The 56,626-nt window shown below is 69.9% G+C and carries 53 protein-coding genes and 1 tRNA gene (1 of these 54 only partly in view); 36 read left to right on the forward strand and 18 right to left on the reverse strand.

Annotated elements, in window-relative coordinates; all coding sequences use genetic code 11:
* Positions 1-136: 136 nt before the first annotated feature.
* Positions 137-286 carry a GPGG-motif small membrane protein gene (locus ACQP2T_RS12165; protein ID WP_165959640.1) on the reverse strand — a complete coding sequence of 50 codons (150 nt, stop codon included), beginning with the start codon at positions 284-286 and terminating at the stop codon, positions 137-139.
* A 101-nt stretch (positions 287-387) separates the two neighbouring features.
* On the reverse strand, positions 388-873 hold the full coding sequence (locus ACQP2T_RS12170; RefSeq protein WP_433516240.1) for a DUF1360 domain-containing protein: 486 nt from the start codon (positions 871-873) through the stop codon (positions 388-390).
* A gap of 167 nt (positions 874-1,040) precedes the next feature.
* Between ACQP2T_RS12170 and ACQP2T_RS12175 the strand changes: the two genes are divergently transcribed.
* Positions 1,041-1,556, forward strand: a complete 516-nt coding sequence (locus ACQP2T_RS12175) for a hypothetical protein (protein ID WP_433516241.1) — start codon at positions 1,041-1,043, stop codon at positions 1,554-1,556.
* Positions 1,557-1,671: 115 nt separating this feature from the next.
* Here the strand turns inward: ACQP2T_RS12175 and ACQP2T_RS12180 are convergent, their stop codons facing one another.
* Positions 1,672-2,016, reverse strand: a complete 345-nt coding sequence (locus ACQP2T_RS12180; protein ID WP_433516242.1) for a PRC-barrel domain containing protein — start codon at positions 2,014-2,016, stop codon at positions 1,672-1,674.
* 166 nt (positions 2,017-2,182) lie between these two features.
* Between ACQP2T_RS12180 and ACQP2T_RS12185 the strand changes: the two genes are divergently transcribed.
* The 6 genes from ACQP2T_RS12185 to ACQP2T_RS12210 all read left to right on the forward strand — a co-directional run bounded on the left by ACQP2T_RS12185 (position 2,183) and on the right by ACQP2T_RS12210 (position 9,162).
* Positions 2,183-3,253, forward strand: a complete 1,071-nt coding sequence (locus tag ACQP2T_RS12185; RefSeq protein WP_433516243.1) for an acyltransferase family protein — start codon at positions 2,183-2,185, stop codon at positions 3,251-3,253.
* Positions 3,254-3,293: 40 nt separating this feature from the next.
* Positions 3,294-4,106 (forward strand): SAM-dependent methyltransferase, encoded by an 813-nt coding sequence (locus ACQP2T_RS12190; RefSeq protein ID WP_433516244.1) that lies wholly within the window; start codon positions 3,294-3,296, stop codon positions 4,104-4,106.
* Between the two features lie 170 nt (positions 4,107-4,276).
* Positions 4,277-5,335, forward strand: coding sequence for a DMT family transporter (locus ACQP2T_RS12195; protein WP_433516245.1), 1,059 nt, complete (start codon positions 4,277-4,279; stop codon positions 5,333-5,335).
* 167 nt (positions 5,336-5,502) lie between these two features.
* Positions 5,503-7,683: an accessory Sec system translocase SecA2 gene (gene secA2, locus ACQP2T_RS12200; RefSeq protein WP_433516246.1), complete on the forward strand. Its 2,181-nt coding sequence runs from the start codon at positions 5,503-5,505 to the stop codon at positions 7,681-7,683.
* A gap of 45 nt (positions 7,684-7,728) precedes the next feature.
* Positions 7,729-8,103 carry a VOC family protein gene (locus ACQP2T_RS12205; RefSeq protein ID WP_433516247.1) on the forward strand — a complete coding sequence of 125 codons (375 nt, stop codon included), beginning with the start codon at positions 7,729-7,731 and terminating at the stop codon, positions 8,101-8,103.
* Between the two features lie 174 nt (positions 8,104-8,277).
* Positions 8,278-9,162, forward strand: a complete 885-nt coding sequence (locus ACQP2T_RS12210) for a hypothetical protein (protein ID WP_433516248.1) — start codon at positions 8,278-8,280, stop codon at positions 9,160-9,162.
* 105 nt (positions 9,163-9,267) lie between these two features.
* On the opposite strand, the gene ACQP2T_RS12215 is transcribed toward ACQP2T_RS12210, so the two are convergent.
* Positions 9,268-11,808, reverse strand: coding sequence for a hypothetical protein (locus tag ACQP2T_RS12215; protein ID WP_433516249.1), 2,541 nt, complete (start codon positions 11,806-11,808; stop codon positions 9,268-9,270).
* A 12-nt stretch (positions 11,809-11,820) separates the two neighbouring features.
* The gene (locus ACQP2T_RS12220) at positions 11,821-12,399 is read right to left on the reverse strand and encodes a GNAT family N-acetyltransferase (protein WP_363996670.1); all 579 of its coding nucleotides are present in this window, start codon (positions 12,397-12,399) and stop codon (positions 11,821-11,823) included.
* A 107-nt stretch (positions 12,400-12,506) separates the two neighbouring features.
* Here ACQP2T_RS12220 and ACQP2T_RS12225 point away from each other — a divergent pair, with 107 nt between their 5' ends.
* From ACQP2T_RS12225 to ACQP2T_RS12235, 3 genes are read left to right on the forward strand one after another with little or no spacing between them, the layout of a single operon-like run.
* Entirely contained in the window at positions 12,507-13,709 is a 1,203-nt protein-coding gene (locus tag ACQP2T_RS12225) for an acyl-CoA dehydrogenase family protein (RefSeq protein WP_433516250.1), read from the forward strand.
* Positions 13,706-14,866, forward strand: coding sequence for an acyl-CoA dehydrogenase family protein (locus tag ACQP2T_RS12230; RefSeq protein ID WP_433516251.1), 1,161 nt, complete (start codon positions 13,706-13,708; stop codon positions 14,864-14,866). Before ACQP2T_RS12225 ends, ACQP2T_RS12230 begins: the two co-directional genes overlap by 4 nt.
* Positions 14,863-15,954, forward strand: a complete 1,092-nt coding sequence (locus tag ACQP2T_RS12235) for an acyl-CoA dehydrogenase family protein (protein ID WP_433516252.1) — start codon at positions 14,863-14,865, stop codon at positions 15,952-15,954. The genes ACQP2T_RS12230 and ACQP2T_RS12235 overlap by 4 nt, the downstream gene beginning before the upstream one ends.
* Here ACQP2T_RS12235 and ACQP2T_RS12240 read toward each other — a convergent pair.
* Positions 15,913-16,503: a TetR/AcrR family transcriptional regulator gene (locus ACQP2T_RS12240; RefSeq protein WP_433516253.1), complete on the reverse strand. Its 591-nt coding sequence runs from the start codon at positions 16,501-16,503 to the stop codon at positions 15,913-15,915. The two genes, ACQP2T_RS12235 and ACQP2T_RS12240, sit on opposite strands and share 42 nt — an antisense overlap.
* 170 nt (positions 16,504-16,673) lie before the next feature.
* On the opposite strand from ACQP2T_RS12240, the gene ACQP2T_RS12245 reads away from it, so the two are divergent.
* Entirely contained in the window at positions 16,674-17,438 is a 765-nt protein-coding gene (locus ACQP2T_RS12245) for a nuclease-related domain-containing protein (RefSeq protein WP_433516254.1), read from the forward strand.
* A gap of 22 nt (positions 17,439-17,460) precedes the next feature.
* On the opposite strand, the gene ACQP2T_RS12250 is transcribed toward ACQP2T_RS12245, so the two are convergent.
* A complete protein-coding gene (locus tag ACQP2T_RS12250; RefSeq protein ID WP_433516255.1) occupies positions 17,461-18,822 on the reverse strand; it encodes a vWA domain-containing protein in 1,362 nt (453 codons plus the stop codon).
* A complete protein-coding gene (locus tag ACQP2T_RS12255) occupies positions 18,819-19,655 on the reverse strand; it encodes an AAA family ATPase (RefSeq protein WP_433516256.1) in 837 nt (278 codons plus the stop codon). Before ACQP2T_RS12255 ends, ACQP2T_RS12250 begins: the two co-directional genes overlap by 4 nt.
* A gap of 100 nt (positions 19,656-19,755) precedes the next feature.
* On the opposite strand from ACQP2T_RS12255, the gene ACQP2T_RS12260 reads away from it, so the two are divergent.
* The 6 genes from ACQP2T_RS12260 to ACQP2T_RS12285 all read left to right on the forward strand — a co-directional run bounded on the left by ACQP2T_RS12260 (position 19,756) and on the right by ACQP2T_RS12285 (position 25,208).
* Positions 19,756-19,829 (forward strand) — tRNA-Lys (locus ACQP2T_RS12260).
* Positions 19,830-19,995: 166 nt separating this feature from the next.
* Positions 19,996-20,457 (forward strand): helix-turn-helix domain-containing protein, encoded by a 462-nt coding sequence (locus ACQP2T_RS12265; protein WP_433516257.1) that lies wholly within the window; start codon positions 19,996-19,998, stop codon positions 20,455-20,457.
* A 44-nt stretch (positions 20,458-20,501) separates the two neighbouring features.
* Entirely contained in the window at positions 20,502-20,807 is a 306-nt protein-coding gene (locus ACQP2T_RS12270; protein WP_433516258.1) for a hypothetical protein, read from the forward strand.
* A 290-nt stretch (positions 20,808-21,097) separates the two neighbouring features.
* Positions 21,098-24,265 (forward strand): S8 family peptidase, encoded by a 3,168-nt coding sequence (locus ACQP2T_RS12275; RefSeq protein ID WP_433516259.1) that lies wholly within the window; start codon positions 21,098-21,100, stop codon positions 24,263-24,265.
* Positions 24,266-24,347: 82 nt separating this feature from the next.
* A complete protein-coding gene (locus tag ACQP2T_RS12280; protein WP_433516260.1) occupies positions 24,348-24,644 on the forward strand; it encodes a DUF6506 family protein in 297 nt (98 codons plus the stop codon).
* 174 nt (positions 24,645-24,818) lie between these two features.
* Positions 24,819-25,208, forward strand: a complete 390-nt coding sequence (locus ACQP2T_RS12285; protein WP_433516261.1) for an ADP-ribosylation/crystallin J1 — start codon at positions 24,819-24,821, stop codon at positions 25,206-25,208.
* A 135-nt stretch (positions 25,209-25,343) separates the two neighbouring features.
* Here ACQP2T_RS12285 and ACQP2T_RS12290 read toward each other — a convergent pair whose 3' ends face one another.
* The gene (locus tag ACQP2T_RS12290) at positions 25,344-26,690 is read right to left on the reverse strand and encodes a hypothetical protein (RefSeq protein ID WP_433516262.1); all 1,347 of its coding nucleotides are present in this window, start codon (positions 26,688-26,690) and stop codon (positions 25,344-25,346) included.
* Between the two features lie 147 nt (positions 26,691-26,837).
* Between ACQP2T_RS12290 and ACQP2T_RS12295 the strand changes: the two genes are divergently transcribed.
* A complete protein-coding gene (locus ACQP2T_RS12295; protein WP_433516263.1) occupies positions 26,838-28,415 on the forward strand; it encodes an ATP-binding protein in 1,578 nt (525 codons plus the stop codon).
* A 208-nt stretch (positions 28,416-28,623) separates the two neighbouring features.
* On the opposite strand, the gene ACQP2T_RS12300 is transcribed toward ACQP2T_RS12295, so the two are convergent.
* Positions 28,624-29,163 carry a TetR/AcrR family transcriptional regulator gene (locus ACQP2T_RS12300; RefSeq protein WP_433516264.1) on the reverse strand — a complete coding sequence of 180 codons (540 nt, stop codon included), beginning with the start codon at positions 29,161-29,163 and terminating at the stop codon, positions 28,624-28,626.
* A 68-nt stretch (positions 29,164-29,231) separates the two neighbouring features.
* On the opposite strand from ACQP2T_RS12300, the gene ACQP2T_RS12305 reads away from it, so the two are divergent.
* Positions 29,232-30,749, forward strand: a complete 1,518-nt coding sequence (locus ACQP2T_RS12305; protein ID WP_433516265.1) for an FAD-dependent monooxygenase — start codon at positions 29,232-29,234, stop codon at positions 30,747-30,749.
* Positions 30,750-30,883: 134 nt separating this feature from the next.
* On the opposite strand, the gene ACQP2T_RS12310 is transcribed toward ACQP2T_RS12305, so the two are convergent.
* Positions 30,884-31,423 (reverse strand): NUDIX hydrolase, encoded by a 540-nt coding sequence (locus ACQP2T_RS12310; protein WP_433516266.1) that lies wholly within the window; start codon positions 31,421-31,423, stop codon positions 30,884-30,886.
* Between the two features lie 172 nt (positions 31,424-31,595).
* On the opposite strand from ACQP2T_RS12310, the gene ACQP2T_RS12315 reads away from it, so the two are divergent.
* From ACQP2T_RS12315 to ACQP2T_RS12370, 12 genes are all read left to right on the forward strand, one after another.
* Positions 31,596-32,234 carry an RNA polymerase sigma factor gene (locus ACQP2T_RS12315; RefSeq protein ID WP_433516267.1) on the forward strand — a complete coding sequence of 213 codons (639 nt, stop codon included), beginning with the start codon at positions 31,596-31,598 and terminating at the stop codon, positions 32,232-32,234.
* Between the two features lie 86 nt (positions 32,235-32,320).
* Positions 32,321-32,560, forward strand: a complete 240-nt coding sequence (locus ACQP2T_RS12320; RefSeq protein WP_433516268.1) for an anti-sigma factor family protein — start codon at positions 32,321-32,323, stop codon at positions 32,558-32,560.
* A gap of 164 nt (positions 32,561-32,724) precedes the next feature.
* Positions 32,725-33,930 (forward strand): ergothioneine biosynthesis glutamate--cysteine ligase EgtA, encoded by a 1,206-nt coding sequence (egtA, locus tag ACQP2T_RS12325; protein WP_433516269.1) that lies wholly within the window; start codon positions 32,725-32,727, stop codon positions 33,928-33,930.
* Positions 33,927-35,219 (forward strand): ergothioneine biosynthesis protein EgtB, encoded by a 1,293-nt coding sequence (egtB, locus tag ACQP2T_RS12330; RefSeq protein ID WP_433516270.1) that lies wholly within the window; start codon positions 33,927-33,929, stop codon positions 35,217-35,219. Before egtA ends, egtB begins: the two co-directional genes overlap by 4 nt.
* A gap of 1 nt (position 35,220) precedes the next feature.
* Positions 35,221-35,922, forward strand: coding sequence for an ergothioneine biosynthesis protein EgtC (gene egtC, locus ACQP2T_RS12335; protein ID WP_433516271.1), 702 nt, complete (start codon positions 35,221-35,223; stop codon positions 35,920-35,922).
* Between the two features lie 18 nt (positions 35,923-35,940).
* Complete coding sequence (gene egtD / locus ACQP2T_RS12340) at positions 35,941-36,909, forward strand: L-histidine N(alpha)-methyltransferase (RefSeq protein WP_433516272.1); 969 nt, start codon at positions 35,941-35,943, stop codon at positions 36,907-36,909.
* Positions 36,910-37,080: 171 nt separating this feature from the next.
* Entirely contained in the window at positions 37,081-38,865 is a 1,785-nt protein-coding gene (locus ACQP2T_RS12345) for a cellulase family glycosylhydrolase (protein ID WP_433516273.1), read from the forward strand.
* Positions 38,866-38,923: 58 nt separating this feature from the next.
* A complete protein-coding gene (locus ACQP2T_RS12350) occupies positions 38,924-40,006 on the forward strand; it encodes a cellulose binding domain-containing protein (protein WP_433516274.1) in 1,083 nt (360 codons plus the stop codon).
* A 64-nt stretch (positions 40,007-40,070) separates the two neighbouring features.
* Positions 40,071-41,591: a TIGR02677 family protein gene (locus ACQP2T_RS12355; protein ID WP_433516275.1), complete on the forward strand. Its 1,521-nt coding sequence runs from the start codon at positions 40,071-40,073 to the stop codon at positions 41,589-41,591.
* A gap of 78 nt (positions 41,592-41,669) precedes the next feature.
* Entirely contained in the window at positions 41,670-42,812 is a 1,143-nt protein-coding gene (locus tag ACQP2T_RS12360) for a TIGR02678 family protein (RefSeq protein WP_433516276.1), read from the forward strand.
* Entirely contained in the window at positions 42,812-46,942 is a 4,131-nt protein-coding gene (locus ACQP2T_RS12365) for a TIGR02680 family protein (RefSeq protein WP_433516277.1), read from the forward strand. Before ACQP2T_RS12360 ends, ACQP2T_RS12365 begins: the two co-directional genes overlap by 1 nt.
* Complete coding sequence (locus tag ACQP2T_RS12370; RefSeq protein WP_433516278.1) at positions 46,939-48,336, forward strand: TIGR02679 family protein; 1,398 nt, start codon at positions 46,939-46,941, stop codon at positions 48,334-48,336. The genes ACQP2T_RS12365 and ACQP2T_RS12370 overlap by 4 nt, the downstream gene beginning before the upstream one ends.
* Before the next feature lie 106 nt (positions 48,337-48,442).
* On the opposite strand, the gene ACQP2T_RS12375 is transcribed toward ACQP2T_RS12370, so the two are convergent.
* Positions 48,443-49,765 (reverse strand): helix-turn-helix domain-containing protein, encoded by a 1,323-nt coding sequence (locus ACQP2T_RS12375; protein ID WP_433516279.1) that lies wholly within the window; start codon positions 49,763-49,765, stop codon positions 48,443-48,445.
* 468 nt (positions 49,766-50,233) lie between these two features.
* Here ACQP2T_RS12375 and ACQP2T_RS12380 point away from each other — a divergent pair, with 468 nt between their 5' ends.
* The 3 genes from ACQP2T_RS12380 to ACQP2T_RS12390 all read left to right on the forward strand — a co-directional run bounded on the left by ACQP2T_RS12380 (position 50,234) and on the right by ACQP2T_RS12390 (position 51,844).
* The gene (locus ACQP2T_RS12380; RefSeq protein ID WP_433516280.1) at positions 50,234-50,608 is read left to right on the forward strand and encodes an ATP-binding protein; all 375 of its coding nucleotides are present in this window, start codon (positions 50,234-50,236) and stop codon (positions 50,606-50,608) included.
* A gap of 532 nt (positions 50,609-51,140) precedes the next feature.
* On the forward strand, positions 51,141-51,515 hold the full coding sequence (locus ACQP2T_RS12385; protein ID WP_433516281.1) for a type II toxin-antitoxin system RelE/ParE family toxin: 375 nt from the start codon (positions 51,141-51,143) through the stop codon (positions 51,513-51,515).
* The gene (locus tag ACQP2T_RS12390) at positions 51,512-51,844 is read left to right on the forward strand and encodes a helix-turn-helix domain-containing protein (protein WP_433516282.1); all 333 of its coding nucleotides are present in this window, start codon (positions 51,512-51,514) and stop codon (positions 51,842-51,844) included. The genes ACQP2T_RS12385 and ACQP2T_RS12390 overlap by 4 nt, the downstream gene beginning before the upstream one ends.
* Positions 51,845-52,170: 326 nt before the next feature.
* On the opposite strand, the gene ACQP2T_RS12395 is transcribed toward ACQP2T_RS12390, so the two are convergent.
* The 3 genes from ACQP2T_RS12395 to ACQP2T_RS12405 all read right to left on the reverse strand — a co-directional run bounded on the left by ACQP2T_RS12395 (position 52,171) and on the right by ACQP2T_RS12405 (position 53,040).
* Positions 52,171-52,602: a DUF397 domain-containing protein gene (locus ACQP2T_RS12395; RefSeq protein ID WP_433516283.1), complete on the reverse strand. Its 432-nt coding sequence runs from the start codon at positions 52,600-52,602 to the stop codon at positions 52,171-52,173.
* Positions 52,599-52,718 (reverse strand): hypothetical protein, encoded by a 120-nt coding sequence (locus ACQP2T_RS12400; protein WP_433516284.1) that lies wholly within the window; start codon positions 52,716-52,718, stop codon positions 52,599-52,601. Before ACQP2T_RS12400 ends, ACQP2T_RS12395 begins: the two co-directional genes overlap by 4 nt.
* 154 nt (positions 52,719-52,872) lie before the next feature.
* Positions 52,873-53,040 carry a hypothetical protein gene (locus tag ACQP2T_RS12405; protein WP_433516285.1) on the reverse strand — a complete coding sequence of 56 codons (168 nt, stop codon included), beginning with the start codon at positions 53,038-53,040 and terminating at the stop codon, positions 52,873-52,875.
* Positions 53,041-53,125: 85 nt separating this feature from the next.
* Here ACQP2T_RS12405 and ACQP2T_RS12410 point away from each other — a divergent pair, with 85 nt between their 5' ends.
* Positions 53,126-53,395 carry a hypothetical protein gene (locus ACQP2T_RS12410; protein WP_433516286.1) on the forward strand — a complete coding sequence of 90 codons (270 nt, stop codon included), beginning with the start codon at positions 53,126-53,128 and terminating at the stop codon, positions 53,393-53,395.
* A gap of 81 nt (positions 53,396-53,476) precedes the next feature.
* On the opposite strand, the gene ACQP2T_RS12415 is transcribed toward ACQP2T_RS12410, so the two are convergent.
* The 3 genes from ACQP2T_RS12415 to ACQP2T_RS12425 all read right to left on the reverse strand — a co-directional run bounded on the left by ACQP2T_RS12415 (position 53,477) and on the right by ACQP2T_RS12425 (position 56,307).
* On the reverse strand, positions 53,477-54,037 hold the full coding sequence (locus tag ACQP2T_RS12415; RefSeq protein WP_433516287.1) for a hypothetical protein: 561 nt from the start codon (positions 54,035-54,037) through the stop codon (positions 53,477-53,479).
* Between the two features lie 136 nt (positions 54,038-54,173).
* Positions 54,174-55,112, reverse strand: coding sequence for a carbohydrate kinase family protein (locus ACQP2T_RS12420; RefSeq protein WP_433516288.1), 939 nt, complete (start codon positions 55,110-55,112; stop codon positions 54,174-54,176).
* A 10-nt stretch (positions 55,113-55,122) separates the two neighbouring features.
* On the reverse strand, positions 55,123-56,307 hold the full coding sequence (locus ACQP2T_RS12425; RefSeq protein WP_433516289.1) for a hypothetical protein: 1,185 nt from the start codon (positions 56,305-56,307) through the stop codon (positions 55,123-55,125).
* A 249-nt stretch (positions 56,308-56,556) separates the two neighbouring features.
* On the opposite strand from ACQP2T_RS12425, the gene ACQP2T_RS12430 reads away from it, so the two are divergent.
* A protein-coding gene (locus tag ACQP2T_RS12430) for a BTAD domain-containing putative transcriptional regulator (protein ID WP_433516290.1) crosses the window boundary here: on the forward strand, positions 56,557-56,626 show its start. Its footprint extends 3,071 nt past the window's final position; 70 of the gene's 3,141 nt are visible here — the first part of the coding sequence; its start codon is at positions 56,557-56,559; the stop codon falls past the right edge of the window.

Here is a 56,626-nt window from a genome sequence, read left to right on the forward strand (position 1 = left end):
ATCCTTCCCATTCCCTAGCAGAGGGCGGGAAAGAGGTGCATACGTTGCGATATTTCAGCAAAGAGTGGACAGTCCACTGGGCCGGACTCGAGGACCGGCCCAGTGGAGGGGACGGTGTGACGGGGCGTCCCGCCCCTTACACATTGAAGATGCTGACACCACCGGGACCCACCAGGAAGCCGAGTACGATGAGTACGATTCCCCAGAGAAGGTCGCGCCGGGCCAGGATCACATAGATCCCGGAGATGACGAGTATGACGGCGATGATCCAGAGCAAAGTAGCCATGAGCCGCCTCTGCCCTCACGTCATCGGCTTTAACATGCTTTTCTCCGAACCACCAGGTAGAAAGGTGTATAAGCCAATTTCTTGGCCTGCGAAGGGGCTCGTTAATCGGTCGCCTTGATGAGCTTGGCGTAGCCCAGCTGGAGCCAGTCGGCGACGGCGACCGCTGTCATCGTCGCACCCGCCAGCCGGGTGAACTGGGGCGCGAAGACCATCCCGGCCGCGTACACCGTCGCCGCCCACTGGGCGATGCAGAACGGGCAGCCGAGCAGTTCGCCGATCGTGTTGCGGGGCGTCTCCTTCAGCTCGGCGGGCCCGCTCACTCCCTCGTAGCGGGTGAAGGGCGCCCGTATGGGGCTGGTCACCGGATCCTTGGCGATCAGCCGCGCCACCTTGTGCGTGCAGGCGGCCATCAGCGCCACGTCCATGAACCCGACGTGCTCCGGCGGCCGTCGCCCGGTGAGCGCGGCGGCCGCCACCGCCGTTGCCACCGCGCCGCCGTAGACGGCCATGATCCGTGCGTACGTGCCGAGCGGCCGGTCGTGCTCGCCTTCGTAGTCCCGTTCTGTCTGCTCCAGGAAGTCGGTCATAGGGGCAGGCGCTACCCTCGGCTTCCGCCTCTACTCGGCTGCGCGGGGTAACGCCTACTTGTCGATCGTCCGGGTAGCCCGATCCCATGGGCAGCCATAGTCATGCGGTCACTGATGCCATCCTCGACACACTCAAGCGTGCCAGCTCCGGGTTGAAGGACGCGGGGGTGAAGTTCGCCCTGGCGGGCGGCTGTGCGGCCTATGCCAGGGGCGCGGCCCCTTCGCTGCACGATGTCGATTTCGTGCTGACCGAACATGACGTGCCGGCCGCGCTGGAGGCCCTGCGGGGGATCGGCTTCAAGACCGCCAAACCGCCGGAGGACTGGCTGGTCAAGGCATTCGACGAGGACCGGCTGGTCGATCTGATCTTCCGGGTGTCCGACCAGCCGATCACGGACGAGCTTCTCGACCGGGCCGAGCCGATGACGGCGTCGGCGGTCATCGTGCCTGTGCTGGAGGCGACCGACCTGGTGATCTCGTGGTTGCTGCCGCTGTCGGAGCACGCCTGCGACTACGGGGCGCTGCTGCCCCAGGTGCGGGCCCTGCGCGAGCAGGTCGACTGGCCCCGGGCGGCCGCCGTGGTCGCCGGATCGCCGTACGCCACGACGTTCATCACGCTGCTCGAACGCCTGGCCGTGCTGGAGGCGCCGGTGAAGGCGAACGGCGACCCGCACTGGCCGTGACCGTGTGCCGCGACGGTCGTCGCGTCGGCGGTCGCGACGGCGGCCGAGATGGCGGTCGTGAGACGGCGAGAGCCGCGCCCGTGGTCGGGCGCGGCTCTCGTCTCGTGCGGGGAGCTCAGTGCGGGAAGCGGCCGTAGTAGTCGCCCAGCCGCGTCCTGTACTCGGGCTCCTTGAATCTGCCCTCGTCGAACTCGGGCGCGTCCTTGATCTCGGCCTTGGTACGCGAGACGTGGACGTTGCGCTCCTGCGGGTCGATACGTGTGACGACCTTCGCGGGGAGCATCACCTTCTTGCCGAAGATCCACGGGCCGGTGTCGACGATGATGTAGCTCTCGCCGACCTCGTACGTGGCCTCATCGACGGACCCGATTTTCCCGTCCGTCGCCTGGACGTGGTAACCCACGAGGTCCAGACTCTGGCCGCGATTGTAGACGTCAGGCTGATAGTCCCAGAGCTCCATGGCTCATCCTCTCTCCGTCTTTCGTCTTTTCTCGGGCAGGCCCTCCGCTACCCCGTCTGTGGCCGCTAAACACTTGGCCGCTAAACACCGCGCTCTCGTATAGCGGCTGTCAATGAGCCGTCAAGGCGGCTGGGCGACCCTCCTCATGACGAAGGGGGCGAATCACATGAAGAATCGGCTGTACGAACTCGACGGGCTCCGATTGCTGGCGGCGTTGTGCGTGGTGTTCTTCCACTACACGTTCTCGGGGCGGGTCGGTGGCACCAGCCCGGTCGCCTTCGCGGCCGAGAGCGCCTGGTCCAAATACGGCTACCTGGGTGTGGACCTGTTCTTCATGATCAGCGGTTTCGTCGTGCTGATGAGCGCTTGGGGCAGGAGCCCGCGCGAGTTCGTGGTGTCCCGGGTGATCAGGCTCTACCCGGCGTACTGGGTGGGCCTCGCCGTCACCACCCTGGTCACGGTGACGCTGGGGGCCGGGATCTTCTCCGTCTCCTTCGGGCAGGTGCTGGCCAACCTCACGATGTTCCAGGCGGTGCCGGACGTGGCGAACGTCGACGTCGTCTACTGGACGCTGTGGGCGGAGATGCGGTTCTACCTGCTCATCCTGGTGTTCGCGTGGATCGGGATGACCAAGGGCCGGGTGCTGGCGGGGCTGTGGGCCTGGCTCGGGCTGACGCTCGCGGTCGAGGCGGGGGTGCTGCCGCGGATGGCCGATCTGCTGGTGCAGTCGGAGTTCGCGCACTACTTCATCGCGGGGATGGCGCTGTTCATGCTCTACAAGTTCGGGCCCAGCAGGCAGGTGCTGGTCCTGGTCCCGCTCTGCCTGGGGAACGCCGTCTACCGCGCCCTCGGCTACGCGGCCGCGGTGGGGGAGCGCTATTCGGTCGAATACCGCCCCGTGGTCATCGTGCTGGTGGTCGTGGCCCTCTTCGCGGTCATGACGCTGGTCGCGCTCCGGGTGACCGGGCCGCTGGCCAGGCCGTGGCTGGCCACCGCGGGCGCGCTCACGTACCCGCTGTACCTGCTGCACGCGCACGTCGGCTTCATCGTGTTCAACAGGATCGGCGGCGCGGTCGACAAGTACGTTCTGCTCTTCGGGCTCATCGCGGTGATGTGCGTGGCGGCCTACGGCGTGCACCGCTTCGTCGAACGGCCGCTGGCCCCCGCGCTCAAGCGCCTGCTGGCTCCCCGGCGGCGCCCCGCCGAGGTGGCCAGCAGTTTCGGAATGGCCAGCTAGCGGATAACATCCGCGTCACAGATGAGGTGAAAGGGGACAGGTGACTCTCGGGTCCGAGTGGGCGCCTCCCGGCGTGGACAGCACCACGCCGAGTGTCGCGCGCGTGCACGACGCCCTCCTGGGCGGCACCGAGAACTTCGCCGCCGACCGGGCCATCGCCCGCCGCCTGAAAGAGGCGGTGCCCGACGTGGTGAACCTCGTCTGGTGCAACCGCGCGTTCGTCGGCCGGGTCGTCGACTTCTTCGTCCGCGAGGCCGGGATCCGGCAGATCATCGACCTGGGGTCCGGGCTGCCCACGATCGAGAACACCCACGAGGTCGCCCAGTTCGCCGACCCCTCCGTGCGGGTCGTGTACGTCGACTCCGACCCCATGGTCGAGCCGCACGCGCGGGCGATCCTGAACGGGAACGAGAACGCGCTGGCGATCACCGAGGACGCCAGAGACGCGGCGGCCGTGCTGCGCCATCCGAGACTGACGCGGCTCATCGACCTCTCGCAGCCCGTCGGGCTGATGGCGATCGGGCTGCTGCACCTGTTCCCCGACAGGGACGATCCGCACGGGCTGGTCAAGCGGTACATGGACGCGCTGGCGCCCGGGAGCTACCTGGCGGCGTCCAACATGCTGGCCTCGGTCAGCCCGCAGGCCCAGGCGCTGGAAGCCATGCTGCACGCGACGATGGGGACGGGCTACTTCCGGTCGCGGGAGGAGGTCGAGCGCTTCTTCGACGGGCTGGTGCTGGAGGAGCCCGGGGTGGTGCACTTCCCGGAGTGGCGGCCGGACGAGCGGCTGCCGGGGCCGTTGGCCACGTGGGAGGCGCTCCTGCTGGGCGGCGTGGCCCGCAAACCTCGCTGAATCGCTGTCGGCGCTAGAGTGGGCGTCGTGCCGCGTCGACTGATCTGTTCCCCTCCGCCCGCCGAGTAGCGGGCGGCTTTTCCCGATTTTTCCGGATCTGACCAGATCTGGGGGTGGCTGCTGCCCGCGCGCCGGGCCCACTTCCACCACTCCATCCGGAGAGATCAGTCATGTCCCATGTCTCCGCGCGGCGGGGCGCCTTCTTCATGTCCGTGGCCGCGACCGCCTGGGGCACCGGCGGCGCCGCCGGTTCCCTGCTCTTCCAGTCGGGCGGGCTCGGCCCCGTCGACGTCTCGTTCTGGCGCTACCTTCTGGGGGCTGCCTTCCTGTACGTCACCACCCGCCTGACCTCGACCGCCCTTCGGCCGTCCATCCTCCGGCCAGTCGTCGTTCGGCGAGCCGCCGTTCGGTCTTCCGTCGGCCGGTCGGCCGTCGTCAGGCCGGGTGATGTCGGCCGGCGTCGCCCTTCCGCGCTGTGGGCGCGTTTCGACCGGCGGGTTCTGGTCGTCGGGTTCGGGATGGCCGTCTATCAGACGGCCTACTTCGGCGCGATATCCCAGTCCGGCGTGGCCGTCGCCACGGTGGTCACGATGGGCTCCACGCCGGTGTTCACCGCCCTGGGCAGCCGCTTCCTCCTGGGCGAGCGCATCGGCCGCACCGCGCTCGCCGCGCTGGTCGCGGCGCTGGGCGGCCTGCTCCTCCTCACCGGTGAGAGCGCCTTCGCTGGTGAGAGCGCCTTCTCCGGTGAGAGCGTCGGCATCGGGCGGGCGGCCGGGATCATCCTGGCTCTGGTGTCCGCGGCCGGGTACGCGGGCGTGACCGTCTTTTCGCGGACCCTCCATACGCGGACCCTTCATTCGGGCCACCACCGCGACGACCCCCAGCGCACGGCCATGGGCGGATTTGCCGTCGCGGCCGCCTGCCTGGCCCCGTTCGCCCTGGTCGACGGGGTGCTGCCGACGGCCGGGGCGACCCCTGTCGCCCTGCTGCTCTACCTGGGCGCCGTGCCGACCGCGCTCGCGTACGGGCTGTTCTTCCGCGCCCTGACCGCGCTCAACGCCACGACCGTCTCCATCATCTCGCTCGGCGAGGCGGTCGGCGCGGCCGTGCTCGGCGTGGTGCTGTTCGGTGAGCGGCTCACGCCCATGGCGTGGTGCGGATGCGCGTTGCTGCTGGCGGCGGTGGTGGTTCCGGCCGTTCAAGCAGGGCGTACTACAGAGAAGGATTAGTGATCGCGGAGCGGAGTGGCGATTGCGGGCGTCCTATGAGTTAGGGTCCGGTACGGCGATGCTTGCCGTACCGTCGCTCCGCTCCCGATAGAGCGCACTTGACACTAAATGGGAACGGCGCTGACAAAGCATGCGTTGGAGGGATTGTGGCGTCGATTTCCGGAATAGTGAGAAACCTCCTGGATCGTCCGGGCGGGGTGAACCTCAGCCCGTACAAAAAGATCGTCAAGGCGGCGGGCGAACGAGCCGAACGCGTCGGCGCGCTCGAAGAGTTGCCCAGGCCGAAAATGGATGATCTGGCGGAGTTCTGCGCCGTCGCGCGGGAGGCGGCCGACCGGACGCTCGGGCTCAGGCCGTACGACGTGCAGCTTCTGGGCACGCTCGCCCTCCTCGACGGGAAGATCGCCGAGATGGCGACCGGTGAGGGCAAGACGCTGTCGGGGGCGATGGCCGCGGCCGGCTACGCCCTGCAGGGCAAGCGCGTGCACGTGATGTCCGTCAACGACTACCTGGCCAGGCGCGACGCCGAGTGGATGGCGCCGTTCTACGAGGCCATGGGCGTCTCGGTGGGCTGGATCGACCAGAACTCCACGCCCGACGAGCGGCGCGCGGCCTACGCGCGGGACGTCACGTACGGACCCGTCAGCGAGATGGGCTTCGACGTGCTGCGCGACCGGCTGCGCACCGACGCGGCGGAGATCATCGTGCCCGCGCCCGAGGTGGCGCTGGTCGACGAGGCCGACTCGGTGCTCGTGGACGAGGCGCGGGTGCCGCTGGTCATGGCGGGGGCGGCCGACGAGGGCAGCGCGGTGCCGGAGATGGCCGCGCTGGTCAGGCAGCTGATCCGGGGCTACCACTACGAGATCGACGACCAGGCGCGCAACGTCTACCTGACGACCAAGGGCGCCGACAGCGTCGAGGGCATGCTGGACGTCGAGTTGTACGACGAGAACGAGCCCGGCACGCTGATCGAGCTCAACCTCGCCCTGCACGCCCACGCCCTGCTCACCCGCGACGTCGACTACATCGTGCGCGACGGCAAGGTCCAGCTCATCAACCCCTCGCGCGGCCGGGTGGCCGTGCTCCAGCGCTGGCCCGACGGCCTCCAGGCGGCCGTGGAGGCCAAGGAGACGCTGCCGCCGAGTGAGAAGGGCGAGATCCTCGACTCGATCACCGTCCAGGGCCTGATCCGGCGTTATCCGCAGATTTCCGGGATGACGGGCACTGCGGTCGCCGTCAGCGAGCAGCTCGGCGAGTTCTACGGCCTCAAGGTCGCGGTGATCCCGCCCAACCGGCCGTGCGTCAGGAAGGACGAGCCGGACCGCATCTATCCGACCGTCCCGGACAAGGACGCCGCGCTGGTCGAGGAGATCCAGGAGGCGCATTCCACCGGCCGGCCCATCCTCATCGGCACGCTGGACGTGGCCGAGTCGGAGAACCTGGCCAAGCTCCTGCAGCGGCGCGGCCTGGAGCCCGTCGTGCTCAACGCCAAGAACGACGCCGAAGAGGCCGCGATCATCGCCAAGGCCGGCGAGCGCGACGCCATCACCGTCTCCACGCAGATGGCCGGCCGCGGCACCGACATCCGGCTCGGCGACGGCGTGGCCGAGCTGGGCGGCCTGTACGTGATCGGCTCGGGCCGCCACGCCAGCAGCCGTCTGGACGACCAGCTGCGCGGTCGCGCGGGCCGTCAGGGCGATCCCGGCGCCTCGGTGTTCTTCGTCAGCATGCAGGACGACCTCATCACCCAGTTCGTCCCCGACGAGCGCCCGCCCGCGGCCGACGCCGACGGCCTGGTACGCCACCGCCGCGGCCCCTACCTCGTGGCCCACGCCCAGCGGGTCGCCGAGGGCGTGAACCTGGAGATCCACCGCAACACGTGGCGCTACACCCGTCTGCTGGAGCACCAGCGCGAGCTCATCCTGGAGTGGCGCGACAAGGTCCTGCACGGCGACTCGGCGGCCAAGGCGCTGGCCGAGGCCGACCCCGAGCGCTGGGAGGCGCTACCGGAGGACACCCGCGACGAGACGGCCAGGCAGATCGTGCTGCACGCGATCGACCGCTGCTGGACCGAGCACCTGGCGTTCCTGACCGACCTGCGCGAGGGCATCCACCTGCGGGCGCTCGGCCGGATGAGCCCGATCGACGAGTTCCACCGGGAGGCCGTGGCGGAGTACAAGTCGCTGCTGTCGGAGGTCGAACGCCGCTCGGTCGAATCGTTCGAGGCGCCGGAGCCCGACCTCAAGCGGCCCACCGCGACCTGGACTTATCTGGTGCAGGACAACCCGTTCGGTACGGAGTGGGACAGGATCCTCAAGCGTGTGACATCGGCCACTCGTCGCGGCTAGGCATACCTGACAAAAGATGGCAGGTATGCCTGCGAGCCTTCCATCATGACAACTCACGCGAAGCTCATCGCCTTCACCATCGACTGTGCCGAGCCCAAGAGGCTGGCCGAGTTCTGGCACCAGGTGACCGGGCTGGACATCCAATACTCCGAGGACGAGTACGCCGCGGTGGGCGACGGGACGACGAACATCTACTTCGGCCGCGTCGCCGACCGCAAGCCGGTGGAGTGGCCCAGCTCGGACAAGCAGTTCCATCTCGACTTCCGGGTGCCGGACGTGGAGCGGGCGGTGGAGGAGTACATCGCCCTGGGAGCCACGAAGCCCGCGTTCCAGCCCGGGGTCACGGACGGGAAGATCGGGTGGATCGTGCTGCAGGACCCGGAGGGGCACGCGTTCTGCGTCTGCCCCGAGAAGTCCTGAAAAATCCTGACATATCCCGGCGTCCCGCCGTGTGGCTGGGGTGATGGGCCGGACTGGTGCGGCAGTACGTCCGTGATGAGGAATGTCTGGCCAAAAGGATGATTCAAGCACTTAGCTTCCCTCATAAGCTGGTGCAATGCTCTTGGAAGGATCCATGTCCCTGCGCGGGCGCCGATGACCTGGGTCGGTCTCGTGATCGCGCTGGCCGGGGCACTCGGATACGCGTTCGGCGCGGCGCTGCAACAGTACGAAGCCGTAGCGGAGGGCGCCTCCCTCAGGCTGGTGAGGCGTCCTCGCTGGTGGATCGGCGGGGTCATCGGCTTCGCCGGCGCGTCCCTGCACGCCGTGGCGCTGAGCCTCGCGCCGCTGGTCGCCGTGCAACCGATCAGTGTGGCCACTCTGGTGTTCGCCGTGCCGCTCGCCGCGCTGATGTACGGCCGCCGCCCGTACAAGGCGGAGATCCTCGGCTCCATCGCGGTGGCCGTCGGGTTGCTCTGGCTCATGGTGCTGGTCCCGGCGCACAACGTCCGACCGAATCTCGGCACCGGGCCCGCGATCGGCTTCATCGTCGTGATCGGCCTGATCGTGCTCGCCGCCGAACTGTTCGCCAACAGATTGCGCGGACCCGGCAAGGCCCTCGTCCTGTCCGTGGGCGCCGGCGCCGTGACCGCGAGCGTGTCAACGTTCGTCAGGGCGGTCGGCGGTGGCATGGACGGGGACTGGGGCAGGCTGTTGCACTGGTTCACACTCGTCATACCTGTGTTGCTGATCGGCGCGGTCGTGATGCTGCAACGCTCTTACGCGGTGGGCTACTTCGGCATCGCGTACGCGGGCGTACAGGCCGTTGACCCGATCACCTCGGTGCTCGCGGGCGCCATCCTCCTCGGCGAACCCCTCCCGACGAGCCCGTCCACGGCGATCCCGGCCGTGCTGGCGGCCGCACTCACCATCGGGGGAACGATCACACTTGGGCGGCTGGCCCCTGATCACTCCCAGCCTGTCGGGGTGGACGGCACCCGAGCATCTCGTTCATTGACCGCGACATCAGATCTGGTGTGATCCGCGAGGCCGGCGCCATCCCCGGGCACGCGGCGACCTACGCACGCGGCCACCGGCGCGCGAGCCGCCTGCGCACGCGAGCACCTGCACGTGGTGTGGGGTGAGCTAGCACACCGGTCGATACGGCACCTCTGCCAGATAACGGTCCCAATCAGTCTGGGACAGCCCGCCGTACCGGCCGCAGATCGACGCCGCCGACCCGGCCGGATCCGGGGGCGGGGTCGCGTGGGCGAGGTCGATGGTGAGGACCGTGCCGTGGCCGGCCAGTACGCGCAGCCAGCGTCCGCCCGGCGCGAGGGCGGCCTGGACGGGACGGTCGGCGCCGGCCGCCGGGACCTGGCGGTCCGTGAGACGGGTGCCGTCCGCGACCCGCCAGACCCGGACGCGGTCGCTGTCCGTGCTGGCCAGGAGCTGGCCGTCGGCGCTGAAGGTGAGGCTGCCGGGGGACGGCCGGAGCCGGGCCGGGAGCACGGGCACGCCGTCCAGCGTGTAGATCTGCACGCCGGTCTCCTCGGCGATCGCCACCCGCTCACCTTCGGGACTGAACACCGTGTACTCCCACGGCATCCGGTCCAGCCAGGGCGCCGGCGTACGGGCGCCACGGCCGGACAGGCGGACCACCTCCGAACGCGTCCCCGCGAACACCAGCGCCACCTTGTCTCGCGGCCCCACCACCGCGTACTGGCCGACGAACGCGGCCCGGCCGGTCCGCAGGTTCCAGGCCCATCGCTCGCCCGACTGGCGGGCCGCGGCGAACAGCAGCCCGCCCCCCGGACTGAACCAGGCCGCCTGCTGCCCCGGCGCGCCCAGCCCCCGGCCGAAGGGCCGTCCCACGCCCGCGCCCGAGGTCGTGTCCCACAGGTAGGACCGGTCGACGCCGACGAGCGCCAGGGTCCGGCCGTCGGGGGACCAGGCCAGCGCCCGCACGCTCTGGGCGGGAGCGGCGGTCATGGCCAGCTGCATGCGGGAAAGGGGGTCGTACACCCGGATCGTCCCGTCGGTCAGGGCGGCCAGCCGGGTGCCGTCGTCGCTGAGGGCGTCGAGCGAGTGCGGGCCGCCGTACGGGTCGGCGAAGACGTCCACCGCCGGATCGGCCGCCGAGTCCGCCAGCGCGGCACGGGCCTCCGCGACCGGGGCCAGGCGCCACGCGGCCAGGCTCAGCCGGCGCGCCGTCACCGGGTCGGCCGCCCGCAGCGCCCGCGCCCTGGACGCCGCCACCCTCGCCATCGCCTGGTCCAGCCGCCCGTCGGCGCTGCCCTCGCGCCAGACGGCGACGACGACCGCCGCCAGGACCGCCACGAGGGTCACCGACGCCAGGGCCGCCATGGTCCGTCGCCGACCGCGGGCGCGGCCACGTACCAGCGCCCGTCCGCCGTCCAGGAACGCCTGCTCGGCGGCGCTCAGCGTCACGCGCCGCCGCCCGCTCGCCGCCCATGCCAGCGCCCGGTCCAGGTCGTCCTCCTGGAACAGGTCGCTCTCCCGCCGCCCGCCCGACTCCCACCGCCGCGCCGCCCTGGTCAGGTCGCGGTGGACGGCGAGGCCGTCGCGTTCGGCGTCCAGCCACTCGTGCAGGCGCGGCCAGGCCCGCAGGAGCGCCGCCTGGGCGATGACCACGCCGTCGGTGCCCGCGTCGCTCTGGTCGATCAGCCCCGCTTCCGTGTACGCCCTGAGGACCCGGTCCATGGCGGCCTGCTCAGGAGGGCGGCCGGTGACCAGCTCGGTACGGGTGGCGTGACGGCGGGTGTCGGTGCCGTCGGCCGCCATGCCGACCAGGCGCAGGAACACCTCGGGCACCAGGTCCTGGTCCGCCCGGCTGAGCTGGAGATAGAGGCGTTCGGCCCGCGCGCCCAGCGGCGGGTCGTCCACCGGCTCCGGCGGGAGCAGGCGGCCCTGCTGGGACTGCGGCACGTCGAGCAGGGACAGCAGCAGTTGGTGCGCGCTCGGCCGCCGATCCGGATCCCGGCGCAACGCCGCCAGCACGAGCTCCCGGAGCGGCCGATCGAACCGATCAAGCAGCCGCTCGGGCTGAGCGGGCTGAGCGGGCTGAGCGGGCTGAGCGGGCTGAGCGGCCTGACCGGCCTGACCGGCCTGACCGGCCTGACCGGGCGGTTCGGGCTGGGCGGGGGTTCGGTCCGGCGGTGGGTTCAGCCCGTCGGGTGGTGCGGGGCCGTATGCCGCGAACACCAGCAGCCTGCCCCAATCCCGCACATCCCCCGTCGCCCCACTCCCGTCGGTCGCGGTCCCGAGCCCGACGAGCCGCGGCCCCTCGGTCCCCAGGACGACCCGGTCCGGCGTGAGCCCTCCGTGCACCGCCCCGGCCTCGTGGATCGCCGCCAGCGCCGTCGCCGTGGCCACCGCCAGCCGGTACAGGTCGTCCCCGCCGTACGGCCCCCGCCGCCCGACCACCTCCGCCAGCGTCGGCCCGGGGACGTACTCGCTGACCAGATAGGGCGCCTCCCCGTCGAGACAGGCGTCCACCACCCGCGCGACGCACAGCGACCGGACCTGTAAGGCCGCCTTGACGGGGCCCGGGGGCCGTGTGGGGAGGAGGGTGAGCGCATATCGAGTGCCCGACTCGTCGTAAGCGTCATGGACCGCACCGCCGAGCCGGGAGCCTAACCAGTAGCCCCCCAGCCGGTCGGTCATGCGGCCCTTTCGCTAACGGATCAGGCGAGCTCGGTGGTCCGGCCACTCCTCTTCGAGGATGCCGAAATAGACCGTGTCACGCCAGGTGCCGTCCGGCCTCCTGCGCTGGCGGCGCAGCGTCCCCTCGTGCACACCGCCGATGCGCTTGATGGCGTTCTGCGAACGTAGGTTGAGGACGTCCGTCTTGAGCAAGACGCGGTTGTAGCCCAGCTTGTCGAAAGCATGGTCGATGAGCAACACCTTGCAGGCGGTGTTGACAGCGGTACGCCAGACCGTCCGGCCGTACCAGGTCCAGCCGATCTCGATGCTCTTCTCGAACCCGGGCACGTCGCCGTAGGTGGTCCAGCCGACGGCCAGCCCCGACGACCTGAGCACGACCGCGAACGGGATGTGCTTGTCGTCCGAGATGAGGCCCTGGGCGAGCCCTGCCAGCTCCGACTCCGCCTGCGGCGGCTTGGCGGGCATCCAGCGCCAGACCTCCTCATCCCCGCCACCGGCCAGGAACAGGTCGGGAATGTGCTCCATCGTCAGCGGCTCAAGGCGGACGACATCGTTCTCGAGCACCACAGGGGAGGGCAGGTTCGCGGTCATAGCGGTCACCCTAAAAGAAGATCCGTTTCGCCTTTACGGCCACCTGAGCCGGTTTCTCGGCGACCACCTGTCGACACTCATACCGGCCGGTCGGTAGGCTCCGGGGTATGGACTTCGCCTTCGACAGTGTCACCGAGGACCTGCGTGAGCGCCTGCTGCTCTTCATGGACGAATGCGTCTATCCAGCCGAAGCCGCCTTCGAGGAGCAGGCCGCGACCAGCGGATGGAGCTCCCCGCCGCTCGTCGCCGACCTCAAGGACGAGGCCAGGAAGCGCGGCCTGTGGAACCTGTTCCTGCCGGGAGAGCACGGCGCGGGGCTGACGAACCTGCAGTACGCGCCGCTGGCCGAGATCATGGGCCGCAGCCCCAACCTCGCCCCGGTCGCCACCAACTGCGCCGCGCCCGACACCGGCAACATGGAGGTCCTCTCCATGTTCGGCAACGAGTGGCAGCGCAAGGAGTGGCTGCGACCGCTGCTCGACGGGCAGATCCGCTCGGCGTTCGCGATGACCGAGCCCGACGTGGCCTCCTCCGACGCCACGAACATCGCCACCTCCATCGCCCGCGACGGCAACGAGTACGTCATCAACGGCCGCAAGTGGTTCATCTCCGGCGCGATGAACCCCGACTGCAAGATCTTCATCCTCATGGGCAAGACCAACCCCGACGCGCCCAAGCACCGCCAGCAGAGCATGGTCCTGGTGCCGCGTGACACGCCCGGGATGCGGATCAAGCGCGGCATGCACGTGTTCGGCTACAGCGACGCCGACCACGGCGGCCACGCCGAGATCGTGTTCGAGGACGTACGGGTGCCGGTCGACAACCTGATCGGCGAGGAGGGCGGCGGCTTCGCGATCGCCCAGGCCAGGCTCGGGCCGGGCCGCATCCACCACTGCATGCGGCTGATCGGCATGGCCGAGCGCGCCGTCGAGCTGATGTGCCGCCGCGCGCTGGCGCGTACGACGTTCGGCAAGCCCGTCGCCCAGCAGGGCGTGATCCAGGAGTGGATCGCCGAGTCCCGCATCCGGATCGAGCAGCTGCGGCTGCTCGTGCTCAAGACGGCCTGGCTCATGGACACCGTCGGCAACCAGGGCGCCCACACCGAGATCCAGGCCATCAAGATCTCGACCCCGATCGCCGTGGAATGGATCCTGGACAAGGCGATCCAGGTGCACGGCGCGGGCGGCGTCTCGCAGGACTTCCCCCTGGCGGGGCTCTGGGCGGGAGCCAGGTCGCTGCGCCTGGCCGACGGCCCCGACGAGGTGCACAAGCGCTCACTCGCCTACCGCGAACTGAAGAGGTATATGTGAACGAGGCGGAGATCAAGGAGCGCGTCGACGCGCTCGTCAGCGCCAATGATCCAAAGAATCGGCTGGAGTTCCTGCGGGCCAGGTTCGACGCCGGGCTGGCGTGGGTCTGGTTCCCCGAAGGGCTCGGCGGCCTGGGCGTGTCGCGGGACCTGCAGCAGGTCGTCGAGCGGGAGCTCGCCGGCACGCCGCAGCTCAACACCGGTGTGCAGGGCATCGGTCTGGGCATGGCGGCGCCGACGGTCCTGGCGTTCGGCACCGACGAGCAGCGGCGTCGCTTCCTGCGGCCGCTGTGGACGGGCGAGGAGATCTGGTGCCAGCTCTTCAGCGAGCCGGGCGCGGGGTCCGACCTGGCGACGCTGGGCACGAGGGCGGTCAGGGACGGCGATGAATGGGTCGTCGACGGCCAGAAGGTCTGGACCTCCGGCGCGCACCACGCCCGGTGGGCGATCCTCGTCACCCGTACCGACCCGGACGTGCCCAAGCACCGCGGCATGACGTACTTCATCTGCGACATGCACGCGCCGGGCGTAGAGGTGCGCCCGCTGCGGCAGATCACGGGGGAGGCCGAGTTCAACGAGGTCTTCCTGACCGGCGTGCGGCTCTCCGACGACCTGCGGCTCGGTGAGGTCGGCGACGGCTGGCGGGTCGCCCAGACCACGCTGATGAACGAGCGCGTCGCGATCGGCGGCGCCCCCGTACGGCGCGGCGGCGGCATGATCGGGCCGGTGCTCGACACCTGGCGCGAACACCCCGAGCTGCGCACCCATGACCTGCACCAGCGGCTGCTGTCACTGTGGGTCGAGGCGGAGGTGACTCGCCTGTCCGGAGTACGCCTGCGCGAACAGCTCGTCGCCGGCCACCCCGGTCCCGAAGGATCCGGCATGAAGCTGTCGTTCGCCAAGCTGAACCAGGAGCTGTCGGGCCTCGACATCGAGCTCAGGCGCGACCTCGGCTACGACGACTGGACCTTCCGCCGATCAGAAGACCTCGACTTCTACGGGCGCGGCGCCGGCTACCGCTACCTGCGCGCCAAGGGCAATTCGATCGAGGGCGGCACCTCGGAGATCCTGCGCAACATCATCTCCGAACGGGTGCTCGGCCTGCCCTCAGAACCCCGCGTCGACAAGGACGTCCCTTGGAAGGACCTGCCACGATGACCCTGCTGTACTCGGAGGTCGAGGAGGAGCTGCGCGCCGCCGTGCGCGGGGTGCTCGCCGACCGCTGTCCGCCGGCCGCGGTGCTCAAGCGGGTGGAGTCCGATCCCTACGACCTCGACCTGTGGAAGACGCTCGCCGGGGAGATCGGGGTGGCGGGGCTGCTCATTCCCGAGGAGTACGGCGGGGCGGGCGCGTCGGCCCGTGAGGCCGCTGTCGTGCTGGAGGAGCTCGGCCGGGGCGTCGCGCCGGTGCCGTTCTTCACCAGCGCCGTGCTGGCCACCCGGGCGCTGCTGGCGACGGGCTCGGCCGACCTGCTGGGCGGGCTGGCGGAGGGGCGGACGACCGCGGCCCTGGTGGTGTCGTTCGCCGCCTCGCCGTACCGGCCGGGGCGGGGCTCGTCGGTGAGCCTGGACGGCGGGACGCTGTCCGGGACCGTGTCCTCGGTCGCGGGGGCGGAGGTGGCCGACGTGCTGCTGGTGCCGGTCGGCGGCGAGCTGTACGCGGTCGAGGCCGCTGACGCCGTCGTCCGGGTCGTACCGTCGCTGGACCTGACCCGGCCGGTCGCGACGGTCACCTTCTCGGCGGCGCCCGCGCGGTCGCTGGGCCCGTGTGATCTGGCCGAGGTGCTGCGGTCCGGTGCCGGGCTGCTCGCCTCCGAGCAGCTTGGTGTGGCGGAGTGGTGCCTGGACACCACGCTCGCCTACGTCAAGGAGCGCCACCAGTTCGCCCGCCCGGTCGGCTCCTTCCAGGCGATCAAGCATCGGCTGGCCGATCTCTGGCTCGACGTGGTCAGGGCGCGGGCCGCCGCCCGTGCCGCCGCCGGTGACGACTCGGCCGTGACGGTCGCCGTGGCCCAGGCCTGGAACGCGGGTGTGGCCGTACACGCGGCTGAGGAGGCCCTGCAACTGCACGGCGGGATCGGGATGACCTGGGAGCATCCCCTGCACCTCTACCTCAAGCGTGCCAAGGCCACAGAGACGGCGCTCGGCACGCCCGGCGACCACCGGGAGGCGCTGGCATCACTGGCCGACGTGCCGGCGCCGACGTCACTCGTCGACGGGCTCGGCCCCGAGCGACGTCAGCAGTAGGTCGGCGAAGTGCTTGCCCACCTGGGCGCCGGTGAGCGGTCCGTCCGTGTGGAACCAGCTGCCCAGGTGGTGCACCGAGCCGAAGAAGTAGTCGACGACCAACTCGGCCGGGACGCGTTCGCTGAACAGCCCCTCGCGCTGGCCCTCGATCACCAGATCGCGGAAGCGCTCGTGGTAGCGGCGGCGCTCGGCGCGTACGGTCTTGCGCGTCTCGGGCGCCAGCAGGTGCATCGAGCGGAAGAAGATCTTGGAGTCGTCGAGGTTCGCGGTGGTGGTCTCGATGACGTCGGCCGCCGCCGCGTGCAGCCGCTCGGCGACCGTCCCGGGGCCGTCGGCGATGTGGGTCAGGCGCTCCATCTGCATGCGCAGCACGCGCGCGTAGATCTCGTGCAGCAGATCATCTTTGGAGTCGAAATAGTGGTACATAGCGCCCTTGGTGACGCCCGCGGCCACGACGATCTCCTGCACGGACGCGCCCTCGAAGCCCCGCTCCGCGAACAGCCGGGTCGCCTCGCTCAGCAGCCTCCTGCGTACCGGTTCTTCCTTCACGCGTCACAGCATACCGACTGGTCGGTTGATGGACTTCCCTCAGGTGCTATTTCCGTCACCTTAGGGTCCCCTTGCTTCCGTTGGGGTCAGGTGGGGTATTAATTGACTCAGCGAGGGATCTTCGGCGTGGCAGATCCTGATGGTTCAGCGACTCATTGGGGGAGTTTGCCGTGCCTGGTGGCTCGATCTACGTGCAGCAGGACGAGAAGTTCACTGGGGCCTCGCCTCAGTGGTACTACGAGAAGTTCTGGCGGGAGGACGCCAACAACCGCAAGCGATCAAGGATGATCAAGGCGGGCGTGGGCTTCGTGGCCGGCATCGGCCTGGCGATCCGGTTCGACCTGGCGCTCACCGCCTTCTACGGCGTCGCCCTCGCGGGCATCGTGGCCGGCGTCGACTGGTTCATCGCCTGGCGCTCCTTCCACGCGACCGCGGTCTGGCGCGGCCGAAGGCGCGGTGAGGTGATCACCGGCCGGATGCTCCGCCGCTCGCTCGGCAAGCTCGGCTACAGCGTCCTGGACGGCCGGGCCATCAGGGATCAGGCCTCCATCGACCACCTCGTGATCGGCCCCGGCGGCCTGTGGGCCATCGACAACGAGTCCTGGAGCCCCGACACCGAGATCGCCACCTACAACGGGCGGCTGTTCTTCGGCGAGAAGTACGGCACCAAGGTCGCCAAGTCTCTCGTCGAGACCTCCAACGCCTTCGCCGAGCTGCTGACCCGCGAGACCGGCATCCCGGTGACGATCACGCCGCTGCTCGCCGTGCACTGCGGCCTGCTGCCGCGCGGCGGCCAGGTCACGGCGGAGGGCCTCACGCTGCTCAAGCCGAGCCTGGCGGCCCGGCGCGTCAAGGCGACCGCCGGCGAGGTGCTCGACGAGCAGCAGATCGAGCTGCTCACCCGCACCGCCGCCCGGGAGCTCCAGCGCGCCTGAGGTTTTCGGCTTGCGCGCGGGTCTAGGCCAGGTCCTGGATGAAGGCGCTGAGCTGGGCGACGTTGCGGCACTCGTACATGGGCACGACCGCGTCGTAGTCGGTGGCGATGGAGTCGCCCGTGTCCCACTGCTGCCGGGGCTCCGGGTTGAGCCAGTAGGCGTGACGGGCCTTCGCGGCCAGGGCGCGCAGGGTGTCGACGGCGGCCGGCTGGTAGTTGGAGCGGGCGTCGCCCAGGATCAGCAGCGAGGTCTTGGGGCTGATCGCGTCGCCGTAGCGCTCGGCGAAGCGCTCGAAGGAGTGGCCGTAGTTGGTCCGCCCGAAGCGCACCATGTCCGCCTCGTTGGCCAGCCGGGTCATCGCCTCCACCACGTCCGCGCCGGGGACGAAGAAGCGGGTGATCTCGTCGACCGTGTCCACGAACCCGAACGCCCGTACCTTGGTGAACTGCTCCCTCAGCGCGTACGTGAGCAACAGCGTGAAGTGCGCGAACGACGAGACCGAGTCACTGGTGTCACAGAGGATCACCAGCTCGGGCTTGTGCGGCCGGGGCGGCTTGAAATGGGTGGTCAGCGGCACGCCGCCGCTCTGCAGCGAGGCCCGCATGGTGCGGCGGAAGTCGAGCCGCCCGCGCCGGCCCTTCCTGTGCTTGATCGTCAGCCTGGCCGCCAGGCGCCGGGCCAGCGGGTAGACCTCGCGCCGCAGCCTGGCCAGGTCCGCCTTGGTGATGCGCAGGAAGTCGAGCTGGTCGAGCGGGGGGCGTACGGCCGAGCGGGCGATGCGTTCGACGCCGGAGTCCTCGGCGATCCGGCGCCGCACGTCGGTGGCGACCGCCTCCTCGAAGCGCTTGATGCCGTCGGTCACCCGCCTGCGGGCATTCCTCTCGGCCAGGCCGCCGCGTTCCTGGCCCGCGAGGACCTCCTGGAGGATCCGCGCCATCAGCGTCTCGGGGGACAGGGCGCGCAGGACGCTGTAGGAGAACCAGTTCTGGCGGCCAGGACCCGCCGGCTGGCGGCCGAAGCGGCCGACCATGGCCCTGGCGAACTCCCGCATCTCGGCCTCACCGCTGCCGGTGAGCAGCCGGGCCAGGTGCTCGCGCAGGTCGCTGACCTCGGCCGTGTCCTCATTTATCGTGCTTACTTGGTAAAGGCCGGTCGTCGAGGACGGGAACCACAGATCGAACAGCATGTCGAACCCGGGGCGGTACCCCGGCTTCTTGACCAGCGTCGCCGCGTAGGCGGCGCGCAGCGACTCGCGCTCGGTCAGATCGATCACCCGCAGCGCCCGCGCCGCGTCGAGCCCTTCGGCCAGCGACACGGGCAGCCCCGCCTCGCGCAGCGCGTGCACGAACCCGACATGCCTGTCGACCAGCGAGGTGTCACTCATGAGGGCAGCCCGAGCTCCTTGACCGCGCGAGCATGGTCGGAGGCGTGCTTGAGCACCACGCCCAGCGTGCCCGCCACCGTCGGCTCGTCCAGCTCGTCGCGTCCGAGCGCGAGCAGCGTATTGGCCCAGTCGACCGTCTCCGCCACCGACGGCGCCTTCTTCAGCTCCATGGCCCGCAGCGTGGCGACCGTCCTGGCCAGCTGCTCGGCCAGGTCCGCGCGGATCGTCGGCACCTGGCTGAGCACGATGTCGCGCTCGCGCTCGGGCGTTGGGTATTCGATGTGCAGATAGAGGCAGCGCCGCTTGAGCGCCTCGGACAGCTCGCGGGTCGCGTTCGAGGTCAGCACGACGTACGGCTTGCGGACCGCGCTGATCGTGCCCAGCTCGGGGATCGTCACCTGGAAGTCCGACAGGAGCTCCAGCAACAGCCCCTCGACCTCCACATCCGCCTTGTCCGTCTCGTCGATGAGCAGCACGGTCGGCACCCCGGCCCTGATCGCCTTGAGCAGCGGCCGCTCCAGCAGGAACTCCTCGTTGAAGATGTCGTCGTCGGTGCTGGTGGCCTGGATGCGCAGGAGTTGCTTCTTGTAGTTCCACTCGTACAGGGCCCTGGCCTCGTCGAGCCCCTCGTAGCACTGCAACCTGACCAGCTGGGCGCCGGTCGCCAGCGCCACGGCCTTGGCCAGCTGCGTCTTGCCCACCCCCGCGGGGCCCTCGACCAGCAGCGGCTTGCCGAGGGCGGCGGCGAGGAACACCGAGGTGGAGATGGCGTCGTCGGAGAGATAGTCAACGGCGGCGAGCCGCTCGGTCACGTCGGCGGGCGAGTCGAACATCGATGCTCCTGTCTGCTTGCCGAACTTTATTCTAGCGGCTGGCGGGCAAGCGATACCGATTCGACCAAGATGCGGAGTGCCGGTATATTCCTCTCTGCAAGCGCCGTTAGCTCAGTTGGTTAGAGCAGCTGACTCTTAATCAGCGGGTCCGGGGTTCGAGTCCCTGACGGCGCACCGCACAGAAACCCCAGCTCGGCACGCCGAGCTGGGGTTTCTCGGTTTTCGAGTGGCTCCGGCGGCGCCGAGTTGCTCCCGTGGGCATGGAGATGGCCAGGGCCACTCTCGGCGTTCGTTTTGTTCGTTTTCTTGCTAGGGTGATGGTGAGGAACGGAGGTCTGCCATGACAGCGGAACTGGCCGAACGGACGGTCCTGCCGCCGCAGGTGCCGTTGGATCACCTGGCCGACGCGGTGCGGCAGCCGTCCGGCGGACGGGTGGAGCTGGTGAGCCCGGCCGGGGAACGGATCGTGCTGCCCGAAGAAGTCGTCGACGTGGTACGGCTGGTGGTACTGGCCATGGCCGCAGGCCAAGCGGTAACCATCGCACCCCAGCACCAGACCTTGACCACGCAGGAGGCTGCTGACCTGCTCGGAATCAGTCGGCCGACTGTGGTGCGGCTGCTGGACCGCGGTGAGATCCCCTACCAGCAGCCCGGACGACACCGCCGCATCCTGCTCCGCGACGTGCTCGCCTACCAGGAACGCCGACGCCACGACCGGCGAGCCTCTCTGGACCGGCTGGTCGAACTCTCCGAAGACGCCGACCTGTACGAGGCGACCGACACCCCGCGCCGTACCCGATAGGCCCAGATCCCAACAGGCGGAGCCTCCCATGGCTCGTCGCCACCATGACGTGCGACGATAAGGACCGGCACATCCTGGCCGCCGCAGTCTGCGCGAGCGCGGACGCGCTGGTGACCTTCAACATCAAAGACTTCCCGACCCGCTCCCGCGAGCCATACGACGTGGACATGCTCACTCCGGACACCTTCCTGCTCGGGATGCTGGACGCCGCACCCCGGACCGTGATGCGGACCCTGCACGACCAAGCCGCCGCGTACAAGCGTGATCCCCGAACCCTGTGGGGACTGATGACCGCGATCGAACGAGCCGGAGCGCCCGGCTTCGCCGATGAGGTCAGACGCCTCGCATAGACCGCCGGATGGGCGCGTACGCTTTCGAGTCCCTGGCGGCGCACCGCACAGAAACCCCAGCTCAGTGCGCTGAGCTGGGGTTTCTCGGTTCTTGGAGAACCTCCGCCTGTCTCTGGATAGACCGAGGCGCGCCGTTGGCGTAGGTCATCCAGTCGCCGCTGCCGGCGCGTTGCCGGCCCCATCGCCGTCACCTGGAAATCACTGGCGCCGTACAACCCGGAACGACGTCCCAAGCGTCTGGTAGTAGCGAGTGATCATCGCCAATGGATGTCGAAAAGGGAGAAGACGGAGTGCGAAAGACGACGACGCGAGCGGCGGGTGCGTTCCTGCTGGTCGCCGCGTCCATCATCGTATTACCCGCCGCCCACGCGAGCGCCGGGGTAGCGGGGAACGCCCGCAGTGTCACCCTGATCACCGGCGACCGCGTGGTCCTCGCACCGGACGGAAGTCCCCTGATCACGCCGGGTGAGGGAAGGAAGGGTATCGACTTCCACACCTTCGGCAGCGGCGGGCGGTTGCGGGTCGTGCCGGGTGACGCGATCGAGCCTCTGCGGCAGGGGCGCCTGGATCCGCGCCTGTTCGAGGTGAGCGCGCTGGCCGAGTCCGGTTACGACGACCGGCGTCAGGACCTGCCGCTCGTCGTCACCGGCGCGCCCGCGCCCAGATCGTTGCGTGGCGGGGTGGGGCAGCGGGCGCTGGCCGCGGTCGGCGGCTTCGCCGTGCGACAGGACAGGGCACAGGCCGTCCGGTTCTGGCAGGACCTGCGGAACGTCAGGGGCAAGATATGGCTCGACGCGCGTGTCAAGCTGTCCCTGGACACCAGCGTCAAGCAGATCGGCGCTCCCGCGGCCTGGGCGAAGGGGCTGACCGGCGCGGGAGTCAAGGTGGCGGTGCTGGACACCGGCATCGACAGTGCCCATCCGGACCTGGCCGGGAAAGTGGTCGCGCGGGCGGACTTCACCGAGACGCCCGACGAACGGGATGTGGTCGGGCACGGCACACACGTTGCGTCCACCATCGCGGGCAGCGGAGCGTCCTCCGGTGGCAAGTATCGTGGGGTGGCGCCGGACGCCCAACTGCTGGACGGCAAGGTGTGCGAACCGGTTTACTGCAGCTTCTCCGCCATTCTGGCCGGGATGCAGTGGGCCGCCGACCAGGGCGCCCGGGTGGTCAACCTGAGCCTGGGCGGCACGGACGAGCCCGGTCTCGATCCGCTTGAGGAGGCCGTTCAGCGACTGAGCGAGAGCCACGGCACGCTGTTCGTGATCGCGGCGGGCAACGACGGGGCCGACCGTTCGGTCAACTCCCCCTCCAGCGCGGACGCCGCCCTGGCCGTGGGGGCCGTGGACAAGACGGACCGGCTGGCGGACTTCTCCAGCAAGGGCCCGCGCGTGGGCGACTCCGGGCTGAAGCCGGAGATCACCGCGCCGGGCGTGGGGATCACCGCTGCGCGGAGCAAGGACAGCCCGGGCAGCGGGTCGTACGTGACCATGTCGGGGACCTCGATGGCGACCCCGCACGTCGCGGGAACGGCCGCGCTGCTGGCGGGAGCGCACGCGAGCTGGAAGGCGGCGGAGCTGAAGGCCGCACTCATGGGCTCGGCCAGGCCCCAGCCACAGACGGGGGTGTTCTCCCAGGGGGCGGGACGCGTGGACGCCGAGCGGGGAGCCACGCAGGCGGTGACCGCGGACCCACCCGGCCTGGGGTTCGGCCTGCAGCGCTGGCCACACGCCGACGACGAGGTGCTCACCAGGAAGCTCACCTACCACAACTACGGTGATACGCCGGTCACCCTCGACCTCGGCGTCACCTCGGGCACGACCTTCTCCGTGAGCCCGGCCACGCTGACGGTGCCCGCGGGCGGACAGGCCGAGGCGACGGTGACGGCGGACACGCGCACCGGCGAGTCCGACGGCTTCCTCGGCGCTTTCGTCGAGGCCAAGGGACCGGGCGGCGTCGTGGTGAGCACGCCCGCCGCGGTGGAGAAGGAGATCGAGAGCTACGATCTGACCGTCAACCAGACCGACCGGGCGGGCAAGCCGACGGCCAACTACCAGATGGTGATCTGGCGGCTGGACGCCGAGGGACCGTCGCCCCAGGTGTTCTGGCCGACCGAGAGCTCGATGACCTTCCGCCTGCCCAGGGGCGAGTACCTGGTGGACACCACCATTCTGAGCGAGGACGGCGTGGCGCTGCTGGTGCAGCCACGCCTGCGCCTGGACAGGGCGTGGACCGTCGAGGCGGACGCCCGGCTGGGCCGGCCCACGTCGATCCGCCCGCCCACGCCCGGCGCGGAGCTGAAGGAGGGCAGCGTCGCGTACTCGTTCAGGACGCCCGGCCGGTTGAACGTCAGGGGCTGGTACCCCAGCAGCTTCGCCAGGGCGTTCACCGCGCAACTCGGCCCCGAGCAGACAGAAGACGGCATGCTCACCCGGGTGAGCGCGCACTACCAGGCGGGTCAGGACAGTTACCAGCTCGCCTGGTTCGAGCGGGACCGCATGATCACCGGCTATGACCGGGCGGTGGATCCCAAGCATCTGTCGCGCGTACGTGTCGACGTCGCGGAGCATCTGCCGGGTGCCCAAGTGCTGGTGGGCCGTCAGGCCGAGCCGAGCCAGGGCGTCATGCTGACGCATGCCAGCCTGAACGAGCTCACCCCGCCGTCGACGTCGACCGAGTACGTCAACACCGACGGCGGCATCCGCTGGCAGGCCACCATGATCGAGTCGGGGGCCGACGGCCAGACCACCGCGTTCTCGTCCGCTCCCGTGCGGTTGCGGCCGGGCGGCGTCACTACGGAGTTGTGGAACCGTGGCGTGTTCGGCCCCTCACTCCCGTCAGGTGACCAACCCCGCGAGCCCGCGAGCCGCACCGGCGACGTGATCGCGGTGGATCTGCCGATGTTCGGCGACGGGCGCGGGTCGATCGGGGATTCCGGGCCGGCCACCAGGCACGTATCCCTGTACCGCGATGGCGAGCTCGTCGGCGAGAGCGACTTGCTGTTCGCGCGGTTCACCGTGCCGCCGGGCGGGGGGACGTACCGGCTGGTCGCCCGCGCGGAGCGGGGAGAGTCCGCGGTGTTGTCCACGAGCAGCTCGGCGACGTGGACGTTCCGGTCGGAGAGCACGAACTCGCCGACCCGGCTGCCGCTGTCCGTGGTGCGGTTCACCCCGGACCTCGACGCGCGGAACTCCGCTCCGGCCGGGCGGCGCTTCGTGGTGCCGTTCACCGTGCAGCGGCTGGCCGGGAGCGCGGCGGGCCCGGCGCGTGAGGTGGTCGTGGAGGTGTCCTATGACGACGGCGCGACCTGGAGCCGGGCGAAGGTCACCGGGTCCAAGGTCGTCCTGGACCACCCCCCGCGCAGCGGGTTCGTGTCGCTTCGGGCCAGCTCGGCCGACGTTCACGGCAACAAGGTGGAGCAGAGCGTGATCCGCGCGTACCGGATCACCGCGCCGTAGCGGTGCGTTCGCTCCCGGCGATCCCTGGCGGGGCCGCCGGGAGCGTCTTGGTAGCTCTGGGGCGGGTGGTTGGCTGACGGACGTGGCCTCGTACAAGGCGCGTTTCGCGGCGGGGGAGACGCTGTCGGAGGCGTTCGTCATCGTGCACGAAGGTGCCGATCCGGCGGTCGACGTGGTGGTGCACGAGAAGGGTGACGGCGGCAGGACGACTTTCGTCGCGGTCCCCGACGAGACCGTGGCCGGCGAGGTGGCCGGGAAGATGGCGAGCGAGCTGCAACTGATCGAACTGTACGGAGGGTCCGGGCCCGAGGGCGCCGAACCGGTCATACGTGCCGTGGACAGCCGGGTGCCGGTCGGCGTCACCGCATACCGGCGGTAGAGGACGGGGGCGCTTACCGAGTCCGACGAGCTGTCGCCTGAACCGAACCAGTCTGGACGCGGCCCGACCCCTGCTTCACTGAAACCTGGTTGGCCGGGCCCGAAGAGGCCCGGTATCGTCCACCGTCCAGACCGGCGATCTCTGCGGGTATTTCAGTGAAAAGGGGCGGAATTCGTGACCGGTGACAGCGTGACGACAACACTCTGGCGTCCAACCGGCCCGAAGGAACTGGAGCTCGTTCGAGCTCTGAACTGGCGTGCCTGGCCGCCGCGACTGCCCGAGCAGCCGATCTTCTATCCGGTCCTCAACGAGGACTACGCGATCAAGATTGCTCGTGACTGGAACGTCAAGCACGACGGCGTCGGATTCGTCACGCGCTTCGAGGTCGAATCGGACTTCCTGTCGCGTTATCCGGTTCAGCAGGCCGGTGGCCGAACAATCCTGGAGCTGTGGGTTCCGGCCGAGGAGCTGGACGACTTCAATGCTCACATCATTGGGCCGATCGAGGTCGTGCACGAGTTCCATGGAGCGGCACGTCACCGGGACGACACGTCGGGATCATGATTCGCCGACCACGTCCGCCCCGTCCATGATCGCATCGCCGACGACGTGTCGACAGGGGTTGATCGTGTGTGGAGCGGTCTCTTGACCATCGGGTTCGGGGTTCGAGTCCCTGGCGGCGCACATCGACATCCCGGCTCAGCTATCTTGAGCCGGGATGTCGTTGTCTACCGACCGGCCTGGCCGTGCCCAGGGAGGTGGCCGGTCCCGCGCGGCCGAGATCGCTTTCAGGGTCGGCCGTCCAGCGGACTCCGGAACCCTTTCGAGCGGTATTCCCAGCGCCTCCGCCCAATGCCGACGCCAGGAGAGCCGTCGTTGTGCCCCGCGTTCCACGCGGGTTTGAGCCTTGCGGTGGCGGCGCTCGACTTCGGCGAGGGCCGCGCTCTCCGACCGGAGCCAGGGCGGCGGCTTTCGCAGCAGACCTGCCACATACTGAGCCGACCAGCGGCCGCTACCGGGACGCAGTCGCCGGATCACATCAACCGGCAGGCTGAACAGCTCGGCCACCGACGCGTCGGAGAGCCGAGTGGCCGCGCGGATGGCCGCGTCGACGGCTGCCTGCTCGGCGCGGTGGCGCCGGTGCTCCTCGACCGCGGCACGGCTTGCCGCTGCTTGGGCGGCTCGGCGTAGCTCCTCATCGGCTCGGGCGTGCAGGAACCAGGCAGGTGGTGAGGCAAGCAGCTCACGCAGGGCCGGAGCGAACAGGTGGTCGCCAAGGCGCGGAAAATCGGCGGGGAACGCATCAACAGGCACGCCGAGGGCATCCGTTGGCGCTGTCAGCAGGGTGACCACCTCGCTTGCGCGGGGGAGAAGCGAGCCGAGCATGGTATCGAGTTCAGGGTGGGACAGCCGGGCCGTGCGCAGCGTCGCGAGGAGTTCGGTGATACGAGGGTCATGAAGATAGGCGAGGCGACGAAGCGGACCCGGTCTGGTGCCGGAGGCCTCCATGAGCGCGGCCGCCCAGACGAGCACCTGGATCGGATCCCCGTCGTGACCGGGCATGGCAGCTTGCAGCAGGGCACGTGCTGCAACTGCCCTCTCCCTGTTGAGCTTGCGGGTCGCGGCTGCCTTGCGCGCTGCTTCGGACCGCGAAAGGGTCCGGGCCGCGGCGCGCAGTTCGGTGTCGGCCCGGGCGAGGTCGGCGAGTGCGTCGACGTCGGCGGCGCGGTAGTAGCGGATGGTGAGTGTCCGGCCGTACTTCCGGATCTCATCAACGGCGACAGGCGTTAGACGGTCGGCCAGGCATTTGAAACGTTGAGGGGAGATGCCCAGCCTGATGGCCGCCTGGGTGGCGTTGCAGCGATGTTCGGCGGCGAGCAGGCGTTGGAAGCGCTCGGTGTCCGCCTTCGCCGCATTGACCGAGACAGGGTCGAATGTGCGGTCCGGCAGGCGGCGGAGCAGGCTGGTCTCGACCGCGAGCTCGACTTCCCAGACGGCGAGGCCGAGCAACTCGCGCACCTTCTTCAAACCCAGACCGCGTGCCATGGACAACAGTTTGTCGGGGGTCGACGACAGTTTCTCAGCCCAGTGACCACTGACGATCGGCTTACCCCCATGCCCAAAGCCAGGGGTCCGCGTCCTGGATCGCCGATCGAAGCGCGCGACAGATAGGTAACTATTACTGTACAGAGAGTGAAGACCTTCAACACGACGGGTCCGTGTCGACCGGGCAAGCACTTCATGCTGCCCCCGATTCCACGGATCCCCGAGGCGAGGGAGCTGATCGACGAGGAGAAATACTTCGTCATCCGCGGGCCACGGCAGAGCGGCAAGACGACCTCGCTCCTGGCCCTGGCCGCCGAATTGCGGGACGAGGGCGAGTACGCGGCGGTGTACATCTCCTGTGAGAGTGCCTCCACCCGGGCCGATCAGGCCGCCCCGGCGGAGGTGCGGATTCTCTCCGAGATCGCGGCCATGGCCCAGGCATCGGGGCTTCCGGAGGATTGTCTGCCGCCGGAGCCATGGCCGGAGGCTCCTGGAGCGACCCGGCTGCTCAGAGGGCTCTCCGCATGGGCTCGCCGCTGCCCGCGCCCCATCGTGCTGCTCCTGGACGAGATCGACTCGATCCATGGCGATGAGTTGATCAGCGTTCTCCGGCAGCTGCGCCAGGGGTACAACAGCTTCCCAGTGCCGTTCCCGCAGAGCGTGGCGCTGTGCGGGATGCGTGACGTGCGCGACTACAGGGCGGCTTCGGGCGGCGACCCGTCAAGGCTGGTCGGCCCCTCGCCGTTCAACATCCTCGCCGAATCGATGCGGCTGGCGGACTTCACCTTCGAGCAGGTGGCCGAGCTGTACGGCCAGCACACCGACGCCACCGGCCAGGAATTCACCGCGCACGCGATCCAGCGCGCCTTCCATGCCAGCCAGGGGCAGCCGTGGCTGGTCAACGCCCTCGCGCGCGAGATCATCCGCGAGATGCGCATACCGGAAAGCGAGCCGATCACCGACGAGCACATGAACCAGGCGGTCGAGCGGCTCATCGTCGCCCGCGCCGTCCACCTGGACTCCCTGGCCGCCAAGCTGCGTGAGGACCGCGTCCAGCGCATCATCGAGCCACTGCTGACCGGCGCAGTGCGGGAGAACGTCTATGACGATGACCTCGCCTACGCCCGCGATCTCGGCCTCATCACGCAGAAACCGCCGGTCCAGGTCGCCAACCCGATTTATCAGGAAGTCATCCTGCGCGTCCTCAGCCAGGACGTCGAGGCTGAGATCCAGCTCGACCGCTCAGCCTTCCTCACCCAGGACGGGCGGCTCGACATGCCCGCGATCCTGCAGAAGTTCCTCACCTTCTGGCGGCGCAACGGCGAGATCCTGCAGAGCCGCGAGACCTATCACGAGGCCGCCTGCCACCTGATCTTCATGGCTTGGCTGCACCGGGTGGTCAACGGCGGCAGCGTGATCGACCGTGAGTACGCCCTGGGCCGTGGTCGCATGGACATCTGCGTCCAATGGCCCTACAAAGACGCCGACGGCAAGCGCGCCTGGCAGTGGGAGGCCATCGAACTCAAAGTCCATCGCCCCAGACAGCCCGACCCCGTCGAAGACGGCCTGCACCAGCTCGACGGTTACCTCGATCACCTCGACCTGAGCCACGGCACCCTCATCGTCTTCGACCGCCGGCCCACCGCCCCACCCCTCCTGGAGCGCACCGCCATCGAACAGGTCACCAGCCCGCGCGGTCACGCCGTCACCCTCGTCCAGGCATGAAGGCTCCCAGTCGTCTGAGCCTGCGGGGTTCTTCCGCGAAGCGATCACGATCGGCGGGAGGGGCTCCGGGGCCGGCGGTCACCGGCCCCGGAACTCACCGGGACGGCCACGGCGCGCCGATCAGGTGCCCCTTTGGACAGAAGGCCGCCGCTGGGGTTGACCACGTGGCTCCCGCCCAGCTGTGTCGTGCGGGAGCTCGCGTACGAAGCTAGCCGAGGAAGCCTTGGGTGGCGGCGGCCAGGAAGTCCTTGGTGGGCATGGCGGGCACGCCGAGCGCGATCCGGTCCAGCGAGATCCCGGTGAGCACCGTGCCGATCGCGTCGATCTGCTCGTCGGTCGCCTCCGGATGGGAGGCCCGGACCCGGACGGCGACCTGCTGGAGCGAGGTCGCGCGCAGTTCCCGCATGAGGGCGGCCAGTTCGGGGTTGCGGGCCGCCTCCAGGGAGAGCTCGACCCTGGCCAGGTAGCGGTTGCGGGCCGGGCCGTCACCGGCCTCCGCCAGACGGGTCAGGTAATCCAGCAGGTCACCGGGTTCGGCGTCCAGCGCGGCTAGTTGGAGCTCGAGCAATCGGCGCACGATCGCCTCGAACAGGGCCGACCGGGTGCGGAAGTAGTTCGACGTGGTGCCGGTGGGCAGGTCCGCGGCTTGGTCGATGCCCCGGTGAGTGACCGAGGCCAGCCCGATCCGGTCGATGAGCTCGATCGCGGTGTCGGCGATCAACGTGCGTCGGTCCGTCTTCTTCGGCATGCCCTTGACACTACTACATCGTAGTACTACAACTAACTACTACAACGTAGTGATTCAAGGAGATGGCCATGATCGACGTACTCGTAGTAGGAGCCGGACCGACCGGGCTGACCCTGGCGGTGGAGCTGGCCCGGCGCGGGATCGCGCACCGGGTGATCGAGGCGGCCGAGGGGCCGCAGATCGGGTCGCGCGGCAAGGGGCTGCAGCCGCGCAGCCTCGAGATCCTCGATGACCTGGGCGTGATCGACGAGATCCTGGCCACCGGCAGGGTCGGTTTGGACCTGCGCCTGTACCAGGACGGGCAACTGATGACCGAGCTGGCCACCGCCACCGGAACCGGCGCCCGGCCTGGCGTGCCGTACCCCGACCTGGTCCTGCTGCCCGAATGGCGGGTCGAGCGCGTCCTGCGCGAGCGCCACGCCGAGCTGGGCGGCTCGGTCGACTTCGCGACCGAGCTGGTCGACCTGGAGCAGGACAACGACGGCGTCACCGCGACGCTGCGCGGCGGCGAGCGGGTGCGGGCCCGCTACCTGGTGGGCGCCGACGGCGGTCACAGCACCGTGCGCAAACTGCTGGGTGCGGGCATGGCCGGCCGTACCCATGACGACCAGTACTTCCTGGTCGGCGACGTCATCGTGGAAGGGCTGGCCGACGACGCCTCCTACGCCTGGTTCGGTGAGGGTGGCAGCTACCTCGCTCTCTCGCCACTGCCGCACGCCGACGGCGCCTGGCAGTACCAGGCCAACGTGATCCCCGACCCGACCGTGCCCGAGCCTTCCCTGGAGATCTTCCGCGAGCTGTTCGCCCAGCGCTCTGGCCGCACCGACGTGACGCTGACCGGTGCCACCTGGCTCTCGCGCTACCGCTTCAACGCCCGCATGGTCGAGCACTACCGCCACGGCCGCGTCTTCCTGGCCGGAGATGCCGCCCACGTGCACTCTCCGGCCGGCGGCCAGGGCATGAACACCGGCATCGGCGACGCCTACAACCTCGGCTGGAAGCTCGCCGCCATCCTCGACGGCGCCGCCGACACCCTGCTGGACACCTACGAGCTCGAGCGTCGCCCCGTCGCCGCGGCCGTCCTGGCGGGTAGCTCGCGCGGCTTCGAGACGGTCTTCGCGTTGACCGGCGTTCGCCGCCTGCTGCGCGACCACCTGGTCTTCCCGCTTCTGAAGATCCCCGCCATCACCCGCCGCCTGCTCGACAAGACGAGCCAGCTCTCCATCTCGTACGGCGACGCGTCCCATGCTCGGCGCGGCCCCAGTGCGGGCGACCGGGCACCCGACGCCCGCGGCAGCGTTCGCCTCTTCGACCTCCTGCGCGGCACTCACTGGACGCTCCTCAGCTTCGGCGACCAGGCGCCGACGATCGCAGGCGTGCGCACGCAGATGCTGCACCGCCGTACCGACGCCGAGGCCTACCGCCTCTACCGCGCCCAGCCCGGCACTCTTGTCCTCATCCGCCCCGACGGGCACATCGCCGCCCGCACCAAGGACGCACAGGAGATCGTCGACTACCTCGCGGTGGTGCGGACCGCCGAATCCGCACCGCCGTCTCTACCCGCGAACACGGCGTCAGCGGCGTGATCGACCCGCCTGACGACCGCATCCCCTCCAGCGCTGCGCGGCCCCCGGCCGAGATGGCCGCCGCTACCTGGCCCCTGCTGAACGCGATCTATCGCCTGGAGCCCGGTCGCGACTGACACCAGGAACCGGCGGCGTCAATGTGCCGCGCGGGCCTGCAGGAGGTCGGCCAGGAGGTGCAGCAGGGCCGCCGCCGTGGTCGCGGACGTGATGGCCTGCTCGCTGATCAGCCGCTGGATGCCCAGCACCGGCAGCCATTCGGCCCGCTCTCGTTCGTGGGCGGGGTCGCCGTTCGGTGCGGCGATGGGGCTGGCCTGGTAGGCGACGAAGATCACGTGGTCGCTGTCGGCGACGTCCTCGGCGGTGCGGATCCGGATCAGCGGCATCAGGGGACCGGGCCGCCAGCCGGTCTGCTCCTCCACGAGACGGGCCGCGGCCCGCTCCGGGTCCTCGTCCGGGCCGATCTCGCCGAGTGGGATCTCCCATCCCCATGTGTCGGTGACCGGGCGGTGCCGCCACAGCAGCAGAGCGCGCCCGGCGTGAAAGACCACCGCTCCGGCGGCCTTCGGCGTACGGACGAAGGGTTGCTCCACGTGCCCGCCGCCGGTCAGTTCGAGGTCCACGACGCGAAGGTCAACCCCGTTCGCCGCGTAGAGCAGCCTTTCCGACCGACTCATGGGACGCTCCTCACCGATTCGCCGGGGACTCGCTTCTTCGAGCATACGCACGGGGGTGACCCGGTATCCCGGGCGCGTGGACGTCGGTGGGGGAGATTAGCCTGGTAAAGGCCGGGGTCGGTTCGACCTGGATGTCATTGATGTCCCGACGTCTGACCGGAGGGAAGCGATCGTGGGGTCTTTCGCGGGCGGAGAGTTGCCTTCGGATGACGTCATCGTTCCGGCCCTGCGCGCGGGCGATGAGGCGATGTTCGCGGCGCTGCTCGACACCTGGTCCCGGGGCATGCTCCGGGTGGCCAGGTCGTACGTGCCCACCGACCACGCCGCGGAAGAGGTCGTCCAGGACACCTGGCTGGCGGTGATAGGCGGGATCGACGACTTCGAAGGCCGTTCGTCGGTCAAGACGTGGGTCTTCCGCATCCTGGTCAACGCGGCGAAGAAGCGCGGTGTACGCGAGAGGCGCACGCTGCCGTGGAGCGCCGTCAAGGACGACGGCGGCGCGATCGCGGGCCAGAGCATCGACCCGGTGCCGCCTGGCGGTTGGCGGGATCCGCCCGCGGCATGGCCGACGCCCGAGAAGGAGGTGCTGGCCTCGGAGGTGCGCGGTCTGATCGGCGAGGTCCTGGCCAGGCTGCCGCCCCGGCAGCGGACCGTGATCACCCTGCGGGACGTGGAGGGCTGCACCTCTGACGAGGTGTGCGAGATCCTGAAGATCTCCGCCGCCAACCAGCGGGTCCTGCTGCATCGCGCCCGCGTCGCGGTGCGCGGGTGGCTGGCGGACTACTTCGAGTTCGTGAAACAGCCGGACTGACCTCTTCCGCTCCGTGCGGCGGTCCGGTCCGTGCGGCGGCACAATAGGTGAAACGGTTCATTCAGCAGACGAGGGCGGTCAACGTCGTGAAGCGCTTCACATGCGGCGAGCTGGTGGAACTTCTCACCGCCTATCTTGACGACGCCCTTGATCCGCCCGAGCGCGAGGGCGTGCGCGCCCACCTGGCCGGCTGCGAGGGGTGCGGCCGCTACTTAGAACAGTTCCGCGCGACCATCGTCGCCCTGGGCGACCCGCCCCCGGAGAAACTCCCCGCCGACGTGCGTGATCGGCTCATGTCCGCGTTCCGCGAGCGCCGGCGGTCATGAGGCGCGAGCCTCCCATGTGACCGCTCATCCCATTACCCGAAATCCCTTATCCCGAAATTCGCGTGTAACGCTCGCGCGGCTCGTGGGTCTGTAGATGGGGCCACCGTTGCCTGCGGTGGACCGCTGGACCATCAGAGACCCATGCGCCACGCGAAGGGGAAACGATGATCGGGCTTACAGCCGAGAGTCCGCCGTTGCAGGACGCCTCGGAGGTGGTGGACTTCGCGCGTCGCTGCTTTTGTCCCGCCGCCGCGGACCTGGTGGGCGTGGAGCTGGAATTCCTGATCTTCGACCGTGCGTCGGCGACGAGGCATGTCCCGCTGGCCAGGACCGAGCGGGCCATGCCCGAGCTGCCCGGTGGCAGCCGGTTGACCTTCGAACCAGGCGGACAGCTCGAACTGTCCGGACCGGCAGGCCCGCTGCCGGAGTCGCTGGCCCGCCTGGCCGCCGACGTGGCCGCCGTACGCGCCGCCTTGCGGGGGTCCGGGCTGGTGCTGGCCGGCGTCGGTCTCGATCCGGTACGGCCGGCCCGGCGCCAGCTGCGTCTGCCCCGGTACGACGCGATGGCCGAGTTCCTCGGCGTGCCGTACGGACAGCTCATGATGTGCTCGACCGCGTCGATCCAGGTCAACCTGGACCTGGGCGAGCGGCCGGTGGCGCGCTGGGAACGGGCGCACGCGCTCGGCCCCGTGCTGATGGCGGCCTTCGCCAACTCGCCGCTGCGCGATGGCCGGCCGTGCGGCTGGATGTCGGGCCGCCAGGCCGTCTGGGATCACCTCGACCGCACCAGAACTTCGCCCGTGCCCGCCTCGGACGATCCCGCCGCGGACTGGGCCGAGTACCTGCTGGATGCCCGGCTCATGCTGGTGCGGGAGGACGAGCAGAGCTATCGCACCGTCCGTGACGGCTCCAGCTTCCGCGACTGGCTGAACGCCGACGGCCGGCGGCGGCCCACCGCCGAGGACCTGGCCTACCACGCCACGACGCTGTTTCCGCCGGTGCGGCCCCGGGGGTGGCTGGAGATCCGCTACCTCGACGCCCAGCACCCGGCGATCTGGCCGATCTGTGTGGCCGTGACCCATGCACTCATCACCGACGACCGTGCTGCCGACACCGCGATGGCCGCCGTGGAGCCGTACCGGCGGCTCTGGGGGGTGGCGGCGCGGTGCGGGCTGGCCGACCCGCGCCTGCGCCGGGCCGCCGAGGAGTGCTTCCGCGCCGCGCTGGAGGCGCTGCCGCGCAGCGGCGCGGGTCCCGGCCTGGTCGGCGAGGTGGCCGCGTTCGCCGACCGGCATGTGAGCACGGGCCGCTCACCGGCCTCCTACCTGCTGGATCTCCCGAACTGGCCGAGCGACGAAGGATGGGAATGAACGACATCAAAGAACGTATCGCGGCCGAACTCATCGCGGTGCGCGACCGGTCACTCACCTACACGGCGGCGGAGGACGACCTGCTGGTACGCCAGCACTCCCCGCTGATGTCGCCGCTGGTCTGGGACCTGGCGCACGTGGGCAACTACGAGGAGCTCTGGGTGCTGCGTGAGGCCGGGGGCATCGACCCGCTCCGGCCCGAGATCGACGACATCTACGACGCGTTCAAGACACCGCGCAAGGATCGCCCCAGCCTGCCCTTCCTGGGTCCGGCCGAGGCCCGCCGCTACATCGAGGGCGTGCGCGGGCGGGTGCTCGACGTTCTCGACAAGATCGACCTGGACGGGCCCGCGCCGCTGCACCGCGACGGTTTCGTGTTCGGCCTGGTGATCCAGCACGAGCATCAGCACGACGAGACCATGCTCGCCACCCTGCAGCTGTCCGGGCAACCCGGGCTGGTGCGCGACGGTGAGCTTCCGCCAGGGCGGAGCGAGGGTCCGGAAGAGGTCTTCGTGCCCGCGGGCTCCTTCCTCATGGGCACCGACACGCTGCCCTGGGCCTACGACAACGAGCGGCCGGCGCACCGGGTGGACCTGCCCGCGTACTGGATCGACCGGCTGCCTGTCGGCAATCGCGCCTACGCGGCGTTCATCGAGGACGGCGGCTACGACGACTCGCGCTGGTGGTCGGCGGAGGGCTGGCAGTGGCGGCAGCGGAGCGGCGTCTTCGCCCCGCTGTTCTGGGTCAGGGACGGGGGTGCCTGGTGGCGTACCCGTTTCGGCCGTACCGAGCCGGTCCCGATGGACGAGCCGGTCCAGCACGTGTCCTGGTACGAGGCCGACGCCTACGCCCGCTGGGCGGGCAAGCGGCTGCCCACCGAGGCCGAATGGGAGAAGGCCTGCGGCTGGGACGCCCGGTCAGGGAAGGCGCGCCGGTATCCCTGGGGTACGGACGTCCCAGGCGCCGAGCGGGCGAACCTCGGGCATCGTGCCGCCCATCCCGCGCAGTTGGGCGCCTACCCGGCCGCGGCCAGCCCCTACGGGGCCGAGCAGATGGTGGGAGACGTCTGGGAATGGACCGCCTCCTGGTTCCAGCCCTACCCCGGCTTCCGCAGCTTCCCGTACAAGGAGTACAGCGAGGTGTTCTTCGGCGAGGAGTACCGGGTGCTGCGCGGCGGCTCCTGGGCGGCCGATCCGGCGGCGGTGCGGACCACGTTCAGGAACTGGGACTACCCGATCCGTCGGCAGATCTTCAGCGGCTTTCGCTGCGCCCGTTCGGAGCTGGTCTGACGTGTGCAGGCACGTGGCCTGGCTGGGCGCCGCCCGCTCGCTCGCCTCGCTCATTCACGAGCCGGAACACGGCCTGTTGAAGCAGTCGTACGCGCCGCGGCGGCAGCGGTACGGCACGATCAACGCCGACGGCTACGGCATGGGCTGGTATGAATCGGGGCGCTCTGTGCGGTATCGCCGTTCCGTGCCCATGTGGGCGGACGCCAACCTGCCCGGACTCGCCCGGATCGCCCGCTCGACCTGCCTGCTGGCGGCCGTACGCTCGGCCACCGTCGGCATGCCGATCGAGGAGAGCGCCACCGCGCCGTTCACCGACGGGCGGTGGCTGCTCAGCCACAACGGGCGCGTCGAGCGGGACGCGGTCAGGGACCTGGCCGACAGTGCCGAAAGCACGTGCGACGCGGCCTGGGTCGCCGCCGCGGTGTTCCAGCGCGGGCACACCGGGCTGGGCCTGGGCGAGGCGCTCAGCGAGGTGGTCGTTCGCGCCGGGGAGAAGGACCCCGGCGCTCGCCTGAACCTGCTCGCCTGCGACGGCGCGTCGATCGCCGCGACCGTCTGGGGCGACACCCTCTTCCATCACCGACTCCACGACGGCGTGCTGGTGGCCAGCGAGCCGCTCGACGATCTGCCCGGATGGCAGGTCGTACCCGAGCGCAGCCTGCTCACCGTCACCCGCGACGACGTACGCGTCCAGCCGTTGTAATCCACTTCAGGAGGCATCGTGCCTGTCAGCCAGTCGACCGTGCAGGTGATCAACTATCTTGACCGCGACTATCTGCGCCAGGCGCTCGAACATGATGTCAGGGCCGGGCTGACAGCCGTGCCCAAGTGGCTGCCGCCCAAGTGGTTCTACGACGCCGCGGGCAGCGAGTTGTTCTCCCGCATCACCCGGTTGCCCGAGTATTACCCGACCCGGCGCGAGCTGGCCATCCTGCGTGCGCGGGCTGCGGACCTGGCCGCCGCCAGCGGCGCAGACACGCTGGTCGAGCTGGGCTCGGGCACCAGCGAGAAGACCGTCCTGCTGCTGGAGGCGCTCGCCGCGCGCGTCTATACGCCGGTGGACGTGGACGCGGTCACCCTCACGGAGGCGGCGCACCGGCTGGCCGGGCGCTTCCCCGGGCTGCGGGTGAAGGCGGTGTGCGCCGACTTCGAGCGCCATCTGGCGCTGCTGCCGCGTACCGGAAGGCGGATGGTGGCCTTCCTCGGCGGCACGATCGGCAACCTCGAACCGGCCGCCCGCGAGCTGTTCATGAAGGACCTGCGGGCCACGCTCCAGCCCGGGGACACGTTCCTGCTGGGGGCGGACCTGGTCAAGGACACCGAGCGACTGGTGGCGGCCTACGACGACCCGGCCGGGGTGACGGCCGCCTTCAACCGGAACGTGCTGCGGGTGATCAACCGGGAGCTGGAGGCGGACTTCGACCCGGAGGCGTTCGAGCACGTGGCGCTGTACGACGAGCGGCAGGAGTGGATCGAGATGCGGCTGAGGGCGAGCCGCGACATGCGGGTGCGGGTCGGCGGGCTGGGACTGGTCACCGACTTCGCGGAGGGGGAGGAGATACGGACGGAGATCAGCGCGAAGTTCCGGCCGGAGGGGCTTTGGGCGGAGCTCGTGGGGGCGGGCTTCAAGGTGCGCCGTCGCTACACGGACCCGGCCGGGGACTTCACCCTGGTCCTGGCCGAGGTGTGAGTGCTGGGACACTTCTGACGCCGACCCTGCTGAAAGTTTCAGCAGGGTTCTCGGTCTTGTCCAAGGTCGGGATGGGTGCCGGCTTTCCGGCGCTGAGGCGCTCTTGCGAGGCGAACCGGGGCGGGCAGATCGTTGGGAGCGCTCCCAATCCCCCGTCGCGGAGGACCCCTCATGCCATTACGCCGGAACCTGTGGCGCAGAGCATTGACGGCCGCAGCCGCCGTACTGCTGGCCGCATTCGGGCTCGCCACCGTCCAGAGCACGGCCGACGCCGCCGCGTCATGTTCGGCCACCTATACCAAGAGCTGGGACAGCGGCAGCGGGTTCGGCGCCAACATCACGGTGACCAACACCGGCGACCCGTTGACCACCTGGGCACTGAGCTTCGACTTCCCTGACAATCAGGTGATCACCCAGATGTGGGAAGGCGTACCCACCCCGGCGACACCCACCCCCGCGGGCGCGGTCATCACCATCAAGCCGCTCTCCTACAACGCCAGTAAAGCCACCGGGGCAACCTGGACCGTCGGCTTCAACGGCACCTACACCGGGGGCGTCAACAACAACCCGCCCAGCGTCTCCTGCACCGGCAACGGTGGCGGCGGGACGCAGCAGGCTCTGGTGGCCTCCGCCACCAGCGTGAGCGTGCCCGAGGGCGGGACCGGCGGCTTCACGGTCCGCCTGCAGTCCCAGCCGACCGGCAACGTGACGGTCACCAGTACGGCGGGCACCGGTGACACCAACATCACCGTGACCGGCGGAGCCTCCCTGACCTTCACCCCGGCCAACTGGAACACCCCGCAGACGGTGACGTTGAGCGCCTCGGAGGACAGCGACACCGCGAACGGCACCCGGCCGATCACCGTGGCATCCAGCGGCCTGACGTCGGTGACGGTGAACGCCACCGAGGCCGACAACGACGGCGGCACCGGAGGCGCGGCACCCGCGCTGCACGTCTCGGGGAACCGGCTGGTCACCGCCGCCGGCGCCACCTACCGTCTGCTGGGCGTCAACCGGGCCAGCGGCGAGTTCGCCTGCGTACAGGGCAAGGGCATGTGGGACAGCGGCCCGGTGGATCAGGCCTCGGTCGACGCGATGAAGGCGTGGAACATCCGCACGGTCCGGATCCCGCTGAACGAGGAGTGCTGGAACGGCACCAACGGCACCCCCAGCGGCGCCATGTACCAGCAGAACGTCAAAACCTATGTGAACCTGCTGGTCGCCAACGGCATCACGCCGATCGTGGAGATGCACTGGAACTACGGCCAGTACACCGGTCAGGGCGCCGGTTGCGCCGACACCACGGCGACCTGCCAGAAGCCGATGCCCGACGCCCAGTACGCCCCGACGTTCTGGACCGGCGTCGCCAACGCCTTCAAGGGCAACAACGCGGTCGTCTTCGACCTGTTCAACGAGCCCTACCCGGACGCGGCCGCGAACTGGGACGCGACCGCCGGCTGGAAGTGCTGGCGTGACGGCGGCACCTGCACCGGCATCGGCTACCAGGTGGCCGGCATGCAGTCGCTGGTCAACACGGTGCGCGCCACCGGTGCCACCAATGTGATCATGCTCGGCGGGCTGGCCTGGTCCAACGACCTGAGCCAGTGGCTGACGTACAAGCCGACCGATCCGACCGGCAACCTGATGGCCGCCTGGCACACCTACAACTTCAACACCTGCTCCAACACCGCCTGCTGGAACAGCCAGGTCGGCGCCGTCGCGGCCCAGGTGCCGTTGCAGGCCGGTGAGATCGGCCAGAACTCCTGCGCGCACGACTACATCGACCAGGTGATGAGCTGGGCCGACGCGCACGGCGTCGGGTACACGGCCTGGACCTGGAACCCGTGGGGCTGCAGCCAGGGCAACGTGCTCATCACGGACTACAACGGCACGCCCACCAGCACGTACGGCGAGGGCTTCAAGGCACACCTGCTCACCCAGAACCCACTCTCATAGCCCCCTCTCGGCCGGGTCCGTCAGCCGACGGGCCCGGCCGCGCTACCTGGAGCCAGCCATGCGTCGCAGATCCAGCCTGTACGCCGTCCTCGTCGCACTCCTACTGGCTTTCGGTGTTGTCGCCCTGCCCGCGCTGTCGGCGACGGCCCCCGTCCGCGTCGCCCTGCCCGCGCTGTCGGCCCCCGTCCGCGTTATGCCGCTCGGCGACTCCATCACCGCCGGCCCCGGCTGCTGGCGCGCCATGCTCTGGCACCACTTACAGACAGCCGGATATACGAACATCGACTTTGTCGGCAGCGTCCCCGACGGCGGCTGCAACTACGGCTACTCCTACGACGGCGACAACGAGGGCCACGGCGGCTACGCCGCGACCGGCATCGCCGACCAGAACCAACTGCCACCGTGGCTGGCCGCGGCCAAGCCCGACATCGTCCTCATGCACCTGGGCACCAACGACATGTGGGGTGGCTTCATCCCCACCAGCACCGTCCTCGCCGCATACACCAAGCTGGTCGGCCAGATGAGGGCCAACAACCCCAACATGAAGATCATCGTGGCCCAGATCATCCCCATGAACCCGTCCAGTTGCCCCACCTGCGCGGCCAGTGTGGTGGCACTCGACAACGCGATCCCGGGCTGGGCCGCCGGCCTCACGACCGCAGAGTCGCCCATCGTCGTCGCCGACCTGTGGACCGGCTTCAACGCGGCCACCGACACCGGCGACGGAGTCCACCCCAACGACACCGGCTTCCAGAAGATGGCCGACCGCTGGTACCCGCCGCTCGCGCAGGCACTCGGCGGCGTGACCCCGCCGGTGACCCCTCCGCCCACCGACGCCCGGTGCGCCGCCACCTACAAGGTGATCTCCCAGTGGGGCGGCGCCTTCCAAGGCGAGGTCACTGTGAAGAACACCTCCTCAAGCGCCTCCACCGCCTGGACGACCACCTTCACCTTCGCCAATGGCCAGCAGATCAGTCAATCCTGGAACACCACACTCACCCAGAACGGAGCCGCCGTCACGGCACGCAACGCGAGCTACAACGGCAACCTGCCGGTCGGCGCGTCCACGACCTTCGGCTTCACCGCCACCTGGAACAACACCACCAACGCGCTGCCCCAGGTGAGCTGCTCACTCAGCTGAGAGAGACACGACCGACAGCGGAAATCCCCGTTTGACGCGGAGGACATGAGGGACACTTGACCTCATGTCCTCGTCGCCCCCAGAGCCACAGCCTTTCGCGCATCTGAGTGCGCCGAACGCCGCCCTCTACCGCGACGTGCTGCGGACGTTCGTCAGCGCCAAAGAGCGGTTCATCGTGCACCTGCGGCCCGAGGACGTGGCCGTCGAGCTGCGGCGCGACAGTGACGAGCAGCTGGCCGGCGCGCTGGACAAGCTCGTGGAGTGGGGCAATCTGCGTGCCGACGCCGACACCGGCCGGGTCACCACGGTCGAGGAGTTCCACCGTAAACGCCTGCTGTTCCAGCTCACCCCGGCCGGTCAGGCCGCCGAGCAGGCCATCGCCTTCTACGAGGAGGCGATCGGCCGGCGTGGCTCGCTGCAGTCGGTGGCGCTGGCCGACATAGCCGAGCAGTTGCGGTCGCTGGCCCTGCTCGCCGGGGAGGACGAGCCCGACCCCGCCAGGGTCCACCTGCTGTTGCTGTCGCTGGCCGAACGGTTCTCCTCGCTGGCCGACAACGCGCAGGCGTTCATGGCGTCACTGCGGCGGGCCATCGACTTCTCCGACGGTGACGTGGACGGGTTCGTCGCCTACAAGGAGCGGCTGATCGACTACATCAACCGGTTCATCGCCGACCTGGCCAATTCGGGGGCGCGCATCGCGGCGCTGCTCGTCGAGCTGGAGGGCAGCGGTCACGAGCGGCTGCTGGTGCTGGCCGCCCGGCGCGAGGCGGCCGACGCGGTGCCGGACGGCGAGGACCAGGGGCGGGCCCAGGAGAAGGCGCTCGGCTCGTGGCGGAACCGCTGGCGCGGGCTGACGGACTGGTTCGTCTCCCAGGACGCCGGTCACCCTTCGCAGGCCCGGCTGCTGCGGCAGGCGGCGGTGACCGCGATCAAGCAGCTCATCGACACGGTCGGGTTGCTCAACGAGCGGCGGGCGGGCCGCTCCGACCGTACGGCCGACTTCCGTACGCTGGCCCGCTGGTTCGCCGAAGCGCCCGACGAGGCGTCCATGCACCGGCTGTGGCGGGCGGCGTTCGGGCTGACCTCGGCCCGGCACCTCAGCGTCACCGCGTCCACGCTGGACGAATGGCAGGACGTCCCGGCCGCCACGCCCTGGGCGCAGGCGTCGCCGATCAGGATCTCGCCGCAGCTGCGCCGTACCGGCTCCTATGAGCGGCGGGGCAAACCGAACAAGGTGGCCGACCGTACTCGGGCCCGCCGGTTGCTGCTGGAGCAGGCCGAACGCGAGGCGGCCGAGACCGCCGCGGCGCGGGCGCGGCTGCGCACGGACGGTCCGGTGCTGCTGTCGGAGCTGGACGTGCTGGACCCGCGCGCGTTCCGGCTCTTCCTCGGCTTGCTGGGCGACGCGCTGGCCGCGCGGCACCCCGACGACCTCGAGGTGAAGACCGTGACGAGCGACGGCTCTCTCGAGGTACGGCTGGCGCTGGTCCCTGGCGGCGGCCAGGTCGAGATCCGTACCGACGACGGCGTCCTGGCCGGGCCGGAGCACGTCGTCGAGATCACCGACCTGATGGTGGCACCGTGACGCCGGACGTCGGGATCACCGACCTGATGGTGGCACCGTGACGCCGGACGTCGGGATCACCGACCTGATGGTGGCGCCGTGACGCCGGAGGAGGAGCGGGCCCAGCGGCGTACCGCGCTACGCGCCCTGCTGGCCGCCCCGCTGCTGCGCGATCCGGACAAGCTGGTGCTGGTCCGGCGCCATCTGAGCGAGCTGCGCGACTGGCTGACCCGTGAGACGGGCTGGCGGCTGGTCGTCGACTCCGAGAGCGCGCGGCTGTTCAAGACGGCGCCGGACCCGTCCGACGCCACCCATCCGGCGCGCGGCCGGGCCGGCGAACCGTACGGAAGACGGCGGTACGTGGTGCTCTGCCTGGCCCTCGCCATGCTCGAACGGGCCGACGCGCAGACCACGCTCGGCGGGCTCGCCGAAGAGGTGCTGAACGCGGCGGCGGAGCCGGAGCTGGACTTCGCCTTCACCCTGGACAGCCGCCAGGAGCGCGCCGACCTGGTGGCCGTGGTCCGCACGCTCATCGACTGGGGCGTGCTGCGCAAGGTCGCGGGCGACGAGGACGCCTACCTGTCGGCCACCGGCGACGTCCTGTACGACGTACGCAGGCCGGTGCTGGCCGCCCTGCTCACCGGCACCCGCGGCCCGTCCACGATCACCGCCGAGTCCTTCGGCGAGCGGATCGCGGAGCTGGCGGCCGAGCCGGTCGCCGACACCGACGACCTGCGCAACCAGGCGCTGCGCCGTCGTCTCACCCGGCGGCTCCTGGAGGATCCCGTCGTCTACTACACCGATCTGGACGAGGCTGAGCGCGCCTACCTGACCTCCCAACGGCACGCGATCACCCGCCGGATCGAGGAGGCCGCCGGTCTGGTCGCCGAGGTGCGGGCCGAGGGCATCGCGATGGCCGACCCGGACGACGAGCTGACCGACGTACGGATGCCCGAGCAGCGTACCGACGGCCATGTCGCGTTGCTGGTGGCCGAGCTGCTCGCCGCGCGCGGTGCGCAGAGCATGGAAGAGCTCAGAAGCTTCGTCCGGCAGGCCGCCCGCGAGCACACGTCCTTCTGGCGCAAGGGCGTGACCGAGCCGGGCGCCGAGGACGGCCTGCTGGCCACGGCCCTGGGCAAGCTGACCGCGCTGCGCCTGGCCGAAGTCCGCCACGACACCGTCGCCGGGCTGCCGGCGATTGCCCGCTACGCGCTCGACGCCCCTGTCGTCAAAGGAACGTGATGCTCCCCGAGCCCACCTCAGAGCGCTGGAAGCCGCTGCGCGCCGGCCTGGTCGACCTGTTCTACTACGACGTGGAGGAGTTCCACTTCCACGACGGGCGGTTGCTGCTGCGCGGCAACAACGGCACGGGCAAGTCCAAGGTGCTGGCCCTGACGCTGCCCTTCCTGCTGGACGGCGAATTGGCCCCGCATCGGGTCGAACCCGATGGTGACCGGCAGAAGCGGATGGAGTGGAATCTCCTGCTCGGCGGCAAGCACCCGCACGCCGAGCGGCTGGGCTACGCCTGGCTGGAGTTCGGCCGCCGCGCCGCCGACGGCACCCGCGAGTTCCGTACGATCGGCTGCGGGCTCAAGGCGGTCAAGGACCGTGGCATCGTCCGGCACTGGTTCTTCGTCACGCCCCAGCGGCCCGGCCTCGACCTGCACCTGCTGTCCGCCACCGGAGTGGTGCTGACCAGGGAGAAGCTGCGCGAGGCGGTCGAAGGTCAGGGCATGGTGTACGACCGGGCCGCCGACTACCGGCGGGCGGTGGACGAGGCGATGTTCGGCCTCGGCGAATACCGCTACGAAGCGCTGGTCAACCTGCTCATCCAGCTGCGCCAGCCCCAGCTGTCCAAGAAGCCGGACGAGAAGCTGCTGTCCAGGGCCCTCACCGAGGCGCTGCCGCCGCTCAGCCCCACCCTCATCGCCACCGTCGCCGAGGCCTTCCGGGGCCTCGACGAGGAGCGCGACGCCCTGCGCGGTCTGGAGGAGGCGCGCGCCGCCGCGTCCGCGTTCCTCACCCATTACCGCCGGTACGCCACTATCGCCGCCAAGCGCAAGGCGGCGGGCCCCCGCCTGGCGCACAGCCGGTACGAGCACCTGGGCCGCGACCTGGGCGAGGCGGAGACCCGGCAGGTCGCGGCGGAGACCAGGCTGGAGGAGCTCGACGACCTGCTCTCGGACCTGGCCACCCGCCAGAACCAACTGGAGGCCCGCCGCAACGCCCTCCAGGAGAGCCCGGAGATGCGCTCCGCGGAGCGGCTCAAGCAGGCGGGCGAGGAGGCTCGTCGGCTGGCCGAGCACGCGGGCCGCGCCGACCGCGATCGCGACCGTCTGACCGGGCAGGTAGACAAGATGCGCGGGCGGGCGGACACGACCCGGCTCAAGGCCGACCAGGCGGCGACCGGGCTGACGGCCGCCCAGGAGCGGACGGCGCGGGCGGCGCGTCAGGCCAGGTTGCCCAGCACGTCGCGTGGAGCCGGGTTGCCTGGCGAGCCACGCGGAGCCGGGTTGCCCGGCGAGTCGCGGGAAGCCGGGTTGCCCGGCGAGTCGCTGGACCGGTCGGCCGCCGAGACGCTCGCCACCCGGCAGGAGCACGCCGTGGCCGAGCTCGAACGGCTGCTCCACGCCGTCACTCAGGCCGAGGCCCGGCTGGCCGCGGCCCGCACGGAGGTGGACCGGCTGACGGGCGAGCTCCAGACGTCGGCCGTCCGCATCGCCGCCGCGGAAGAGGCCACGGCCACCAGGATCACCGAGCTGGTCCAGGCGTACACGCTCTACCTGGCCGGACTGACCGAGCTGCGGCTGGCGGACCCCGACGGCGTGCTCGCCGCGCTGGCCGACTGGGCGAACACCGCAGATGGCGCCAATCCGGCCGAAGCTGCCGTCAACGACGCCGTACGCGCCGCCACCGCCGCGCTCGGCCGTCGCGGCGCCGAGCTGGACGCGGCGCTGGTCGCGGCGCGCCGGCAGGCCCGGGAACTGGGGGAGGAGATCGTAAGGCTGGAAGCGGGCGGTCACGACGCCCCGCCCGCGCCGCACACCCGTGGCGCCGCCCGCGACGGCCGTCCTGGTGCGCCCCTGTGGCGGGCCGTGGACTTCGCCGACGCGGTGCCCGCCGAACATCGGGCCGGGTTGGAGGCCGCGCTGGAAGCGGCGGGCATCCTTGACGCCTGGCTGACCCCCGCCGGAACCCTCCTGGCCGAGGACGACACGACCATCGTGGCGGGGGCGCCGGTGTCCGGCCCGTCCTGCGCCGTCGTGCTGCGGCCCGCCGTGGACCGGGCCGACCCGGGGGCCGCCGCGCTGCCGGACACCGCTGTGGAGGCCGTACTGGCGGCGATCGGGCTGGGGCCGGGCGCGGCGACGTGGGTCGCGGTCGACGGACGGTGGGGCAACGGGGTGCTGGCCGGGTCCTGGCACAAGGTCAGCGCCGACTACATCGGTGAAGGCGCGCGAGAAGCGGCCCGGCGGGCCAGGCTGACCGCGCTCCGCGCCGAACTCGCCGAGGTTGACGGACAGATCACCGCGCTGGGCGACGAACTGGCCGCGCTGGCCGTACGCCAGGACCACCTGGCCGCCGAGCAGCGGGCGTTGCCACCGGACGCGGCCGTCCGCGAGGCGCACGTCAAGCTGGCGGCCGAGCACGAGCGGCGCGGCCAGCTGGCGGCCGAGCACGGCGCGGCCGAGCGGCTGGCGCAGGACCGGCAGGGCGAGCTGGGCGGCGCACGGGAACGGGCGGCGGAGTTCGCGGGCGACGTCGGCCTGCCCGTCGCCGCCGCGGAGCTGGCCGAGGTCAAGGCGGGCCTGGCCGCGTACCGGCTGGCGCTGGCCGAGCTCTGGCCCGCCGCGCGGGCGGCGCGGACGGCCGAGGAGGCCGCGCGGGAGGCCACCGACGACCTCGCGCAGGCCCGCGAATCGCTGACGGAGGCGGCCGTGGTGGCAGCCGAGGCGCGCGAACAGGAGCAGGCCGCCGCCGAGACCTACCGGGAGCTGACCGCGACGGCCGGCGCCGCCGTGGAAGAGCTGTTCCGCCGCCTCGAAGAGGTACGGCTCCAGCTGCGCGAACGGGCGAAACAGGAGCAGCAGGCCCGAACCGACCAGCAGCAGGCGCTGACGGAGCGGGGCCGGGCCGAGGCCACCAGCGCGAGCCTGCGCCGACAGATCAAGGAGGCGGCCGACACGCGCGACGACGAGGTACGCGAGTTTCGCGCGTTCGCGGCGACCGGGCTGATGCGGGTCGCGCTGCCCGAGCTCGACCTCCCCGATCCGGCCGCCGAATGGGCGGCCACCCCTGCCGTGCATCTGGCCAGGACCGTCAACGCCGCGCTTGAGAGCGTTGACGACGGCGAGGGTCCCTGGGACCGGGTGCAGAAGAAGGTCGCCGAAGAGCACAAACTGCTCTCCGACGCCATGGCCAGGCACGGTCACTCGGTCGGGCTGACCCTGCGCGAAGGCGTCATGGTGGTGGACGTGCACTTCCAGGGCCGTACCCGGGAGGTGCCCGGCCTGGTGGCGGCGCTCGGCGAGGAGACCGAGCACCGCGCCCGGCTGCTGTCGGCCAAGGAGCGCGAGATCCTGGAGAACCACCTGCTCAACGAGGTCGCCGGCACCCTGCAGGAGCTGATCACCGCGGCCGAGGCCGAGGTACGCGAGATGAACGCCGAGCTGGCCGCCCGCCCTACATCCACCGGAATGCGCTTGCGCCTGCTGTGGAAGCAGGCCAGGAACGCTCCGGAAGGGCTTGATCGGGTACGCGACAAACTCCGGCAGATCGTCGACGCCTGGTCGCTGGAGGATCGGGCGGCGGTCGGGGCGTTCCTGCAGGAGCGGATCGCCCGCGAGCACGCTGACAACCCGGCGGCGGGTTGGACCGAGGCGCTGACCAGAGCGTTGGACTATCGGACCTGGCATGAGTTCGCCATCCAGCGGCTCCAGGACGGGCAGTGGCGGCCCGCCACCGGGCCCGCGTCCGGTGGTGAGCGGGTGCTGGCGGCGTCTGTGCCGTTGTTCGCCGCCGCGTCGGCGCACTACAAATCGGCGGGCAACCCGTACACGCCGCGGTTGGTCGCGCTGGATGAGGCTTTTGCCGGGGTTGATGATGATTCACGGGCGAAGTGCCTGGGGCTGCTGGCCACGTTCGACATGGATGTGGTGATGACCAGCGAACGTGAGTGGGGTTGTTATCCGTCGGTGCCGGGGTTGGCGATCTGCCAGTTGACCAGGCGTGACGGGATCGATGCCGTCCTGGTGACGCCGTGGCGGTGGGATGGGCGCGAGCGGACACGGGCGGAGCGGCCCCAGGCCATGGCTGACGCTATCGATGCCGACGCTGGCTCCGCTGCCGCTGTACAGGACAGCCTGCTTTGACCGGCGAGGAGCGGTTGCGGCGGCTGTTGGGTGGTGAGGAGACCGCGTGGCTCGTCGAACGCGCCCGGCAGCGGCTCGAACGCGGTCGGCCGCTCACGGGCACGGTCACCCTCGGCACCGCCTCCGCGGCCCAACGCCGCGCGGCCGAACTGCTGCTCGGCCGCCGCGCGGGCACGGGCACCTCGCTGTCGGTCTCCCTGGAGGAGGTGGACCGGGTCCTGCGCGCCAGCGGCGCCGCCCCCGAAGGGCTCCATGAGGCAGTGGTACGGCTCCGCGGGCCCCTACGCGACCTGGCAGGAGAACGGGAGACTGCGGCGTCGGCCTGGCGCGAGGCGTTCGGGAACCTCGACGCCGCGACGGCCGCCCGCCCTGAGCTGGCCGGATGGCGGGCCTGGCTGGAGTCCACCGGCTTGGTCAGGCGGCTCGCCCCTGACCCGGTCCAAGCGCGGCACTTGCTCGACCAGCTCGCCCAGGTCGTGGCGCGACTGCCGTCGCCCGGCCTGCCCATCGGCCGCCTGGCCGCGCAGACCGCCGGTGACGCGCACGCCCTCGACGAGGGAAGGCCACTGGGGACACTGGCGCTGTCGGCGGCCAAGGCGCTCACCGGCCGGGCGTACCCCGGGGAAGGCGGCGCGGACGCCCGCCGCGCCGCGTGGGCGGCTGTCGGCGTGCACCTCGACGACCTGTCCTCGCTGGTGCTCTGCCTCGGCCTGCCAGGAGACGATCGGACGCCGACCGGGCGCATGCTGGCGGCGGCCCGTGCCGCAGGGGAGCCCTGCGTGTTGACCTTGCGCCAACTCCGCCGCCACGACGGACCCCTGGCCTCTGGGGCGGCGTCGCCATCGCCGCCGTTCACGACCGGTGCCGGGCTGGTGCGGATCTGTGAGAACCCCGTCGTGGTGGCGGCCGCCGCCGACGAACTGGGACCATCCTGCCCGCCGCTGGTCTGCGGTGGCGGCCGGCCGTCGGCGGCCGTCTGGCGGCTGCTCGACCTGCTGTCGGAGGGTGGCGGGCGGTTCGCGTACCACGGTGACTTCGATTGGGGTGGCGTCGCCATCGCCGCCGCCGTCCACGACCGGTACGGCTTCGAGCCCTGGCGCTTCGACACCGCCGCCTACGAGGCGGCGCTCTCCCAGATGGCGCTCTCGCCGGCAGAGCCTTCCCCAGCGGAGCCGTCCACGGCGGCGGGCTCTCCGGCAGCGGCCTTTCACATGGTGGCCTCTCCGGCGGCGGCCTCCCCGGCGGCGCTGACCGGACGGCCGTGTCCGACGTTGTGGGATCCCACCCTGGCGGAGGCGATGGAACGCCACGCGGTGCGCGTGGAGGAGGAACTCGTCCTACCCGTCCTGCTCAGCGATCTCTCGTCAGGTTCCAACGATCGAAGTACGAGGTGACGGACCTGTAATGGACTCAGTCCAGAAGGCCGAGATAGGGACCCGGCACTATTCCTCCATGAGCTGCCGGGTCGCCTCGGGCGCGCCGACGCGCTGAGAGCAAGCGTTAGGAGATACCGCAGCGCAGGGCCAGACCGCGCAGTTCCGGGCTGGTCCGGCCGGAGATCAGCAGCGACTGGACGAGGTCACGCACGGCAGGGCGGGTATGAGTCTCCTGCGGTGCCTGGCGTTCGGCGGCCAGCAGTGCGGCCAGGCACTGATCCCGGCCGCCGGACAGTCCGTGGGCGCGGGCCAGGTCGGTGTAATAGCGAGCGCGGCGTTCGGTGGTGGGCAGGCTGGCCGGGCGGGTACAGCGGGCCGCGGTGATGGCGGCGCCGACATCACCGGCGGCGTACTCGGCGGAGATGCGGTGCAACTGCACGGTGGCGGGGGTGAAGCCGCCGCCGTGATCGCGCAGCAGCAGCGGGCCGGTCAGCCGGGCGGCGATGACGGCGGCCTCATCGGTGAGCTCGCGCATGCCGGCCCGGTCGCCGCGGTGGGCGGCGGTGTAGGCGGCGGACTGGATCAGCAACCCGCGTTGGGCCGTGTGCCGGGCATCGGACTCATCGGCCAGCGCGGGGTGATCGGCAGCGCTCAGCGCGATTGTCATGGCCTGGTCGTACCATCCGGCCTTGCGGGCCAGCACGGCAAGCTGGCGGGCAGCCTCGGCGGCCAGCAGCGGCCTTTCGGCACCCGCGGCCAGCACCCGAGCCCGGTCGGCAGCCATCCAGCCGAGCTGTTGGTCATCCATTTTGATGAGCATGCGCGTGATCAAGGTGTAGATCTCCGCCAGCAGGGCGGCGCCGTCTGCCGTCGCGTCGCCAGCGGCGTGCGCGGTGGCCAGCAGCAGCGGCAGCCGGTCAGCCAGCCGCATATATCGGCAGGCGTGAAAATCGGCGTGCGCGACTGCCAGCGCCGCGCTGAGCTGCCCGGCAGGAACTTCGGCCGGAGCCGGGCCGAGGCCGAGCATGGCGTCGCGCACGCGCGTGATCAACAGGGCGCCGGCGTCGGCCTCGCATACCGGATCGCCGGAGCGCAGCAGCGGGGAACCGGTCACGGCCGCGGCCGTGAGGGCCAGGTTGGTCAGAAGCTGACGTCGCCGCACCGGATCATCCTCCCCTGCTTGCCCGTTCGTCACGCTATCGGCTGTGGGCGAAGACGGCAGGACGCTTGCGGGGACAACCCACTCCTGGCAGCCGGGGGCGGCATCGCTGGTCAGCCCGAACGCCTGCGGGGCGATGTTCAGCGCGCGGGCGAAGCGGCGCAGCACCAGCAGGTCGGTGAGCGGCGCCAAGCCGCGCTCGTAGCGGGAGACCTGGGATGCCGAATAGCCCGTGCGGGCGCCGAGCTCGGCCAGCGTGAGCCCTGCGCTCTGGCGGACGATGCGCACGAGCGCGCCATGGCCCCGGCCAGCGATGCCGGCGGGCCGATGTGTCGAAGACTGCATCGAAGGCGGGGCCATCTGGCTGCTTCCTGTCGGGCACACGCTCACTACTGACCGTAGTCGCCTCGGCACGTTGGAGCCAGAGGCTTTGCATGACACGCAAACCCCTTGTGCGCCAAGCCAATGGGCGGCTGTGACCTGGGCGGATGTGGCCTCCTAGGGGCAGACGGGCTCCGCCCCGCCGAGCCCCACGAAGTCCCATGGTTGCTTTATGTAGTTGTTCCATCACATTCCGCCCCGGGCGAGAGAGCGTCTCGCGCGCCTTTCCCTCGCTCTCCGACCCCAGGAAGGCCTTCATCGATGAGCCCGTCAACGACGACGTCCGCAAGCCTGCCGTCCCTGCCCGCCTTGCCGGCGCTCCTCTTGTGGCCGCTGATGGCGGATGCTCCCCTCGCACGACAGGCCCGGGGTCTAATGCTGTCTGCCCTGACCACTCTGCCCATCAGTCCGAAGCGCGTCGAAGATGCCCTGCTCATGGTCGGCGAGGTGGCAGCCAACGCCGAGAAGCACGCCTGTCCGCCGTACGAACTGCGGATCTACCACACCCATCGCCGCACGGTGGTGGAGTTCATCGACGGCGACTGCCGACCATTGGACCTGCCGCCTCAGCTAATCCCCGAGTTGACGCTGGCCGACATCGACTGCTTGGAGATCGAAGCCTTGGAGCGAGGTCGTGGCCTGCTTACCGTCGCCGCTCTGGCTCAAGGGGACTGCGGCGTACGGCACCTGCCCGCTCAGGACGGGCGTCCTTGCATCGGTAAGGTGGTCTGGTTTTCCCTGCCTCGATGAGGGTCCCGTGGCCGCTTTGCTCCGTCCAGACGCGGCGCTTGCTCGACCAGTTGGTCCAGATGGCGGCGCGACTGCCGTGGCCCGGCCTGCCCATCGGCCGCGCAGACCGCCGGTGACGCGCACGCTCTCGACGAGGGGAGGCCGCTGGGGACAAGCGAGGCCAGATCGAGCCGTACCTCGCGCTGGTTCTGTTTGAGCGCCTCCTGCATGGGAGGCGTCTGGTAGGTGAGGTTGCGTAGCTGGCTCGCTGACCATCGCCCGTAGTCGCCCGGATGCTATCGATGATCTTGGCGAACTCAGCGTCGTCCACGAAGCTCAGTGCCCAGTAGGCGCGTGTCGCGGGATCCGGGCATCCGCAGCGCCTGTAGATCACGTGATGGCTGTTGGTCATTTCCAGTCACCTCCATGTTGTGCAGGGGGCGGCGTTCGCTGTCGTCTCTGACGGCATATAGACAAATTTGTTAGCTGGGTTGCGCTGACGTCTCGCCGGATTCCTCGGACGCGGGTATGATGAAATGGTTATATTCGCCGTGTGAACTGGGAGATCAGTCTGCACCCTGCGGTGGAAGAGTGGTATCTGGCCATCTGTGTGAGTGATCCGGTCTCCGCGGATCTGATCCGGGACGCCATCGACCAACTCGCCGAGGAGGGGCCGACGGCGCGCCGTCCGCTCGTTGACCGTCTCAAAGGCAGCCGATACCACAACATGAAAGAGTTGCGCCCGCCATCCTCGGGCGCGACCGAGATTCGCATGATCTTCGCATTCGATCCGGCGCGAGAAGCCATCTTCCTGGTCGCTGGTGACAAGGCGGGGAACTGGGAATCCTGGTACGACGAGGCCATTCCGCTGGCCGATGAGCGGTTCACCGAGCATTTGATCGCGTTGAAGGAGCAGGAGGGCCGATGAGCGCCGAATTCGCCAAGTGGAGCGATGTCAAGGCAAAGGCTCGCTCACTCGACCCCCGTAGCGACGCCGAGCGTGAGGCGGGCCAGTTGGCGGCCCAGGTTCGTAGAGAGGCATATCAGCGCGGCTATCAGTTGAGCGAAATGCGCAAGGCCGTAGGGGTCACACAGGCCGAACTCGCCGAAGTGCTCGGGGTGAGCCAGGGCAGGGTCTCCCGGATCGAAAGCGGCGAAGTATCCGGGATCGAAGTCGTTCGTGCTTACGTTGCGGCGCTTGGCGGAACGGTTGATCTGGTTGCCACTCTCGGTGATCGTACGTGGAAGGTTGCCTGATGTGAGTGCCTGGCTCGTGGAGGACCGGGCTTCGTCACTGACTGCGGCGCCGGCGAGAGCCCCCAGCACACTGCAGGTGCTCGGTGGTCGTTCGCACGTCGGCAACCGATCCGGCACAAACCGGGGAGCACACAAAATCCAGGCGAAACCCACCCGCCGTTTCGAATTCGTGATCGACGGCACCTCCGCCAAAAGCTGAGGACCCCTGTTAGGCCGGCCTACGGCGCACCATCGGTCGCGAGGTCTCCCGGCTCAGCGTCAGGCGCGCGTCGCCACTGATGTTCATGCTCGGCGACGAAGCTCATCCTGGCTAACTTCGTAGGGGTTTATGTCAAATGGTCGAATTCGCCGTCCTTGGCGCCGTCTAACCATGCCTGCCACTCCCCGAGCGTGAAGACGAGCGTCTCAGCGGTGGGGGAGAGACGCATCGCGACGTGGTTGCCGGCGAACGCGATTAACAGACGAGCATCCGACTGGTCAGGGGCGTGCAGCCAGTTGGTACTGATCAGATTGAGATCCTCGGGCGTTGGCTTCGCTGTCCCGCCCGTAGCTGCCGGCGGGGGAGCAGGCAGCTCGAAATAGCCGTTCTTGGCCCCGATGAGGAAGGGACACCAGGCATCTGCACCTGCCTGCAGTTGGGGACCGGACGGGTTTTTTGAATCACGTAAGGCGACCCCTGTGCCGTTTGGCCTCATTTGGACGCATTGCTGGCCACTACCGGTGCGGCTGCTGGTGATCCAGCCCTGCTCGTCAGTCATCGCATCGCCTTCCTCGCGTCCTTGATCAGGGTCACGGAGTCATCGGGTGCCAGAGCGATCCGGCGAGCGGCGTCGGCAGCCGTGCGATAGCGGGCAACGTCGCCCGGTGCTTCCACGAAGATATCCCCGAACAATCCCTCTTGATGGCGACGGGAGGATCCTCTTTGTCGGGAAAGTCGAGGATGGTGAACTCGCCGTCCAGTCCGGTAGCGAAATGCGCAAGGCCCTAGGGGTCACACAGGCCGAACTCGCCGAAGCGCTCAGGGTGACTCAGGCATACAGCGTTCCGGCCACCTCGACCGCGTAGTCCCCGCACACCAGCCGTCGTTTGACGATCTCGACCTGTTGGCGGGGGAAGCGGTAGCCGTACCGCTCGCCGCTGTCGGCCACGATCGGCAGCGCGGTGATGCCGGAGGCGCGGGTTGTCGGGGTGGTCACGTTCGGCCGGGCCTGCTTGCGGACGTGGGCGGTCTGCCAGAAGATCGCGTCCCGGCCGAGACGGTCGGGAATGGATGCGAGGGACGTGACCGGTGAGCACAGGGAGATCGTTCTCTACCGGACGGAGGACGGCCGCGCTGAGGTCAGCATGCGGGCGGCCGACGGGACTGTCTGGCTGACGCAGGCGGAGATGGCCGAGTTGTTCGACACCGGCGTGCCGAACGTCAACAAGCACATCACGTCGATCCTTGAGGATGGCGAGTTGACCGAGGCAACTATTTCCCAACAGGAAATAGTTCGCTTGGCAGCGACTTCGCAACGCGCTTGCCGTATCACCCTGTGTAGGGCACACTAGAAGCCGCCGTGCCCCTGGGAGTGCGGAAGTGAGGCCGGGACTACCGAGGGATATCGGGTGCCCGGCCTTCGCGTTTTCCTCTCAATCGGTGCAGATCAGCGTGATCTGCTCGGCGAGTATGTTGAAGTACTGCGGGTGTCCGTCGAGCCACCACGTTGTCGCTCCTACGAAGGCGTCAGCGGCCCACAGCAGCGGCTCGTTGAGAGGCGACTCCCAGCGAACCTCCATGGATCGGGGCACGCGGCGTGCGCGTCGAAGTCCGGTCAGGAGACCGCGGTCAAGGCGGTCCTGGCCGGGACGGTTCTCGATGATGACCTCAGCTGTCTTCCGTTCTCCAAGCTCGTGCAGGAGTCGTTCCAGGCACAGGCGTCTCGCTCGCTCGTGCCTGGTGTCCCTGCCGTGAACGTGAACAACCGCCAGGGCGGTGAACGGCAGATCTGCGAGCGTTTTGGCGATGTGCAGCCGGTGCGAGGAAGATTCGTCCCGCCAGTGGAGCCGTCTGCGATTGCCGAGACGAAGTGCGCTTAGAGCCTCATGGATGTCGTTTTTGTTCGCGGGATCTATGAGGGCTGCCGCCATCGCGTAGACGCTGTCGTCATTTGGGCGACGTCGCATGCTCTCGTCGATATAGGCCGCATTCACGCAGTCAAGATATCGTCACATTCTGTTAAGGCGATGATGTTTTCGCATGTTGGCGTAGTCGTTTGCGGGCATGCCGAGGACCCGGTGGCATGGCCTGGTGTGATCCGTGGTCTCTCTGGCGGACAAGTTGCCTCCCCTACGCGGTGGTGTCCCAACGACCGAGGAACGTGGTGATCGGGTGACTCTCCCGCAGTCGGGCCAGCTCCGCCTCCGTCAGCGAGGCCGTACTGGGAAAGGTGTCACCCACCTTCCAGCCCGCATGGAGCACGGCGTCCTTGAGCGCCGTGACGGGGTTCCGGGTGGCGAGCCAGCCGTGCAGGAACGACGCGAACAGCGCGTCACCCGCCCCGGCGGTGCTCGCCACGCCGCGTGGCGCGACGGCCGCGGTCTCGATCAGGGTGCCGTCGCGTAGCCCCATGAGGCACCCGCGCCCGCCGAGGCCGACCGCGGCGATCGCGCACCCGGGATAGCGCTCGAAGACGCTCGCCACCCACTGTTCCGGCGGGCCGGCCAGCCGTTCGTGGCTGCAGAAGACAATGTCGGCGACCTCCAGCCAGGGCCGGTTGTACGCGTCGTCGACGTCGGTGATCAGGTGTACGTCGACCGCGATCGGCACATCCGACGCCCGCGCGTGCCCCAGCAGCGGCCGGACGAACGCGGTATTGGTGAGGACCGCGAGGTCGACGTCACGGACCAGGTGGCGGAACACCTCGACGGGATATTCGACGGCGTTGACCGCGGCGACGTACGGATGCCCGGAGCGCCGTCCGTCCGGCGCCACGAGCACCACGCCGAACGACGAGCAGGCCACCTTTACCACCCCCGGCCCGAGCAACCCTCGGGCATGTAACGACGCGTTGATCGCCTCGCCCGCGACGTCCTCTCCTACGAAGGTGCACAGGCGGGCCTCGTCGCCCAGGGTGCGCAGAGTGTCGGCGATGTGGCACCCGGCCCCGGACACCTCGGCCCGCATCCAGCCGGGAAACCGCAGCGACGCGTACGGGATGGGGAACTCCTCGACCGGCATGGCCATGTAGAGGCTGCTGACACCGGCTACGACTATCTTGCTGCCCATGGGTTCTCCTTCAAAGATGGGGCGGGGGGACCGGATCGGTCCGTGGAATGGTGAGCGGCTGCGTGATGCGCATCAGCCGGTACATCAGGCGCCGCATGTTCCGGTCGAAGCAGCCGGGGGCCGAGGTGAGCCGGGCCACGACGGCGTCGTGCCGCCCCTTCCGGTGGCCGGCGGCGGCTGCGCGCAGCTGGGCCGCCAGCGGTCGATGGGGCCGTAGCCGGGGCGCCGCCGATGCCAGCAGCCCTCCGGCGGACTCCGGGTCCACGTCGTCTCCCGAACCGCCCACCAGCAGGACCGAGGCACCGCAGACCGCGCCGTACACCGCGACAGAGCCGTGGTCGCCCACGACGTGATCGGCCGCGACAAGTGCCCCACGCCAGTCCGCCTCGGGCGGTACCAGGGCGAGCCCGTCACGGAGGCATTCGGCCAGCCAAGATCGCACCTGCCAGACGCCGTGGCCGAACCAGACGTTCGGATGGAAGAGCGCGGCCACGCGGTAGCGCTCGTGGGGCAGCTCGGCCAGCATCCGCCGGAACAGCTCCGCACGCCGCCCGAAAAGCGATCGTGCTCCCCAGGTCGAGGTCACCACCACGAGCTCGCGGTCGTCCTGGACGCCGAGAGCCTGCCGGTAGGCGCGCCGCTCTCCGGCGCTGGCCACCAGCCGGTCATGGGAGGCGTCGCCGACGACCTCGGCGACCGCGACGGCCTCCGGGCAGCTTCGCGCCAGCCGCCCGCGCTCGGCGTCGTGGGCGAGCACGATCGCCGACGGGACCACCATGCCGTCCCGGACCAGTTCCTGGGCGCTGAGCCCGTACACGCCGCGGGCCGCGACGGCGCCACCGCCCAACCGGCGGCTGACTCTCTTCTGGTAGCCCGCGCCGTGCGGAAGGACGACGATCGGCGCGTGAACCTCCTCGATCCCCCCATAGGCGGCGGAGACGGCGAGGTCGAAGCGCTGGCGGATGGCCAGCCGCCACGGCATCACCACGCCGCCGATCCGCCCGAGCAACTCGCTCACCCCGTTGCCGAAGACATCCGGAGCCTTGGTGAAGACCACCTGGACCCGCAGGTCGGCGGCGAGAAGACGGACTACGTCCAGCAGACTCTGCCCGGACGTGACCGTGTGGACGATCACGAGTACAGTCCGCAGGCCGCGGCGCGTCACCCAGCGCGCCGCGTCCGGCCCTATTGGCACGTGGTACCCCTCTGAACAGGACATCGGGCTTTCGACCCCCCACCTCGCGTACGACGCGGTTTCGCGCCGCCGTATTCGCCCGGCCGTAATCCCCGTTTCAACGGCTCTATCCAAGGGTCCGCCGCATGCCTGGACAAAACCTTGCAACAACCGTGAAGTTAAAGAGTCAAATCAAGGGTGCGTATGGACCACTAAGCGAATAGGCGGGAAACTGGCGGCACGTGGGTCTTTAGCGGTGAAAGGACACTCGTGGAGTTCCGAATACTCGGCTCCGTGGAGTTGTGGTCCGACGGGGAAGCGTGTGAGCTCGGGTCGGCCA

It is taken from the genome of Nonomuraea sp. CA-143628, assembly GCF_050942315.1.
GTDB lineage: Bacteria > Actinomycetota > Actinomycetes > Streptosporangiales > Streptosporangiaceae > Nonomuraea.

What these genes read in the sequence shown, in the direction of transcription:
- ACQP2T_RS12165 (WP_165959640.1), bottom strand. Translation starts at nt 286, where the DNA reads ATGGCTACTTTGCTCTGGATCATCGCCGTCATACTCGTCATCTCCGGG.
- ACQP2T_RS12170 (WP_433516240.1), bottom strand. Translation starts at nt 873, where the DNA reads ATGACCGACTTCCTGGAGCAGACAGAACGGGACTACGAAGGCGAGCAC.
- ACQP2T_RS12180 (WP_433516242.1), bottom strand. Translation starts at nt 2,016, where the DNA reads ATGGAGCTCTGGGACTATCAGCCTGACGTCTACAATCGCGGCCAGAGT.
- ACQP2T_RS12185 (WP_433516243.1), top strand. Translation starts at nt 2,183, where the DNA reads ATGAAGAATCGGCTGTACGAACTCGACGGGCTCCGATTGCTGGCGGCG.
- ACQP2T_RS12195 (WP_433516245.1), top strand. Translation starts at nt 4,277, where the DNA reads ATGTCCCATGTCTCCGCGCGGCGGGGCGCCTTCTTCATGTCCGTGGCC.
- ACQP2T_RS12205 (WP_433516247.1), top strand. Translation starts at nt 7,729, where the DNA reads ATGACAACTCACGCGAAGCTCATCGCCTTCACCATCGACTGTGCCGAG.
- ACQP2T_RS12210 (WP_433516248.1), top strand. Translation starts at nt 8,278, where the DNA reads ATGACCTGGGTCGGTCTCGTGATCGCGCTGGCCGGGGCACTCGGATAC.
- ACQP2T_RS12215 (WP_433516249.1), bottom strand. Translation starts at nt 11,808, where the DNA reads ATGACCGACCGGCTGGGGGGCTACTGGTTAGGCTCCCGGCTCGGCGGT.
- ACQP2T_RS12220 (WP_363996670.1), bottom strand. Translation starts at nt 12,399, where the DNA reads ATGACCGCGAACCTGCCCTCCCCTGTGGTGCTCGAGAACGATGTCGTC.
- ACQP2T_RS12225 (WP_433516250.1), top strand. Translation starts at nt 12,507, where the DNA reads ATGGACTTCGCCTTCGACAGTGTCACCGAGGACCTGCGTGAGCGCCTG.
- ACQP2T_RS12235 (WP_433516252.1), top strand. Translation starts at nt 14,863, where the DNA reads ATGACCCTGCTGTACTCGGAGGTCGAGGAGGAGCTGCGCGCCGCCGTG.
- ACQP2T_RS12250 (WP_433516255.1), bottom strand. Translation starts at nt 18,822, where the DNA reads ATGAGTGACACCTCGCTGGTCGACAGGCATGTCGGGTTCGTGCACGCG.
- ACQP2T_RS12255 (WP_433516256.1), bottom strand. Translation starts at nt 19,655, where the DNA reads ATGTTCGACTCGCCCGCCGACGTGACCGAGCGGCTCGCCGCCGTTGAC.
- ACQP2T_RS12265 (WP_433516257.1), top strand. Translation starts at nt 19,996, where the DNA reads ATGACAGCGGAACTGGCCGAACGGACGGTCCTGCCGCCGCAGGTGCCG.
- ACQP2T_RS12270 (WP_433516258.1), top strand. Translation starts at nt 20,502, where the DNA reads ATGACGTGCGACGATAAGGACCGGCACATCCTGGCCGCCGCAGTCTGC.
- ACQP2T_RS12290 (WP_433516262.1), bottom strand. Translation starts at nt 26,690, where the DNA reads ATGGCACGCGGTCTGGGTTTGAAGAAGGTGCGCGAGTTGCTCGGCCTC.
- ACQP2T_RS12300 (WP_433516264.1), bottom strand. Translation starts at nt 29,163, where the DNA reads ATGCCGAAGAAGACGGACCGACGCACGTTGATCGCCGACACCGCGATC.
- ACQP2T_RS12305 (WP_433516265.1), top strand. Translation starts at nt 29,232, where the DNA reads ATGATCGACGTACTCGTAGTAGGAGCCGGACCGACCGGGCTGACCCTG.
- ACQP2T_RS12310 (WP_433516266.1), bottom strand. Translation starts at nt 31,423, where the DNA reads ATGAGTCGGTCGGAAAGGCTGCTCTACGCGGCGAACGGGGTTGACCTT.
- egtA (WP_433516269.1), top strand. Translation starts at nt 32,725, where the DNA reads ATGATCGGGCTTACAGCCGAGAGTCCGCCGTTGCAGGACGCCTCGGAG.
- egtB (WP_433516270.1), top strand. Translation starts at nt 33,927, where the DNA reads ATGAACGACATCAAAGAACGTATCGCGGCCGAACTCATCGCGGTGCGC.
- ACQP2T_RS12345 (WP_433516273.1), top strand. Translation starts at nt 37,081, where the DNA reads ATGCCATTACGCCGGAACCTGTGGCGCAGAGCATTGACGGCCGCAGCC.
- ACQP2T_RS12350 (WP_433516274.1), top strand. Translation starts at nt 38,924, where the DNA reads ATGCGTCGCAGATCCAGCCTGTACGCCGTCCTCGTCGCACTCCTACTG.
- ACQP2T_RS12355 (WP_433516275.1), top strand. Translation starts at nt 40,071, where the DNA reads ATGTCCTCGTCGCCCCCAGAGCCACAGCCTTTCGCGCATCTGAGTGCG.
- ACQP2T_RS12365 (WP_433516277.1), top strand. Translation starts at nt 42,812, where the DNA reads ATGCTCCCCGAGCCCACCTCAGAGCGCTGGAAGCCGCTGCGCGCCGGC.
- ACQP2T_RS12380 (WP_433516280.1), top strand. Translation starts at nt 50,234, where the DNA reads ATGCTGTCTGCCCTGACCACTCTGCCCATCAGTCCGAAGCGCGTCGAA.
- ACQP2T_RS12390 (WP_433516282.1), top strand. Translation starts at nt 51,512, where the DNA reads ATGAGCGCCGAATTCGCCAAGTGGAGCGATGTCAAGGCAAAGGCTCGC.
- ACQP2T_RS12395 (WP_433516283.1), bottom strand. Translation starts at nt 52,602, where the DNA reads ATGACTGACGAGCAGGGCTGGATCACCAGCAGCCGCACCGGTAGTGGC.
- ACQP2T_RS12420 (WP_433516288.1), bottom strand. Translation starts at nt 55,112, where the DNA reads ATGGGCAGCAAGATAGTCGTAGCCGGTGTCAGCAGCCTCTACATGGCC.